At 73.0% G+C, this 57,671-nt stretch carries 44 protein-coding genes and 1 pseudogene (2 of these 45 cut by a window edge); 22 read left to right on the forward strand and 23 right to left on the reverse strand.

Going from position 1 to position 57,671, the window contains the following annotated elements:
• From ACZ5GT_RS17085 to ACZ5GT_RS17100, 4 genes are all read left to right on the forward strand, one after another.
• A protein-coding gene (locus ACZ5GT_RS17085) for a maleylpyruvate isomerase family mycothiol-dependent enzyme (protein ID WP_469023429.1) crosses the window boundary here: on the forward strand, positions 1-135 show its final stretch. The gene continues 576 nt to the left of window position 1, outside the view; 135 of the gene's 711 nt are visible here — the last part of the coding sequence; its start codon lies off the left edge, out of view; the stop codon is at positions 133-135.
• 38 nt (positions 136-173) lie between these two features.
• Positions 174-1,490, forward strand: coding sequence for an FAD-dependent oxidoreductase (locus ACZ5GT_RS17090; protein WP_469023432.1), 1,317 nt, complete (start codon positions 174-176; stop codon positions 1,488-1,490).
• A gap of 381 nt (positions 1,491-1,871) precedes the next feature.
• Complete coding sequence (locus ACZ5GT_RS17095) at positions 1,872-2,657, forward strand: phosphatase PAP2 family protein (RefSeq protein ID WP_469023435.1); 786 nt, start codon at positions 1,872-1,874, stop codon at positions 2,655-2,657.
• A gap of 135 nt (positions 2,658-2,792) precedes the next feature.
• The gene (locus ACZ5GT_RS17100; RefSeq protein ID WP_469023440.1) at positions 2,793-3,473 is read left to right on the forward strand and encodes a response regulator; all 681 of its coding nucleotides are present in this window, start codon (positions 2,793-2,795) and stop codon (positions 3,471-3,473) included.
• 135 nt (positions 3,474-3,608) lie between these two features.
• On the opposite strand, the gene ACZ5GT_RS17105 is transcribed toward ACZ5GT_RS17100, so the two are convergent.
• The 4 genes from ACZ5GT_RS17105 to ACZ5GT_RS17120 form a co-directional block, all read right to left on the reverse strand.
• Positions 3,609-4,730 carry a glycoside hydrolase family 5 protein gene (locus tag ACZ5GT_RS17105; RefSeq protein ID WP_469023447.1) on the reverse strand — a complete coding sequence of 374 codons (1,122 nt, stop codon included), beginning with the start codon at positions 4,728-4,730 and terminating at the stop codon, positions 3,609-3,611.
• A 167-nt stretch (positions 4,731-4,897) separates the two neighbouring features.
• Positions 4,898-5,239, reverse strand: coding sequence for a response regulator transcription factor (locus ACZ5GT_RS17110; protein WP_469023451.1), 342 nt, complete (start codon positions 5,237-5,239; stop codon positions 4,898-4,900).
• Positions 5,240-5,443: 204 nt separating this feature from the next.
• Positions 5,444-6,511 carry a glycoside hydrolase family 6 protein gene (locus ACZ5GT_RS17115; RefSeq protein ID WP_469023454.1) on the reverse strand — a complete coding sequence of 356 codons (1,068 nt, stop codon included), beginning with the start codon at positions 6,509-6,511 and terminating at the stop codon, positions 5,444-5,446.
• 8 nt (positions 6,512-6,519) lie between these two features.
• Entirely contained in the window at positions 6,520-7,551 is a 1,032-nt protein-coding gene (locus ACZ5GT_RS17120; protein WP_469023460.1) for a S8 family serine peptidase, read from the reverse strand.
• A gap of 509 nt (positions 7,552-8,060) precedes the next feature.
• Here ACZ5GT_RS17120 and ACZ5GT_RS17125 point away from each other — a divergent pair.
• From ACZ5GT_RS17125 to ACZ5GT_RS17165, 9 genes are all read left to right on the forward strand, one after another.
• Positions 8,061-8,552: a GtrA family protein gene (locus ACZ5GT_RS17125; protein ID WP_469023463.1), complete on the forward strand. Its 492-nt coding sequence runs from the start codon at positions 8,061-8,063 to the stop codon at positions 8,550-8,552.
• Positions 8,549-9,841 (forward strand): glycosyltransferase, encoded by a 1,293-nt coding sequence (locus ACZ5GT_RS17130; protein ID WP_469023466.1) that lies wholly within the window; start codon positions 8,549-8,551, stop codon positions 9,839-9,841. Before ACZ5GT_RS17125 ends, ACZ5GT_RS17130 begins: the two co-directional genes overlap by 4 nt.
• Positions 9,831-11,573 (forward strand): glycosyltransferase family 39 protein, encoded by a 1,743-nt coding sequence (locus tag ACZ5GT_RS17135; RefSeq protein WP_469023473.1) that lies wholly within the window; start codon positions 9,831-9,833, stop codon positions 11,571-11,573. The genes ACZ5GT_RS17130 and ACZ5GT_RS17135 overlap by 11 nt, the downstream gene beginning before the upstream one ends.
• Positions 11,574-12,134: 561 nt before the next feature.
• On the forward strand, positions 12,135-13,490 hold the full coding sequence (locus ACZ5GT_RS17140; RefSeq protein WP_469023480.1) for a hypothetical protein: 1,356 nt from the start codon (positions 12,135-12,137) through the stop codon (positions 13,488-13,490).
• 62 nt (positions 13,491-13,552) lie between these two features.
• On the forward strand, positions 13,553-13,990 hold the full coding sequence (locus ACZ5GT_RS17145) for a hypothetical protein (RefSeq protein ID WP_469023487.1): 438 nt from the start codon (positions 13,553-13,555) through the stop codon (positions 13,988-13,990).
• Positions 13,987-15,897: a PAS domain S-box protein gene (locus ACZ5GT_RS17150; protein WP_469023490.1), complete on the forward strand. Its 1,911-nt coding sequence runs from the start codon at positions 13,987-13,989 to the stop codon at positions 15,895-15,897. The genes ACZ5GT_RS17145 and ACZ5GT_RS17150 overlap by 4 nt, the downstream gene beginning before the upstream one ends.
• Positions 15,894-16,595 carry a response regulator gene (locus tag ACZ5GT_RS17155; protein WP_469023495.1) on the forward strand — a complete coding sequence of 234 codons (702 nt, stop codon included), beginning with the start codon at positions 15,894-15,896 and terminating at the stop codon, positions 16,593-16,595. Before ACZ5GT_RS17150 ends, ACZ5GT_RS17155 begins: the two co-directional genes overlap by 4 nt.
• Before the next feature lie 295 nt (positions 16,596-16,890).
• Positions 16,891-17,193: an anti-sigma factor family protein gene (locus ACZ5GT_RS17160; RefSeq protein WP_469023500.1), complete on the forward strand. Its 303-nt coding sequence runs from the start codon at positions 16,891-16,893 to the stop codon at positions 17,191-17,193.
• A gap of 632 nt (positions 17,194-17,825) precedes the next feature.
• The gene (locus ACZ5GT_RS17165) at positions 17,826-18,392 is read left to right on the forward strand and encodes an RNA polymerase sigma factor (RefSeq protein ID WP_469023503.1); all 567 of its coding nucleotides are present in this window, start codon (positions 17,826-17,828) and stop codon (positions 18,390-18,392) included.
• A 131-nt stretch (positions 18,393-18,523) separates the two neighbouring features.
• Here ACZ5GT_RS17165 and ACZ5GT_RS17170 read toward each other — a convergent pair whose 3' ends face one another.
• Complete coding sequence (locus ACZ5GT_RS17170) at positions 18,524-19,579, reverse strand: LacI family DNA-binding transcriptional regulator (RefSeq protein ID WP_469023742.1); 1,056 nt, start codon at positions 19,577-19,579, stop codon at positions 18,524-18,526.
• A gap of 265 nt (positions 19,580-19,844) precedes the next feature.
• Between ACZ5GT_RS17170 and ACZ5GT_RS17175 the strand changes: the two genes are divergently transcribed.
• The 4 genes from ACZ5GT_RS17175 to ACZ5GT_RS17190 all read left to right on the forward strand — a co-directional run bounded on the left by ACZ5GT_RS17175 (position 19,845) and on the right by ACZ5GT_RS17190 (position 25,701).
• Positions 19,845-21,161, forward strand: a complete 1,317-nt coding sequence (locus ACZ5GT_RS17175; protein WP_469023506.1) for an ABC transporter substrate-binding protein — start codon at positions 19,845-19,847, stop codon at positions 21,159-21,161.
• Between the two features lie 98 nt (positions 21,162-21,259).
• Positions 21,260-22,144: a carbohydrate ABC transporter permease gene (locus tag ACZ5GT_RS17180; protein ID WP_469023512.1), complete on the forward strand. Its 885-nt coding sequence runs from the start codon at positions 21,260-21,262 to the stop codon at positions 22,142-22,144.
• Between the two features lie 5 nt (positions 22,145-22,149).
• Positions 22,150-23,055, forward strand: a complete 906-nt coding sequence (locus tag ACZ5GT_RS17185) for a carbohydrate ABC transporter permease (RefSeq protein ID WP_469023517.1) — start codon at positions 22,150-22,152, stop codon at positions 23,053-23,055.
• A gap of 75 nt (positions 23,056-23,130) precedes the next feature.
• On the forward strand, positions 23,131-25,701 hold the full coding sequence (locus ACZ5GT_RS17190; RefSeq protein WP_469023524.1) for a family 78 glycoside hydrolase catalytic domain: 2,571 nt from the start codon (positions 23,131-23,133) through the stop codon (positions 25,699-25,701).
• A gap of 54 nt (positions 25,702-25,755) precedes the next feature.
• Here ACZ5GT_RS17190 and ACZ5GT_RS17195 read toward each other — a convergent pair whose 3' ends face one another.
• Positions 25,756-27,402, reverse strand: a complete 1,647-nt coding sequence (locus ACZ5GT_RS17195) for a glycoside hydrolase family 27 protein (protein WP_469023531.1) — start codon at positions 27,400-27,402, stop codon at positions 25,756-25,758.
• Between the two features lie 409 nt (positions 27,403-27,811).
• Between ACZ5GT_RS17195 and ACZ5GT_RS17200 the strand changes: the two are divergent.
• A pseudogene (locus ACZ5GT_RS17200) lies at positions 27,812-28,849 on the forward strand (glycoside hydrolase family 10 protein); the annotation flags it as partial.
• A gap of 119 nt (positions 28,850-28,968) precedes the next feature.
• On the opposite strand, the gene ACZ5GT_RS17205 reads toward ACZ5GT_RS17200, so the two are convergent.
• From ACZ5GT_RS17205 to sbnA, 12 genes are read right to left on the reverse strand one after another with little or no spacing between them, the layout of a single operon-like run.
• Complete coding sequence (locus tag ACZ5GT_RS17205) at positions 28,969-30,048, reverse strand: MupA/Atu3671 family FMN-dependent luciferase-like monooxygenase (protein WP_469023538.1); 1,080 nt, start codon at positions 30,046-30,048, stop codon at positions 28,969-28,971.
• Positions 30,049-30,108: 60 nt separating this feature from the next.
• Complete coding sequence (gene acpS / locus ACZ5GT_RS17210; RefSeq protein WP_469023546.1) at positions 30,109-30,585, reverse strand: holo-ACP synthase; 477 nt, start codon at positions 30,583-30,585, stop codon at positions 30,109-30,111.
• Complete coding sequence (locus tag ACZ5GT_RS17215) at positions 30,582-31,850, reverse strand: acyl-CoA dehydrogenase family protein (protein ID WP_469023551.1); 1,269 nt, start codon at positions 31,848-31,850, stop codon at positions 30,582-30,584. The genes acpS and ACZ5GT_RS17215 overlap by 4 nt, the downstream gene beginning before the upstream one ends.
• Entirely contained in the window at positions 31,847-32,521 is a 675-nt protein-coding gene (locus tag ACZ5GT_RS17220) for an acyl-CoA dehydrogenase family protein (RefSeq protein ID WP_469023556.1), read from the reverse strand. Before ACZ5GT_RS17220 ends, ACZ5GT_RS17215 begins: the two co-directional genes overlap by 4 nt.
• Positions 32,518-33,396 carry a hypothetical protein gene (locus ACZ5GT_RS17225; RefSeq protein WP_469023559.1) on the reverse strand — a complete coding sequence of 293 codons (879 nt, stop codon included), beginning with the start codon at positions 33,394-33,396 and terminating at the stop codon, positions 32,518-32,520. Before ACZ5GT_RS17225 ends, ACZ5GT_RS17220 begins: the two co-directional genes overlap by 4 nt.
• Positions 33,397-33,399: 3 nt before the next feature.
• Positions 33,400-33,687 carry an acyl carrier protein gene (locus tag ACZ5GT_RS17230; RefSeq protein WP_469023562.1) on the reverse strand — a complete coding sequence of 96 codons (288 nt, stop codon included), beginning with the start codon at positions 33,685-33,687 and terminating at the stop codon, positions 33,400-33,402.
• Between the two features lie 44 nt (positions 33,688-33,731).
• Positions 33,732-35,090: a type III PLP-dependent enzyme gene (locus ACZ5GT_RS17235; protein WP_469023565.1), complete on the reverse strand. Its 1,359-nt coding sequence runs from the start codon at positions 35,088-35,090 to the stop codon at positions 33,732-33,734.
• A complete protein-coding gene (locus ACZ5GT_RS17240) occupies positions 35,087-36,490 on the reverse strand; it encodes a preATP grasp domain-containing protein (protein WP_469023568.1) in 1,404 nt (467 codons plus the stop codon). Before ACZ5GT_RS17240 ends, ACZ5GT_RS17235 begins: the two co-directional genes overlap by 4 nt.
• Before the next feature lies 1 nt (position 36,491).
• Positions 36,492-37,604 carry a 3-oxoacyl-[acyl-carrier-protein] synthase III C-terminal domain-containing protein gene (locus ACZ5GT_RS17245; RefSeq protein WP_469023570.1) on the reverse strand — a complete coding sequence of 371 codons (1,113 nt, stop codon included), beginning with the start codon at positions 37,602-37,604 and terminating at the stop codon, positions 36,492-36,494.
• Positions 37,591-38,535, reverse strand: coding sequence for an ornithine carbamoyltransferase (locus ACZ5GT_RS17250; protein ID WP_469023573.1), 945 nt, complete (start codon positions 38,533-38,535; stop codon positions 37,591-37,593). Before ACZ5GT_RS17250 ends, ACZ5GT_RS17245 begins: the two co-directional genes overlap by 14 nt.
• Positions 38,529-39,539, reverse strand: a complete 1,011-nt coding sequence (sbnB, locus tag ACZ5GT_RS17255) for a 2,3-diaminopropionate biosynthesis protein SbnB (protein ID WP_469023578.1) — start codon at positions 39,537-39,539, stop codon at positions 38,529-38,531. The genes ACZ5GT_RS17250 and sbnB overlap by 7 nt, the downstream gene beginning before the upstream one ends.
• Positions 39,540-39,543: 4 nt before the next feature.
• Positions 39,544-40,545, reverse strand: a complete 1,002-nt coding sequence (gene sbnA / locus ACZ5GT_RS17260; protein ID WP_469023585.1) for a 2,3-diaminopropionate biosynthesis protein SbnA — start codon at positions 40,543-40,545, stop codon at positions 39,544-39,546.
• Positions 40,546-40,792: 247 nt separating this feature from the next.
• On the opposite strand from sbnA, the gene ACZ5GT_RS17265 reads away from it, so the two are divergent.
• Both ACZ5GT_RS17265 and ACZ5GT_RS17270 read left to right on the forward strand, forming a co-directional pair.
• Positions 40,793-42,157 (forward strand): condensation domain-containing protein, encoded by a 1,365-nt coding sequence (locus ACZ5GT_RS17265; RefSeq protein ID WP_469023589.1) that lies wholly within the window; start codon positions 40,793-40,795, stop codon positions 42,155-42,157.
• A 59-nt stretch (positions 42,158-42,216) separates the two neighbouring features.
• Positions 42,217-43,146, forward strand: coding sequence for an aminoacyl--tRNA ligase-related protein (locus ACZ5GT_RS17270; RefSeq protein WP_469023594.1), 930 nt, complete (start codon positions 42,217-42,219; stop codon positions 43,144-43,146).
• A 99-nt stretch (positions 43,147-43,245) separates the two neighbouring features.
• Here ACZ5GT_RS17270 and ACZ5GT_RS17275 read toward each other — a convergent pair whose 3' ends face one another.
• The 3 genes from ACZ5GT_RS17275 to ACZ5GT_RS17285 are packed head-to-tail and all read right to left on the reverse strand — an operon-like array spanning position 43,246 to position 48,434.
• Positions 43,246-44,514, reverse strand: a complete 1,269-nt coding sequence (locus tag ACZ5GT_RS17275; RefSeq protein ID WP_469023599.1) for a helix-turn-helix domain-containing protein — start codon at positions 44,512-44,514, stop codon at positions 43,246-43,248.
• Between the two features lie 49 nt (positions 44,515-44,563).
• Positions 44,564-46,363 carry an ABC transporter ATP-binding protein gene (locus ACZ5GT_RS17280; RefSeq protein WP_469023602.1) on the reverse strand — a complete coding sequence of 600 codons (1,800 nt, stop codon included), beginning with the start codon at positions 46,361-46,363 and terminating at the stop codon, positions 44,564-44,566.
• Positions 46,356-48,434, reverse strand: a complete 2,079-nt coding sequence (locus tag ACZ5GT_RS17285) for an ABC transporter ATP-binding protein (RefSeq protein ID WP_469023606.1) — start codon at positions 48,432-48,434, stop codon at positions 46,356-46,358. The genes ACZ5GT_RS17280 and ACZ5GT_RS17285 overlap by 8 nt, the downstream gene beginning before the upstream one ends.
• Before the next feature lie 466 nt (positions 48,435-48,900).
• On the opposite strand from ACZ5GT_RS17285, the gene ACZ5GT_RS17290 reads away from it, so the two are divergent.
• Positions 48,901-50,520, forward strand: a complete 1,620-nt coding sequence (locus ACZ5GT_RS17290; protein WP_469023613.1) for a condensation domain-containing protein — start codon at positions 48,901-48,903, stop codon at positions 50,518-50,520.
• A 79-nt stretch (positions 50,521-50,599) separates the two neighbouring features.
• A complete protein-coding gene (locus ACZ5GT_RS17295) occupies positions 50,600-51,739 on the forward strand; it encodes an LLM class flavin-dependent oxidoreductase (protein WP_469023620.1) in 1,140 nt (379 codons plus the stop codon).
• 68 nt (positions 51,740-51,807) lie between these two features.
• Here the strand turns inward: ACZ5GT_RS17295 and ACZ5GT_RS17300 are convergent, their stop codons facing one another.
• Complete coding sequence (locus ACZ5GT_RS17300) at positions 51,808-56,070, reverse strand: condensation domain-containing protein (protein ID WP_469023627.1); 4,263 nt, start codon at positions 56,068-56,070, stop codon at positions 51,808-51,810.
• 16 nt (positions 56,071-56,086) lie between these two features.
• A protein-coding gene (locus ACZ5GT_RS17305; RefSeq protein WP_469023635.1) for an amino acid adenylation domain-containing protein crosses the window boundary here: on the reverse strand, positions 56,087-57,671 show its end. The gene runs 1,841 nt beyond the window's last position; 1,585 of the gene's 3,426 nt are visible here — the last part of the coding sequence; the start codon falls outside the window, past its right edge; the stop codon is at positions 56,087-56,089.

Raw genomic sequence — 57,671 nt, forward strand, 5'->3', positions numbered from 1 at the left:
GACCTGCCGGGCGACGGCGAAGCCGTCCCGGTCACCGGAGAGCTGCACGAGATCGCGGCCTACCTGACCGGGCGGGACGCCGGACCGCTCACCGCGGGCGGAACGCCCGCCCCCGCGCTGGGCGCCTGGCTCTGACCCGGGGCCCGTCCGCCCCGCGACCGAAGGAACAGATCATGAAACCCCAATCCACTCCCGCCGGGCGGCCCGACGTCCTCGTGGTCGGCGGCGGCATCGGCGGCCTCAGCTCCGCCTTCGCCCTGGCCCGCCAGGGACTGCGCGTGCGCGTCCTCGAACGGGCCCCGCAGTTCGGCGAGGTGGGCGCCGGCCTGCAGATCGCCCCGAACTGCACCCGCATCCTCGACCAGTACGGCCTGCTCGACGAGGCCAAGGAGCTCGGCGTCGTCCCCGAGAACATGGTCATGCGCGACGCGCTCGACGCCCGGGAGCTGACCCGGCTCGACCTGCGCGACCTGGAACGCCGCTACGGCTTCCCGTACATGGTCATCCACCGCAGCGACCTGCACGGCATCTTCCTGCGCGCCTGCGAGCGCGCCGGCGTCGAACTGGTGACCGACCAGACCGTCATCGGCTACGAGAACACCGGGGACGGCGCCCGGGTCCTCCTCGACAGCGGCCGCGTCGAGGCCGCCGAGCTGGTCATCGCGGCCGACGGACTGAACTCCGTGGCCCGCCGCCTGCTGGTCGGCGACGACGTGGTCAGCTCGAACTACGTCGCCTACCGCGCCGCCGTCCCGATCGAGCAGGTCCGGGACAACGGCGTCGCCGAGAAGGACGTCACCGTCCACATCGGCCCCCGCTGCCACTTCGTCCAGTACGCCCTGCGCGGCGGCGACATGTTCAACCAGGTCGCCGTGTTCGAGTCGCCCAAGGCCCTGGCCGGCCAGGAGGACTGGGGCACTCCCGACGAGCTGGACGCGGCCTTCGAGGCCACCTGCGACACCGTGCGCAAGGGCATCCCGCTGATGTGGCGGGACCGCTGGTGGCGGATGTTCGACCGCGACCCCGTCGAGACCTGGGTGCACGGGCGCATCGCCCTGCTCGGCGACGCCGCCCACCCGCCGCTGCAGTACATGGCGCAGGGCGCGATCATGGCGATCGAGGACGGCTGGGTTCTCGCCGAGCACTACGCCCGGCTGGCCCGGTCCGCCGAAGCGGGCGCCCGGCCCGACTGGGACGCCGCGCTCGTGGCGTACGAGGCGGTCCGGGTGGAGCACTGCCGCCGGGTGCAGAGCACCGGCCGGGTGTGGGGCGAACTGTGGCACCTCGACGGCCTGCGACGCGAGCAGCGCAACGCGATCATGCGGGCCCGGGACACCTACGACTACTCGTTCACCGACTGGGTCTACGGCCCGACCGCGCTGACGCCGGACGAGGAACCCCCCATGTTCACGCCGATCCCGCTGTCCTCCGCGGTGGTCGACGCCCCGGAGGGCGCACCGCTGACGGCGACGGGCGGCGGCGCGTCCTGAGCGGCGTGCACCGAGCGTCCGCCTCCCCTGTCCCGGCCCCGGCCGGAGGCGGGGGAGGCGGACGCTTCGGCGCGGTCGGCGGTCGTGTGGTCGACACCAGCCCCCGAGGATATATTTACCGAAACGGGAATTCCCGGCGTATGTAGCCGGATTCCCTGTATGTGCCGTTGCATCGCGCCGCATCCGGAAATCCCGGCCGCGCGGTCGGACTTCCCGAGGGGCTGGGAGTGCGATATGGGCATCATGCCCCTTCCCCCGAGACGGGCCCGGTTCATCCCGGGAGTGCGTGGCGCCGTTCCGCCGTACCGTTCCGTCCGGCGTGAACGCCGGCCGAGGCCGGGGGGCGGCCGGCGCACGGCGATCCTCTTCGCGTCGGCGGCCGTGCTGTACCTGGCCGTCTTAGTCGCGGTGCTCACCCCTTCCCCCCTGCTTGAGTTCGACTGGCGCATGGCCATGTGGCGGCCCTACCGCCAGTGGCCGCAGCCGGCCGGGCTGCTGGGCGTCCTCGTCGTCGCCGGGCAGCGAGGTCCGACGGCGACGGTGGCGGCGGCCTGGCTGGGGTGGCGTTTCCGGCGGAGCCGGGACCCGCGCCCGCTGCTGGTCCTCCTGGCGGCGCTGGTGCTGCTCAACGTGAGCGTCGGCGCGGTCAAACTCGGCACCGGGCGCCTGGGGCCCGACTACGCGCACGCCTTCGGTTCCCCCGAGTTCTTCCGGGGCGGCGACATGTTCCCGTCCGGGCACACGGCCAACAGCGTCGTCGTGTGGGGGACCCTTGCCCACCTCGCCCCGCGTCGCCGCAGGGTGGCGGGATCGCTGGCCGCGCTGGCCGCGCTCACGGTCGGGTCAACCGCCGTCTACCAGGGCTATCACTGGTTCAGCGACGCCCTGGGCGGCTGGCTCGCCGGGGCGCTGGTGCTGCTGGCGCTGCCGTACTGCGAGCGGTTCGCCGAGTGGGTGACCGTGTGGGCCGGCAGGCTCCGGGAGCGTCCGCGGCCCCGTCCCGTGCCGTGGCCGGCCCCCGTGGCGGCCGCGGCCGGCGGGGCGCCGGGGCCCTGCGGGCGCGGCGGGCGGGGCCGGACCGGGCTGTGTCCCGCCGGTGCGGCGGTCGCCTCGCATCCGCGGGTGTGGAATGAGCGCGGGCCGCCGCGGGTTCCCGGTATGTCCTAGAAATCCGTTCATGTTCCCTTTTGTTCGGGAAGTGGAGGGAATGCAGGGGCGATGCCGACCGTGTCGGCCGCGGGCACGCACCGCGCAGCAGTCGTGGTGACGCCGTGAGCCGGTGCTCGACAACGGAGATCATCAGTGGCAGTGCATGTACTGATCGCGGAGGGCCATGCGGTGGTCCGGCAGGGTTTGCGGGACTTCCTCAGCCTTGACGGTGACATCGCGGTGGCCGGTGAGACGACCAATGGCCGGGAGGCTGTTCGCCTGGCCCGGGAACTGAGCCCGGACGTGGTGCTGATGGACCTGATGCTGCCCGTCATGGACGGCATCGAGGCCACGGAGCAGATCCGCGAGGAACTGCCCGAGGTCAGGGTCGTGGCGCTGACGAGCGCGCTCGACGGGGGCATCGTGATGGCGGCGGTGCGGGCGGGCGCGACGGGTTTCCTGCTGAAGAACGCGGAGGCCGACGAGCTACGGCACGCGGTGAAGGCCGCGGCGGCCGGGAAGACGTACGTCTCCAGCGCGGCGGTCGCCCGCCTGGTGGACCAGGTCAACGGCGCGGGCGGGCCGGAGCGTCTCACCGAGCGCGAGTCCGAGGTACTGGTCATGCTGGCCCGCGGCAAGGCGAACAAGGAGATCGCGCGCGACCTGGGCATCGGGCAGCAGACCGTGAAGACGTACGTCAGCCACATCTTCGACAAGCTCGGCGTGCACAGCCGGACCCAGGCGGTCGCCCACGCCCTGCGGCTGGGGCTCGTGCCGTCCGCAGAGCTCGCCCAGGGTCTCGTCGCGGTGGACGACTACCCGTGGTCGGCGTGACGGACCTCACGCCCTGCGCGTCCGGGCGCGGGCTTCGACGCCGGCGGATCCGCCGTGGGCGGGCGGTCACGGCCGAGAGGTCGCGGGCACGAATGCCCGCGACCTCTCATCGGTCACCCCGTTGTGTGCGATGGACTACTGCTTCGAGGAGTCCGCCGTCTTCTTCGCCTCCGGCAGCCGCTCCTGGTACACCGAGAGCAGGTCCTTCTTGCCCTGGTCCAGGGTCTTCCAGTCGTTCTGGAGGACGCCGCCGGTGTCACCCGAGTCCGGGTTCCAGCACCAGTAGGTGTAGCTCATGCCGTTCTTCTTCAGGTACTGCATCAGGCTCTGCTGCCAGACGGCCTCGGTGCTCTTGCCCGCGCTCTTCCTGCCGCCGAACTCGCCGAGCAGCACGGGAGCGATGTTCTCCTTCTTGACGAAGCCCCAGTGCTTGTCCCAGAAGGCGGGCATGTTGTTCGGGAAGCTCTTGTCCATGAACCAGTTCTGGTTGTAGACGCCCGGCCCGTAGTCGTGCGCGGAGTACACGACCTTATTGGCTTCCTTGAGCTTGACCGGGTGGTCCTTGACGCCCCGCAGTTCGCCGCCCCACCAGGTGGTCTCGTTCTTGTAATTGTCGTTGCCCTCGACGAAGACCAGCCAGTCGGGGTTGACCGAGTGGATGGTGTTGCCGGCCTTCTCGGCGGCAATCTTCCAGTCGGTCTTCGGGTTGCCGTCGCCCCAGGTGGCCTGGCCGCGCGGCTCATTGTGCAGGTCCGCGCCGATGACCTTGTCGTTGTTCTTGTAGCGCTCGGCGAGCATCTTCCAGTCGGACAGCCACTTGCTCTCCGGGACCTTCTCGGTGTACCAGAGCTCGCTCTGGCCGTACTGGTCCGGGCGGTGCTGGTCGAGGATGACCATCATCCCGCGCTTGGTGGCAGCGTCGACGACCTTGTCCATGATCTGCAGGCCGTTGAGGCCCTTGAGCTCGGGGTTCTGCTTGAAGTCGATGCCGTTGGGCTTGCTCTTGGCGTCGAAGAGCTCGTTGGAGTACGGCAGCCGGAGGGTGTTGAACCCGGTGTCGACCATCTGCTCGACCATGGAGTCGAGGTTGCGGGTCCACAGCCCGTGCGGCGCGAACGTGCCGGTCTCCAGGCCGAACCAGTTGACGCCGGTCAGCACGACCTTCTTGCCGTTGGCGTCGACGATGTCGCCGCCCTTGGTGTGCAGCGCGCCGTGCACCCCGGAAACGGAGTTCTTCTCGGTGGGGGAGCCGCTCACGGAATCCACTGTAAACGCGGTGACGGTTCCACCGATCGCGGCGGCGGTGACGGCCGCTGCCGTGACACTCAGTATCAGCCGCCGCCGACCACGACCCGGCTTCTTCTCAGTGGCCGCGGATTCGGTCATGGGATTGGTCGAGTCGTTGTTCTTTCCCAGGGGGGAATTCATGAGGTGAGACTCCTGAGGAATTCGATTACATCGGACTTGAGGATGCCGATGCCGGCTGTTTTTGCCGACGGCTCCGGGCACTCCTCGCACGGCTCGGTGGCGGTCGAAATAAAGACCAGAAGTGCCGTGGGAAGGAGTTCGCCGAGTCGTTGGGCCTGCCGGTCCGGCGTGTCCGCGTCGATCAGGACCACGTCCGGCGTTAGCTCACTGACCAGTGGCATTGCCTCGGCGATGGTGGTGAAGGCCCCCGCGAGTTCACATCCGGGCTCGTCCTCTACGAGGTCGGAAATGGCCGCCCGTACATGCGGATGAGGCTCCACGACGAGAACTCTTTTCATGGGCGGTGGGCTCCTTCAGAACTTTCTCTGCGTTGCCCACGACATTAGGGAAAGAGTTCTGGTCAAATCTTCCTGCGACCGATCGAATTCCATGCACACTAAACGGCCGAATTCGGTCTACCTCAATTGAAGTAGACCGAATTCGGCCGTTTGGTTCTTATGTGGGTTATGTCTGGAAGGTGGCGATGTGGGGTTTATGTCCGATCAGTGGCTGAGCCGGTAGGCGTACCGCGCGTCGAAGGTCCCCGGGGCCGCCGCGCACCCGTCGGCCTGGCCCGGCGGCTTCACCCACAGGTAGGCGTCCACGCCGCGCACGCCGGTGTCGGTCGTCGGGGCCAGCCCCAGGCGCCGGCCCGCCGGATCGCAGGAGTGGTGGCCCCGGGCCGGACCGGCGCCGTTGCGGCTGGTGTCGATCACCATGCTCAGGCGGGTGCTGCCCAGTTCCCGGAGCACCGAGCGGCCGTAGCGGATCTCGTCACGGGTCCGGTTGAAGTTCGACACGTTCAGCGCGATGCCGTCCGCGTAGCGGGTGGCGCCGGCGCGCCTGAGCCGGTCGGCCATGGTCCGGGCGGGCTGCCAGCCGGAGTTGCCCGCGTCGTAGTAGACCGCGGAGCTCGGGGCGTCGCGGCGGAGCACCTGGCCCGCATAGGACAGGGACGCGTAACGGATCTTCCGTTCCCGGGCGTTGAGGCAGTCGGCGAGCGCGAGCGCGTCCGGTTCGAGGACCACCAGCGCCGGCGTCGAGCCGATCCCCCGGGCGAAGCCCTTGATCCAGTCACGGTAGGCGGCCAGATCGCCGGTGCCGCCGCTGCTGTGCCCGGAGCAGTCGCGGCGGTGCACGGCGTAGGCGACCAGCACCGGCAGCTCGCCGCGCGCCCGGGCCCCGTCGGCCACGGCGCGCACCTGGCTCTCCACCTGCGACGGATCCGCGTCGGTGAACCAGGACCCCTGCGGCCGCGAGGCGATGCGCTTGCGGATGACCGCCGCCCGGGGGTCATCGGAGTTTTCACGCACCCAGCCGGCGGCCGGGGTGTCGGGGGCGGTGTAGAGGCGGACCTTGCCGGGGAAACGCGGCTTCGGCAGGACCGGAGACCGGGCGGCGTCGCTGCCCGGGGCCGCGGGGAACGGGGCCTCGACCGTTGCCGCGACCACCGCCATGAGCAGGCCGAGAGCGGCCAGCAGAGCCGTCAGCCGCACCCGCAGCGGACGGAGAAGCGCGCGCCCCGGGGCCGGTGTTTCGGGGCGCGCGCGCTCGGGGGCGGTGTCGCTCAACCGGGTCGTCATTCGTCGTCCGACGCGGTGACGCTGCGCCGAATGAGGAACCAGGCGACGACGGCCAGGACGAACGTCGTCGCGGCCACGGCCAGGACGACCAGGATCGGCCCGGTGTCGGAGGCGTGACGGACGCCGATGCCCGCCGCCTGGGCGTTCGGCGACGCGCCCGCGGCCGCCCCCGCGTCGGAGCCGGAGCCGGAGCCGGAGCCGGACGAGGCGGCGCGGTGCGACAGCGCCGCCGCGGGGGAGACGGCCCCCCAGCCGTACCGCGCGTTCCAGTCCGCCTTGCCCCGCTCCGTGGCCGTCTCGGTCAGTGACCGGGTGACCTGCTTGACGGTCCACTTCGGGTGGTCGGAACGCAGCAGCGCGGCCGAGCCCGCCACCCAGGCCGCCGCGAACCCGGTGCCGGTGCCGGTCCAGTAGTCGTTGTTCCTGGCGGTGGTCAGGATGTCGACCCCCGGCGCGGCCAGGTCCACGTCCTTGCCGTGGTGCGAGTCCGGCCAGACCGTGCCCTTCTTGTCGACGGCCGTGACCGACAGGACCTCCGGATAGGCGGCCGGGTAGGTCACCGCGTTCCCCGTCCCGCCGGTGTCGCCCGCGCCGGCCACGACGAGGGCGTCCCGGCCGGCCGCGAACTTGACGGCCGACCGGAGGTCGTCGCTCGGGCGGCGGAAGCCGACGGTGACGTCGATGACCTTGGCCCCCTGGCGCGCGGCGTCCATGATCGCCCTGGCGGTCGCGGCGGTCAGGGCCGTGTTGTCGCGGTAGACCCGGAAGGGGAGTATGCGTGCCCGCGGAGCCAGCCCGAACAGGCCGTCGCCGCCGTAGTTGCGGCCGGTTCCGGCGATCACGCCCGCCGCCTGGGTGCCCTGCATCGGGGCGGAGCCCTCGTCGTGCGTGGCGTGGACGTCCTTGCTCCTGATGACGCGGCCCGCCAGGTCGGGATGGGAGGCGTCGACGCCGGTGCCGATCACCGCGACCGTCACGCCCTCCCCCTTGGAGGTCTCCCAGGCCCGGTCGGCCTTGAGGGCGTGCAACGCCCATTCGGAATCGCGGAGGGACCCGGAGCCCGCCGAAACGGCTGTGCCCGGGAGTCCGACGGTCAGCGCCGTCGCCGCGACGGCTGCTCCGGCGCGCGCGGCTAGCCTGGAACGTGACGTGGAACCGGCCATATGAGGCACCTACCTCTGCTGCTGGGCCATGGGCCGGGCTGCCGAGACTGGGCCGGCGGCCCGGTGGCCCCGGTCCCGCCACTCCCACCGGGAGCCGGGCCGGGACATCCCTGCGCGCTCCACTCTCCGCAGGGGGAGAAGGGCGTTGCACCCGCCAACGGGTGAGGAGGCCCTCCCCCCTTCGGGGGAGGGCCTCCCCTCCCCCTTCTTTCGGTGGACAGCGGTAGATCCCCCGAACGGGGGACCCGAGCGTCCCCAGAAGGGGGCTTCGGCGCTCCCCCGTTTATGTGATGTACGCGCCTGCTCCTGAGCGCACGCTGGTGGTGACGTCCCGCCGAGCGGAGTCGGGGCGTCTCCCGCTTGGAGGAGCCGATATGCGCTGTTTCCGGACGGCACCCGTGCACACGGACGAACCGGAGGCGGAACTGTCCACGAAAACTGCCGCATCCACCGCCTTGGCCGCTCGGGTCAGAGCGCTGCTGGAGAGCCGGATCCTTCGGTTCGCGGTGGTCGGCGGTGTGGGCACGGCCGTGAACACCGTGGTGCTGTACGTGCTGCACGGCCCCTTGGGGGTGCCGCTCCTCGCGGCCTCGGCCATCGCCGTCGAAGTCGCCGTGGTGAACAACTACCTGCTCAACGACTGGTGGACGTTCGCCATGCGGGCACCGTCGCTCAAGAGGTTCGGCAAGTTCAACGTGTCCATGCTCACCGGGCTCGGGGTCAACGTGCTGGTGCTGTGGATCCTGGTGCACGGCGGATTCCCCCTGGTTCCGGCGAATCTGCTCGCCATCGGCGCCGCCTTCGCCGTCAACTACGCCTCCAGCGCCCTGTGGGTCTGGGACGGGGCACGGGGGAGCACCCGGTGACCGCCGTCCTGTACACCGTGCTGGTCACGGTCTCCGTCCTGCTCACGGCGCAGTCGGCGCACGTCCTCTACCTGATGCTCTACACCTGGGACCAGAAGGACGCCGAGGACAGGGCCAGGGCGCCGGCGGAGTTCCTGCCGCCCCGGCTGTCCTTCAGTGTGCTGCTGCCGGCCCGGCACGAAGAGGACGTCATCCAGACCACCATCGAGCGGGTGGTGCGCGCCGACTACCCGGCCGAACTGCTGGAGGTCTTCGTGATCTGCTCGGCGGACGACACCGGCACGATCGACATGGCCGAGGAGAAGATCGCCGAACTGGGCCGGGAGGGGGTGCACAACGTCGGGGTCGTCGTCTTCGACGACCAGCCCGTCAACAAGCCCCACGGCCTCAACGCGGCCCTGCCGCAGGCGCGGCACGACGTGGTGACCATCTTCGACGCCGAGGACGACATCCACCCCGCGATCTTCAGCCTGGTCAACACGGTGATGCTCCAGGACCGGGTCAACGTCGTCCAGGCCGGCGTGCAGCTGATGAACTTCCAGTCCACCTGGTACTCCTCCCTGAACGTCCTGGAGTACTTCTTCTGGTTCAAGAGCCGTCTGCACTACCACGCCCTCGAAGGGTCCATCCCGCTCGGCGGCAACACGGTGTTCTTCACACGCGAGTTGCTGGTGCGCCTGGGCGGCTGGGACGACCACAACCTCACCGAGGACGCGGACCTGGGGCTGCGGGTGTCCGCCGCGGGGGAGCGCGTGCGCGTGGTCTACGACGACCGCTACGTCACCAAGGAGGAGACCCCGCCCACGCTCGGTCACTTCGTCCGGCAGCGCACCCGGTGGAGCCAGGGGTTCATGCAGACCCTGAGCAAGGGGACCTGGAAGCAGATGCCCACCCGCAAACAGCGCTGGCTCGCCTTCTACGTACTGGCGTTCCCGCACGGACAGGCGATGCTGGGCGTGTACCTGGTGGTCTCCCTCGGCATGATGTTCTTCCTGAAGGTGCCGGTGCTGGTGGCGCTCATCTCCTGGCTGCCCGTACTGATGCTGGTGGCGCACTTCGTGACGCAGGCCGTCGGCCTGTACGAGTTCACCGACGCCCACGGACTGCGCGGATCACCGATGGCCGTCCTGAAGATGGCCGTCGCCTGGTACCCGTACCAGCTCGTCCTCGCCTATGCCGCGATCCGCGCCATGCGGCGCCAGATGGCCGGCCGCAGCGACTGGGAGAAGACGCAGCACGTCGGCGCCCACCGGGCCGATTCAGCGGAGGCGGACTCCCATGTCGCGTGAACCGGGACGAGGTTCGAGGACGAGGCCCCGGCTGGTCCTGGTCCCCGACAAGGGACGCGGAGCCGGCGGACAGGCCGCCGCACAGGCCGCCGGGCAGGCGACCGAACAGGCCGCCGGGCAGGCCCCGGCGCCCCGTCGGAGCACCCCGCAGTCGGTCGTCACACCGGGCCGGTTCCCCCCGCTGGGGGCCGGAGGGAAGATCGCGCTGGGCGCCGCCGTGCTCACCGGCCTCGCCACGCACGGCTGGCACCTGTTCGAGTATCCGCTGTACCTCACCGACGAGGGCATCTACATGCAGCGCGCGTGGTCGCTGGTACGGCAGACCAGTCTGTCGCCGTACACCTACGACTACGACCACGCGCCCGGCGGCTGGATCCAGCTCGCCGGCTGGGCGTTCCCGCTGCCGAACCAGTTCGAGACGTTCGGCAACGCGATCAACACCGGCCGGGTCCTGATGCTGCTGGTCCACCTCGCCGGCGTCGTGCTTCTCTTCGAGATCGTCCGGCGGCTGTCCGGCAGCCTCCTGGCGGCTTCCGTGACCGCCTTCTTCTACAACGTCTCGCCGATCGCGGTCTACTACCAGCGGCAGGTCCTGCTGGACAACCTGATGATGTTCTGGGTGCTGTTGAGCCTGTACCTGCTGCTTGGCCGTGACATGCGGATCCGTCACGCGCTGGGCGCCGGGACCGCGCTGGGGATGGCGCTGATCACCAAGGAGAACGCGATCTTCTTCGTGCCCACCCTGGTGTACCTGCTGCACCGCAGGGTGACGGGTTCCACCCAGCGCCGGTTCGCCAAATCGCTGTGGCCGTTCGCGGTGGCGGTCCCGATCAGCGGCTACGTCCTGTACGCCGTGCTGAAGAACGAGCTCATGCCCAGCGGCTTCGACTTCGACCTGAACAACCCGCCGGCCGACCACGTGTCCCTGGTCTACACCCTGTGGTGGCAGCTCAACCGCAACCAGGGCTCGCTGCTCGGCCAGGGCAGCTTCCTGTACAGCAGCTGGATGCCCCGGGACGGGCTGTTCCTGATCCTCGGCCTGTTCTCCATGCTGGCCGCGGTGTACTGGGGATTCCGGGACCGGGAGCGGAAACTGGGCTTCCTGGTGATCGGCACGCTCGCCCTCGCCTACACCTTCTACCTGGTGCGCGGCAGCGTGCTGCTGGACTTCTACATCGTCCCCCTGATCCCGCTGTTCTCGGCGTCCATCGGCATGGTGACGGACCGGCTGCTGCGTCGCTTCCGTCCGGCGGTGCGGGTGGCGTTGCCCGCCCTGGCCGCCGCGGTACTGCTGATCGCCCCGGTCAGCAACTACCTGCTGACGATCAACGACCAGGGACGGGTGGCCGTCGCGGACCAGTACCAGCCCAAGCTGAACCTGACGCGTATGCAGGACGAGCAGGTCGCCTGGATACGCAAGCACGTCCCGGCGAACGCGCGGATCATCATGGACGACGACCTGTGGAGCGAACTCCACGACGTCGCTCCCTTCTACCCGTACGCGCATTCCCACTGGAATGCCTCGTCCGACCCCGATGTGCGCGACAAGCTCTTCGCCAAGAAGTGGCAGAACATCGACTACATCGTCATGTCCAACAAGATGCGGCAGTCCATGGTCGGCAACAACGGCGACGGCCGCGAGAACTGGATCCTGACCGCCCTGAAGAACTCCAGGAAGGTCTGGGAGGCAGGTCAGGGCGACATCAAGCTGCAGATCTACCGGGTCGGTTAGTCCCGGGCCGAGGAGGTGAACGTCATGCCCGAAAACTTCCAGGACAGGGAATACAAGGGAATACCGGCGGGCTCCGATGGAACCGAGCAGGCTCCACCTGGAGGAAGCGGATGGCCTGGGGGACCGGAAGGATCCGGTGGACAGGGAGGATCCCGATGGCCTTGGGGACCGGAAGGACCCGGCGGACCGGGAGGATCCGGTGGACCGGGAGGATCCCCGTGGCCCTGGGGGCCGGAAGGACCCGGCGGACCGGGAGGAGCCGGCGGACCGGGAGAACCCGGCGGACCGGGAGGACCCGGACGGCGCGGGGCACCGGAACGACCCGGCGGACCGAATGGATCCGGACGGCGCGGGGGACCGGGAGGACCCGGCGGACCGGGAGGGACCGGATGGCCCGGGGCACCGGAGGGATCCGGTGGACCGGGAGGGACCGGATGGCCCGAGGCGCCGGAAGGACCCGGCGGACCGGAAGAACCCGGCGGACCGGGAGGACCCGGCGGACCCGGGGGCCCCGCGGGGCCCGGAGGGACCAAGCGGCGGTTCACCTTCAAGAAGCTCCTGTTGATCGCCGTGGCGCTGGTGGCCGTGGGCTCCCTCGTGCAGGTCGTGGCCAAGAGCGGGGGTTTCGGCGGAGCGCTCAACACCACCGGAGACAAGTCCGGGCACGGCAAGAGCGAGAAGAAGCTCGAGCCGCCCTCCCAGAAGCCGAAGACGATCAGGCTGGGCGGGCAGAAGATCCCGAGGCAGGCAGGGCCGATCATCGTGGTCAACCCCGGCCTGGTCACCCCCGGCGGCAAGGCCACCGTGGAGGGCGCGGGCTTCGACGCCAGGTCCATGGTGGACGTGTTCCTGAAGACCTCGGCCAAGCAGGACGAGGGAAAGGGCATCGCGTCGGCGAAGACCGACAAGTACGGGTCGATCTACGCCCCGATCACCGTGCCCGAGAACGTCAGCAACGGCGCCGTCGTGGTCGTGCAGCAGCGTGGCGCCGACAAGGCGGCCGAGGCCCAGCTCGTCGCGGGTGGCGTGGCCGGTTCCGTGAAGGCCAGCAAGATGGTCGGCAAGCCCGGTGACACGGTGTCGCTGAACGTCCGCGGTTTCCGGGCCGGTGAAGCCATCGACGTCTACTGGGGCCGCGTCGGCGGCAGGCCGGACACCACGTTGACCGCCGACGGATCCGGCGGCATCGGCCGCGCGGACGTCAAGGTCGGGGTGGCCCCCACCGGCCCCAGCACGCTGATCCTGGTCGGCAGGAAGAGCCACACCACGGCCAGCGCGCCCTTCCAGGTCCTGGGCCTGTACCCGACGATCAAGTCGTCGCCCTGGGCCCTGAAGTCCGGGCAGCGGATCAGTGTCTCCGCCAGCGGGTTCGCCCCCAACGAGCGAATCCTCTACTACATCAACAGCGCCGGCGGGATCCCCGCCTTCACCGCCAACGCGGACGCCAACGGCAGGTCCGGAATCGTCTCCTTCGACGTACCCTTCGGTTTGAAGGGCACGCAGAGCCTCACCGCGATCGGCGACCGGACCCGCGCCGTGGTCCGCTCCGCCTTCCAGGTGATGCCCTACACGCCGTCCGCGGAGCCCAGCACGTACTCCGGCAAGGCCGGTACGGCGGTGAGCTTCTACGTCACCGGGTTCGCCCCCAGGGAGATGGTGACCCTCTACGTCGGCGGCCCGAACGGCGACTCGCGAAGGATGACGACCTTCCAGGTCAACGACAAGGGCGCGGCCGACGCCGTGGGCTCCTACCAGATCACCAAGGCGGACGAGGGAGGCGTGAGCTTCAAGCTCGTCGGCAGCAAGAGCGGCGGTCAGGCCAAGGCGTCCGTCAACTCGGCCCAGAAGGGCGGCCAGCAGCAGAACCAGGGGCAGAACCAAGGCCAGCAGCAGGGACAGCAGGGGCAGGGGCAGTAGGCCGGGCGGGCTGACGAAGTGGCCCGGAGCCGGCGCAGCGACAGACGCGCAAGGAGAGCACCATGAGTGTCGTCTTCGGGCCCAACACCCGAGGGGTCCTGCAGTTTCTCACCCGCATCGAGGATCTGTCGGCGCAGCAGATCGATCGGGTGGCCGGCCTGTGGCGGCAGACCTCCAGCCAGACCCGCGCCGAGGCATGGGCCGAGGTGCGGCGCACCACCACCGAGGAGGAGCGCTACCGCATCCTGGTGGCGGCCTCCGCGGCCCGCCGGGCGGCCCTGGACACGGCGCGGAACCACCAGAGGCACGACTGGGCGTTCTGGGCCGCGGTGTGGGACGCGGTGATGGCGATCGCCGTCTGCGACCGGATCGGCGGTCACTACGACGTTCTGATCGCCCCGGTCGCCGCCGTCATGCCGTCGCTCGAAGCCTGCCGGCCCGACCAGTTCAGTCCCCGTCATCTGCCGGACACCGTTGGCGGAAGGAGCGGACAGCCATGAGCCACCGCATCACCGTCATGGTGGCCGACAACGACGCCGAGGTCCGCGAGGCGCTCGCGGACCTGGTCCGCTCCCACCCCGCCTTCGAGATGGTGGGGCTGGCCGTCGACCACGCGCAGACGGTCGCGGTGGTGAGCCAGACGCACCCGCGCGTGCTGGTTCTGGACGTGCACATGCCCAAGGGGGACGCCCCCGCCACCATACGCACCCTCCGCGAACGCGCACCGGACACCAGGGTGCTGGCCCTGTCCGCGTACGCGGACCGGGAGACCGTGACCGACGTGCTCGCCTCCGGGGCCGTCGGCTACCTGGTCAAAGGCGCGCCCGCGGAGGAGATCCTGGAGGCGATCACCAGGGCCGCCCGCGACCAGTTCAGCATCTCCGCCGAGCTCGCCGAGGTCTGCCTGGTACCCCTGCGGCGCGTCCACCGGCCGCAGGTGCCCGGAGCGGGAACCGCGCCCGTACGCATCGAGGAGAAGGCCTGCCTGGACGTGCTCGAGCAGGCTCCCTGCGGCGTGCTCGTCACCGGGGTCCAGGGCCGGATCGAACTCGCCAACGCGCCGGCCCGGCACATGTTCGGCTACAGCGCGACCGAACTGCGCGGCAAGCGGCTGCGGGACCTGCTGCCCGAGATTCCCGTCACCGGATCGGCCGCCGGGCCGGAACTCACGCCGCCGATACGCGGTCTGCGCCGGGACGGTTCGGAGTTCCCGGCCCGGCTCGGCGGCGGCCGGCTGCGCGGCGGGCGTCCCCGCTACGTGGTGTACGTCACCGATCTGAGCGACGCGGGCGTGACCGGTGACCGGCTGCGCCAGCTCGTCGAGTCGTCGCCCGACGCGATGATGATCGTCGACGCGGCGGGCTGTATCCACCAGGCCAGCCCGCGTGTCGAAACCATGTTCGGCTACGGTCGTGAGCAGTTGCTGGGCATGCGCATCGACGTCCTGCTGCCCGACCAGTCGCTGGCCGTCTCGCTGCGCGACTGGGCCGCCCCGCGCCAGGAGCCGATGGCGCACAGAGTGGAACTGGTCGGCCGGCGCCATGACTCCAAGCAGTTCCCGGCCGATGTGAGCATCAGCCCGCTGCGCACCGCCGAGGGCGTCTTCACCGTGCTGACCGTCCGGGACATCACCGAGGTGCAGCGCGCCCAGTTCGTCCTGGAACGCAGCCTGGAACTCCTGGAAGGCACCGACCGTGACCGGCAGGCGCTGCTCAGCCACCTCATCTACGTCCAGGAGGAGGAACGCAGGCGCATCGCCGCCGACATCCACGACGACACCATCCAGGTCATCACCGCGGCCGCGCTGCGCCTGCAGCAGCTGCGCAGACGGCTGACGGATCCGAAGGACCTGCAGGTGACGGAGCGGCTGGACGAGACCCTGAAACTCTCGCTGAGCCGTCTGCGGCAGCTCATCTTCGACCTGCGGCCCTCCAGCCTGGAGCACGGCAGCCTGTCGACCGCCCTGCGGACCCTTCTCGACCGGATGCGCGCCGAGACCGGCACCCACTACAAGTTCGAGGACCAGATGACGGCCGCCCTGCCCGTCGACACCATGGTGCTGATCTACCGGACCGCGCAGGAAGCCCTGATGAACGTGCGCAAGCACGCCCGGGCCACGATGGTGCGCGTCCAGCTGCTCGGCGTCGAAGAGGGCTGCCTGATGCGGATCGTCGACGACGGCGTGGGCTACGACCCGCGCGAGGTGGAGTCCCGCCCCGGCCATCTCGGGCTCACCCTCATCCACGAACGCGCCCGGATGGCGGGAGGCTGGAGCCGGGTGGAGAGCGAGCCGGGGACGGGCACCACGGTCGAGTTCTGGGTACCGCTCGCGGAGACACTGCCTACGGAAGCGGAGTCCGGGGCGGAGGAGGGCGGTGCTTCCGCACCGGAGGAAACCGAGCGATGAAGCCTCCGCCCGACCTCGTCACGGTGCTGCTGGTCGAGGACCACCGGGCCGTCGCGGAGGGGCTGTGGGCCCTGCTCGACGAGTACGACGACCTGACGGTGGTCGGCTGGGCCGACTCCGTCGCCGAGGCGGTGCCCATGGCGGAGCAGCTCTCCCCGCAGGTGGCGCTGATCGACTACCGGCTCCCCGACGGCACCGGCGCCGATGTCGCGGCCCGCATCCGGGCCCGCGATCCGGCCGTCGTCGCCGTCTTCCTCAGCGCCGACACCAGCGACGCCGCCCTGCTGGCCGCGGCCGAGGCGGGCGCGAGCGGATACCTGCTCAAGTCGGCGGGCGGCGACGAGATCGCCACGGCGATCCGCGGGGCGGCCGCGGGCGAGATCCTCATCCCCGCCCGCACCCTCATGGAGGTCCTCGCCCGTCATCGCGAGACCACCCGTGTCTCCGACCAGCAGGCGGAACGGCTGAGCAGACTCACCGCCCGGGAGGAGGAGATCCTCGTCCTCATGACCCAGGGGCTCGACAACCGGGCCATCGCCGACCGCCTGACGATCAGCTACGCCACCGTACGGACCCACGTACGGGGGATCCTCGAGAAGCTGGAGGCCCGGTCCCAGCTCGAGGCGGTCGCCAAGGCCTTCGAGTGGGGCCTGCGTCCGCCGGCACCCGACCCGGCGCCGGAGCCGGACGGAGCGTGACGGATCCGTTCGGCTCCGGTGTCGCCCCGCGGAAAGGCCGCTGAGGCGGAAACCGCCTAGAGTGAGCGCGCGGTGCGTGCCGCCCGGAAGGCGACGCCGCCGCGGGTGGCGACGACGTCGACCGCACGGCCGGAACGGGCCGGAGAACCGGCGCGGCCGGACAACCGGTGCGGGCCGGAGGGCCGGTGCTGGGCAGCGCCGCCCGGACCGACGTTTCACGAGGTCGCGGCCGGCGCAGGTGGTCCGTCCGGCGGACACCGACGGCGGGCGGACCGGTGCTGGAAGGAGGTGAACGGTGAGCATCTGGGGGAAACGCGGATGCCCCGCCGACCGCGGGATGACCTGCAGGCAGGTGGCCCGGGCCCTGCAGGCGTATCTGGACGGAGAGACCGACGACGCGACCGCCCGCCGGGTGGTGGCCCATCTGGAGGACTGCCGCCGCTGCGGACCGGAGGCCGAGACCTACCGGAAGATCAAGGACGCGCTCGTCCGCCGGCCCGAGCCGGACCCCGACGCGGTCGAGCGGCTGCGCGCGTTCGCCGGGGGACTGCTGCAGGGCGACGCGGACGGGCAGCACCGGCGCAGGACCGGAGTGTGAGACCCGCGAGGACGGCGGGAGCGGGTGGTACCGCCGGAGCCGTCCGGGGCGGCGTCGGCCGCGCCGGGCTTCCGGCACGGCGGCCGCCGGGCACAGCCCGGCGGAGCGCGGTCCGCCCCCCGGTCCGGTCTTCGAGCGCGGTCCGCGTTCGACGGGCAGCGTCACGCGGGCGCACGGCGAGTACCTGCCGCGCACCGGAGGGTGAGCGCGCCGTGCCGACTGCCCGGACCCGGACACCACTGTCCGGCGGCTGCCCGACCGATGGGGCGGGGGCAGCCGGTTCACCCTTTCGGCCGATGGCCGGGAAAACCGTGTGCCGCCTGCCGCGCCGCCGGACCGGATCACCGGGACAGGCCGGATCGTCGCGGGAATCCGGGCGCGACGGCCCGCCCGAGCCGGTCGGTGGCCCGGCCGGTCGCGGCCCGGCGGGGCAGTGCGGACAAGGCCGCCGGCGACCTCGGGCGACCGGACGCCGGCCGCACGGCGCGGTCGCACACGGCACGGCCACGCGCGGCACTCCGCCCGCGACCGGCACCGCCCGCGGTCACCCGGTTCCGTTATGCGTCAAAAGTCCGCGTTACGAGGTTTCTGTCCGCGTGGCATGCTCAGGTTGGCCTGGGGGACACCAGCCCGTGGGAGACAGAGTGGCCGAGCCGTCGAAGGTGCGGGACGAGGCGTTCGTGGAGTTCGTGCTGCCCGAGGTGGAGGTGCTGCTGCGGGTGGCGATGACGCTGACCGCGCAGCCCGCCGACGCCGACGACCTGGTGCAGGAGACGCTGCTGCGCGCCTACCGGGCGATCGACCGGTTCGACGGCGAGCACCCGCGCGCCTGGCTGCTGACCATCATGCGCCGGACGGAGATCAACCGGCACCGCCGCCGCCGGCCCCACCTCCTCGACGACCCGGACACCGACCTCGACCGCGTGCCGTCCGCCCGGGCGGTGGCCTCACCGGAGGACGTGGTGGTCGGTGAGGGCTTCGACGATGCGGTCGGCGCCGCGCTCGCCGCCCTGCCGGACAAGCACCGTGAGGTAGTACGGCTGGTGGACATCGGCGGACTGAGCTACGCGGAGGCCGCCGAGGTGCTCGGCGTACCGGAGGGGACCGTGATGAGCCGGCTGCACCGGGCCCGCAAGCGCATAAGAACCCAACTGGTCGCGGCCGGACTCGCCCCGAAGCCGAACGGCGGGAGGCCGTGACCGGGCGCCGGACTCGCACGCGACGTCCTTGACGCCGGCCCGCTGCCGGCACCCGCCACGGCCCGGATCCTCCGTCCTCCCGCGCGGTCGGATCCGAGTGCCGTGCCTGGACGGGGCCGGCGGCCGGCGGTTCACGGCCCGGCGACCCGTGGTGCGGCGGTGCTGCCGCGCACCACCAGCCGGGGCGTCATGGTGCTGCGCACCGCGCGGTCGCGGCGGCCCTCGACGCGCTCGATGAGCAGGCGTGCCGCGGTGGCGCCCATCGTGTGGCCCGCCTGGTCGACGCTGGTGAGCCGGACCGGGGCGAGCGAGGCCAGCGCGGTGTTGTTGTAGCCGACGAGGGAGAGGTCGTCGGGGATGCGCAGCCCCAGTTCGTGGACGGCGCGGTAGATGCCCAGGGCGGCGACGTCGGCGCCGGTCATGATCGCTGTCGGGCGGCGGTCCGCCGTCAGCAGGGTCATGCCCGCCTTGAAGCCGCCCTCGTCGGAGTACGCGGCGTGGTGCACCCGCGCGTGGTCCGCCAGGCCGTGGCGCCGCATCGCCTCGAGGTAGCCGTCGGTCAGCACGATCTCGGGTGTGCGCTGCCAGCGGTTGGACCTGGTGCCGGGAGCCGAGACCAGGGCGATGTCGCGGTGCCCGAGCGAGACGAGGTGGTCCACGACCAGGCCGGCGCCGATGTCGTCGGCGTCCACGACCGAGTCGTGGCTGTCCGCGGCGTCGTGGTGGCCGATGACCACGGTCGGAGTGGAGGCGGCTGTGGAGAGGATCTCGTCGCGCGGAGTGCCGGGAGCGATGAGGATCAGCCCGTCCATCTGGCGATCGACCATCGCCCGGACGGTCCGGGCCTGCTCGTCCGGCTCGAACCCGGCCGCGCCGACGAGCACCGTGTACTCGCTGGTGCGCAGTTCGTCCCGGACGCCGTCGAGGATGTCCGCGAAGAACGCGTTGCGGACGTTGTCCAGCAGGACCCCGATCGTGTACGTCCGGCCGCGCATGCCGCGCGCCGCCGCGTGCGGGCGGTAGCCCAGCTCGGCGATGGCCGCCTGCACCTTCTCCCGCATCGCGGGACTCACGCCGTAGGCGCTGCGCAGCACCTTGGAGACCGCGGCCGTGGACACGCCGGCGTGCCGGGCGACGTCGCTGATGGTCACGCGCTTGTTCTGCTTGGGTGCGACAGCCCCGTCCATCGTCAGCACTCCGGATTCGTAGAGGTGTGTGTAACGGTCTACAGGATGACACCCGGGCTTCGTCAAGCCCTTTGCAGGTAACTTGCTCGTTACCGGGATGTGCCTTGACGGAAGCACGGTCGAGGTGCAGGGTGTTGCCCAATCGCCGTAGAGAACGTTTTACAAACTCTCCCGCACGGCGCTCCGTCGCCCGGCCCGGGCCCGCTCCTCGCCACCGGCGTCCTTCCCCGCCCCGCACTTCCCCGATGATCCATGGGAGTCCTCCGTGTCCTCTCGTATGCCCCGTGCCCGCCGCACCCGCCCGAGTCTCGTCGTGGCCGGCACCGCTTCGCTGGCCCTGCTCGCCACCGCCTGCGGCGGCAGCGGCGGCGGCACCGCGGCCGCGCCCAAGGAGTTCAGCTACCTCAGCGTGACGGAGAACACGACCGTCAAGAGCACCCTGACCACCCTGTCGGCAGGCGCGTGCAAGACCGCGAACGCCGCTCTGCCGCTGAAGGTGGAGACCGTTCCCCAGGCGAGCCTGGACCAGAAGCTGCAACTGCTGGCCGGCCAGAACGCCCTGCCGGTCCAGTTCGCGGCGGGCAACGCCCCGGCCCTCACCCAACGGCTGGCGAAGTCGGGCAAGGTCGCCGACCTGGAGGCGAAGCTGAAGGAACTGGGCGTCTACGACCAGCTGGAGCCGGCCGCCGTTTCCACGATCAAGGCGCTGTACGGCGGCAAGCTGGAGGTGCTGCCCTACGAGTACAACATCGAGGGCATCTTCTACAACAAGAAGATCTTCACCGACAACGGGCTGAAGGTGCCGGGTACCTGGGACGAGCTCGTCGCGGCCGCGGCGAAGCTGGAGGCCAAGGGCATCCAGCCGTTCTCCGCCTCCGGTCAGCAGGGCTGGCCGCTGACCCGTCTGATCAGCGGCTACCTCTACCGCAGCCTCGGCCCCGACGCGCTGCAGAAGGTGGCCGACGGCAAGGCGAAGCTGACCGACCCGCAGTACCTGAAGGCCGCCGAGGAGGTGGCGGCGCTCGGCAAGAAGGGCTACTTCGGCAAGGGCGTCGGCTCCATCGACTACGACACCGCGATGAACCAGTTCCTCACCGGCAAGGCCGCCATGTTCTACATGGGCAGCTGGGCCCTGGCGAACATCTCCGACGCGAAGCAGGACAAGATCGGCGCGGACAACGTCGGCTTCATGCCGTTCCCGGCCGTCACGGGCGGCAAGGGCTCCGCCGGCCAGTACCCCTCCAACGTCGGCCTCGGCATCACCCTCGGCGCCAAGTCCTTCGACAAGAAGACCGGCGACTGGGTCGGCTGCATCGCCGAGAACTACGGCAGCACCGCCCTGAAGGACCACGGGTCCATCTCCGGCTTCAAGGTCAACACCGAGGTCGAGGACGCCAACGCGGTCACCACCCAGGTCCGCGACACCATCAGCACCTCGAAGCAGAACGTGCTCTGGTTCGAGGCCCTGTTCGGCACCAAGGCCACCACCGTCAGCCAGACCAACGCGGCGAGCCTGGTCAGCGGCAGCATGAGCCCGAAGCAGTTCATGCAGACCGTTCAGGACGCTCTGGCCGCCCAGTGACCGGCCGGGGGCGGCGCGCCCGCCTCCCCGCGCGCACTCCGTGCCGCCCCCGCCGCCGTCGGCAGACACCCTCCACGCGAACGAAGTGGACACCACCCATGCACCGCGTACTCGGTGACCGCAGGGCCGTCGCCCTCCTGCTCGGTCCCGCCCTCCTCGTCTACTCACTGATCATGCTCGTGCCCATGGTGTGGTCGCTCGGCTACTCCTTCACCAAGGGCAACACCATCGACGGCTTCACCGGGAACGGCGTCGCCAACTTCTCCCGGCTGCTGGACGACCCGGCCGTCCACAGCGCCCTGTGGTTCACCCTGAAGTACGCCGTGGTCGTCACCGTCGGGCAGGTCGTCGCCGGCTACCTGCTGGCTCTGCTGTACGTGTTCTTCCTCAAGCGGGCCTCGGCGCTCATCCGCACCCTGGTGTTCTTCCCCGTGGTGCTCCCCACGGTCGCCGTCGGTCTGCTCTTCCAGAAGTTCTTCCAGGTCGCGCCGCAGACCGGCCCGGTCAACTCCCTGCTCAACGCCGTCGGCCTGGAGTCGGTCGACTTCTTCGGCAGCGCGGGCCACGCCTTCTGGGTCCTGGTCGTCATGGACATCTGGCGGTCCATGGGCTTCTACGCCGTGCTGCTCTTCGCCGGCCTCGTCGACATCCCCGACGAGGTCCTCGAATCGGCCCGCCTGGACGGAGCGACGGGCCTGCGGCTGGTGCGCCACATCGTGCTGCCCCTGTCGCTCCCGGTGCTGATGTCCTCGTTGATCTTCAGCATCAACGGCACGCTGAAGGTCTTCGACTCGATCGTCGCCCTCACCGGCGGCGGGCCGGGCAACGGCACCACCCCGCTGACCCTGTACATGTTCCAGACGTCGTTCACCTACAGCGACTACGGCTACGGCAGCACCATCGCCCTGCTGCTCACGGTCGTGTGCCTGCTGGTGAGCCTGGCCGTCTACCGCGTCTCACGGCGCGACCTCACGGAGGGCTGAGAAGGATGGCCATCGACACCACTGTGCGGACCTCCGCCAGCCGCCCGGGCCGGCAGCCGTCCGGTCGCGACGCCCGGCGGCGCCCCCGCAAGGGAAGCCGGCTCTGGGTGAAGATCGTCGTCGGCCTGCTGCTGATAGTCGAGATCTACCCGCTGCTGTGGATGTTCCTGACATCGCTGAAGTCCAACGACGACTACCTCAACCACTCCACCTGGAGCCTCCCGACGCACTGGGAGTGGGGCAACTACGCCGAGGCGTGGACGACGGGCAACATCGGCCTGTACGTGCAGAACAGCCTGCTGGCGGTCGTCCCGGCCCTGGCGCTCATGCTGCTGCTGGGAACGGCGGCCGGATTCGCCCTCCAGATCATGGTGTGGAAGGGCCGCAGCCTGACCCTGCTGGTCTTCCTCGTGGGCATGATGGTGCCGCCGCAGCTGATCCTGCTGCCGCTGTTCACCGTCTACTTCCGAACCGGCCTGTCCGGCACCCTGTGGCCGCTCGTCCTCACCTACACCGGCACCGGCCTGCCGCTGACCGTCTTCATGATGGCCACCTACTACCGGACCGTCCCGCGCGAGTTGTTCGAGGCGGCCACCATCGACGGCGCCGGCATCCTGCGCGCCTTCTGGACCATCAGCGTGCCCCTGGTCCGCAACGCTCTGCTGACCGTCGGCCTGGTGCAGTTCTTCTTCATCTGGAACGACCTGCTCATCGCGCTGACCTTCACCAACAACCAGGACCTGCGCACCATCCAGGTCGGCCTGCTCAACTTCACCGGTGATTTCGGCGCCACCCAGTACGGCCCGCTCTTCGCCGCCATCTGCATCAACGTCTTCGGCACCCTCCTGATCTACCTGTTCCTCAACCAGAAGGTCATGAAGGGCCTCACCTCGGGAGCGGTCAAGGGCTGACCCCGGCCCCGTCCCGCCGACCGCTCCCGCGCATGTGACGAAAGGTTTGTCTTGCTCCCCCCTCAGCCTTCCCCGGTGTCCTTCGAGCACCTCACGGACGGCCTCGGCGCCGGCGTCCCCGCCCCCCGCCTGTCGTGGACCCTGCCTCCCGGCTGCGGCGCCCAGGAGGCGTACGAACTCGAACTGGACCGCGCCGGCCGCACCGAACGCACCGGCCGGGTGGAAAGCCCCGACCAGGTCCTGGTGGCCTGGCCCGGCGGTCCGCTCACCTCACGCGAACGCGTCACCGTCCGCGTCCGTGTCTGGGCCCCGGGCGCCGCCGAGCCGTCCGCCTGGAGCAGGCCGAGCGCGGTGGAGGCCGGACTGCTGGACCCCGCCGACTGGGCGGCGGTCCCGGTCGGGGCGGGCTGGGACGAGAACCCGCTCGCGGCCCGCCGCCCGGCCCGGGTGCGCAAGGACTTCCGTCTCGGCCGTCCTGTCACCCGCGCCCGCCTCTACGTCACCGCCCACGGCCTGTACGAGGTCGAGATCAACGGCCGCCGCGTCGGCGACGAGGCGCTCGCCCCGGGCTGGACGGTCTACCCGCACCGGCTCCGCTACCGCACCCACGACGTCACCGGCCACCTCACCGAAGGCGCCAACACCATCGGGGCATGGCTCGGCGACGGCTGGTACCGCGGCAAGTACGGCTTCGACGGCGGCACCCGCAACATCTACGGCACCGACCAGTCCCTCATCGCCCAACTGGAGGTCACCTGCGACGACGGCACCACGCACGTCGTCGCCACCGACGGAACCTGGCGCGCGGCACCCGGGCCGATCCTCACCAGCGGCCTGTACGAGGGTGAGACCTTCGACGCCCGGCTGCACGATCCGGACTGGGCGACACCCTCGCGCGCCGACACAGGCGAGTGGGAGGCCGTACGCACGGGCGGACGCGACCCGCGCACCCTGGTCGCCCCGCAGGGCCCGCCGGTGCGCTGCACCGAGGAGATCCCGCCGGTGTCCATCACCCGCACGGACGACGGCCGCCACCTCCTCGACTTCGGCCAGAACCTCGTCGGCCGGCTGCGCCTCACCGTCGACGGCCCGGCCGGCACCACCCTCACCCTCCGGCACGCCGAAGTCCTGCAGGCCGGCGAGCCGGCCACCGGCCCGCTGCGCGAGGCGTACGCCACCGACACCCTGACGCTCTCCGGGCAGGGGCCCCTCAGCTGGGAGCCCCGCTTCACCCTGCACGGCTTTCGGTACGCCGAAATCACCGGCTGGCCGGGCGAGTTGACCCCCGAAGCGGTCACGGCCCGCGTCTACCACACCGACATGCGGCGCACGGGGTGGTTCGAGTGCAGCGACCCGATGATCAACCGTCTGCACGAGAACGTGGTCTGGAGCATGCGCGGCAACTTCGTCGACATCCCCACCGACTGCCCGCAGCGCGACGAACGCCTCGGCTGGACGGGCGACATCCAGGTCTTCGCCCCCACCGCCGCTTTCCTGTACGACTGTGCCGGCATGCTGGACTCCTGGCTCACCGACGTGGGCCTGGAACAGCTCCCGGACGGCACGATCCCCTGGTACGTGCCCGTCATCCCCGGCGAGCCGATGTGGACACCGATCCAGCCCGGGGCCGCCTGGGGCGATGTGGCGGTCCTCACCCCCTGGACGCTCTACCGGCGCTTCGGCGACCTCGACCAGCTCCGCCGCCATCTTCCGATGGCCAAGGCGTGGGTCGACCTCGTGGAGCGGCTGGCCGGCCCGAGCCGGCTGTGGGACACCGGCTTCCAACTGGGCGACTGGCTCGATCCCGCCGCGCCGCCCGACGACCCGGCGGCCGGGCGCACCGACCGCTACCTGGTCGCGACGGCGTACTTCGCCCACTCCGCCCGCCACCTCTCCCTCGCCGCGGCGGAGCTGGGGGAGCGGAAGGAGGCGGAGCGGTACGCCCGGCTGGCCGACGACGTCGCGGACGCCTTCCGCCGCCGTCACGTCACCGCCTCCGGCCGCATGACCAGCGACAGTCCGACCGCCTACGCCCTCGGCATCGCCTTCGGACTGCTCACCCCGCACCAGCGTCAGGCAGCGGGGGACCGGCTGGCCGAGCTGGTCCTCGCCGACGACGCCCGCATCGCCACCGGCTTCGTCGGCACCCCGCTGATCTGCGACGCGCTCACCGACACCGGCCACCTCGACGTGGCCTACCGGCTGTTGACCCAGACCGAGTGCCCCTCCTGGCTGTACCCGGTGACGATGGGGGCCACGACCATCTGGGAGCGGTGGGACAGCATGCGCCCGGACGGCAGCCTCAACCCGGGCGGCATGACGTCCTTCAACCACTACGCCCTGGGCGCTGTCGCCGACTGGCTGCACCGGGTCGTCGGCGGCATCGACGCCACGGCTCCCGGCTACCGCGAGATCGTCCTCCGCCCCCGCCCGGGCGGCGGCATCACCTGGGCCCGCACCCGCCACGACACCCCCTACGGCACGGTCTCACTGGCCTGGGAGCTGACGGGGGCGGGGCTCACCGCGCACATCTCCGTGCCGGACGGCTGCAGGGCCACGGCCGAGCTGCCCGGCTGCCTTCCGGTCGTCCTGGGGCCCGGTGAGCACGTGCTGGACACCGCGAGTCCGGCCGCCGAGGTCGCCTGACGGCGATGCGGACCGGGGCCGGCCGAGAACCTGACCCCTCGGCCGGCCCCTCCTTCACACCCGGGTCCACTTCTGGCCGGCCCGCCCGTCGCAGGTCCACAGGACCAGGCGGGTCCCGGCGGCGGTGCCGGACCCCTCGGCGTCCAGGCACAGCCCGGCGTGGACGTTGCGGATCGAACCGTCGGAGCCGAGGGTCCACTTCTGGTTGTCCTGGCCGTTGCAGGGCCAGGTGATCACACGGGTGCCGTTGGCGGTGCCCTGGTCGTAGGCGTCCAGGCACTTGTCGCCGTAGACGCGGATCTCACCGCCGGCCCAGGTGGTCCACAGCTGGTTGGCGGCCGTTTGGCAGTCCCAGAGCAGGACGGTGGCTCCGGCGGCGGTCGAGGCGTTGTCCACATCCGCGCAGCGGCCGGACGCGCCGCCCCGCAGCCGCGAGGTGGTCGCGGCCAGCGGGGTGCCACCGGTGACCCGGAACACGGCCACACCGTGCGCGGGGACGCTCGCGGAGATCTGCCCGGACGTGCTCGACGTGCCCCCGGTCCACAGGTCGGTGAGGGTGAACGGCCCACCGGACAGGCCGACTTGACCGGCCGTCGTGGTGATCGTCGTGGTCGCGGCGCCCCGGTTGAACAGGCCCACCGCTACCGAGCCGTCCGACAGCGCCTTGGCGAACACCTCGGTGGCGCCGTCGTCGCGCACCCTGCGGCCGCCCGCGCCCAGCGCATCCTGGTCCACCGCCAGCAGGCGGGGATTGCGCAGGATCGCGCTCACGTCGGCGGACATGGTCCGGATGTCGTTGCCGGCCATGAGCGGGGCGCCCAGCAGCGCCCACAGGGCGAAGTGCGAACGGGACTCGGTCAGCGACAGGCCGGGGCGGCCGACGACCAGCATGTCGGGGTCGTTCCAGTGTCCCGGGCCGTTCTGCGCGGCCAGCGGCGCGGTGACGTCCAGGACGTTGCCGACGCCCATCGGGTAGCTGTTGGTGTTGCCGTTCTGCCAGATGTCGAGCAGGTCCTCGGTCGTCCGCCACAGGTCGGCGACCTCGCCCCAGTCGTAGGTGGAGCCGGTGATGGCGTGCAGGCTGTTGGGGTTGATGCTGTAGACGATCGGGCGCCCGGTGGCGCGCAGGGCGTCGCGCATCAGCGTGAACCGGGCGACCTGCTCGTCGCGGGTACCGCTGGAGGAACACCAGTCGTACTTCAGGTAGTCGACGCCCCAGGAGGCGAACGTCGCGGCGTCCTGGGTCTCGTGGCCCTTGCTGCCGGTGGACCCGGAGTAGCCGCCCGTGGCCTGCGCGCAGGTGCGCTCGTTCGGCACCTGGTAGATGCCGAACTTCAGTCCCTTGCTGTGGATGTACTCCCCGAGGGCCTTCATCCCGCTCGGGAACTTGGCCGGATCGGCACGCAGGTTGCCCGCCGCGTCGCGCTGCGGGTCGAACCAGCAGTCGTCGACAACGACGTAGCGGTAGCCGGCGTCCCGCATGCCCGAGGACACCATCGCGTCGGCGGCCTGACGGACCTGCGTCTCGGTGACGCCGCACCCGAAGCTGTTCCAGCTGTTCCAGCCCAGCGGCGGGGTGAGCGCCGGGCTGCCCGGCGCGGCCGTGGCGGGGGAGTGGGCGGAGGCCGTCACGGACGCGGTGACCGTCAGCACGGCGGTCGCGAGGAGGCGGAGCAGCCGTCCACCTGATCGTCTGGGCACCTGGAACTCCTCTTCCCGTGGATCACTGAAGTGGTCGAAATTTCGGACGCCGTTCGGAAATCTGGGTGCCACGGATACTAGAGAGGCGGCCGGTCATGTCAACACCGTCGGCCGAACGGGCCCGAATCCGGCCCTGATCCGGCGCCGGAAGGTCGTCGATCCGGACGGTTCGGGCGGTCGGCCCGCCTGGCCTGCGGCGATTCCGCCTCCCTCGGCTGCGAATGTTTCGATAGCGCTGGCGAATCATGCGAGAGGTATTGACGTCGTTCGTCGGCTCTCTATCATCCGGGTTGCTCGACTCTTCGACCCTTGTTCGGAATCACGAACGTGTCATGACCGTGGCAACCGGGAAACCGTCCCGGCCGGCCCCGGCCACCCCCCACCCGCATCCGACCGTACGAGGAGAAACATGAACCCGCTCGAACGCCTGGGCCGTCGCCGGGCCTCGGTCCTGGGCCTGCTGGCCGCGACCGCCCTGGTGACGGTGACACCCGGGACCGCGACGGGCTTACCCGGCGCAGACCGGGCCCCCACGATCAAGGCCTCCACGCTGGGCGCCCAAGCGGCCCAGACGGGACGGTACTTCGGGGCCGCCGTGGCTGCCGGCCGGCTGGGCGACGGCACCTACGCCTCGATCCTGGACCGCGAGTTCAACTCCGTCACGCCCGAGAACGAGATGAAGTGGGACACCACCGAGCGGTCCCGCGGCTCGTTCAACTTCGGCCCCGCGGACCAGATCGTCAACCACGCGGCGTCCCACGGCCAGCGCGTACGCGGCCACACGCTGGTCTGGCACTCCCAACTGCCCGGCTGGGTCAGCTCCATCACGGACGCGGGCACGCTGCGCAGCGTGATGGACAACCACATCACCACCGTGATGAACCACTACAAGGGCCGTATCCACTCCTGGGACGTGGTCAACGAGGCGTTCGCCGACGGCGGCAGCGGCCAGCACCGCTCCTCGGTCTTCCAGAACCTGCTGGGCGACGGCTTCATCGAGCAGGCGTTCCGCACGGCCCGCACGGCCGACCCGGCGGCCAAGCTCTGCTACAACGACTACAACATCGAGGACTGGAACGCCGCGAAGACCCAGGGCGTCTACCGCATGGTGCGCGACTTCAAGGCGCGGGGCGTGCCCATCGACTGCGTGGGCTTCCAGTCCCACTTCGGCACCGGCGGGCCGCCCTCGACGTTCCAGACGACGCTGGCCAACTTCGCCGCTCTCGGCGTGGACGTGCAGATCACCGAGCTGGACATCGCGCAGGCACCGTCGACCGCGTACGCGAACACGGTCAGGGCCTGCATGAACGTCCCGCGCTGCAACGGCATCACCGTCTGGGGCATCCGCGACAGCGACTCCTGGCGCAGCGGCGAGAACCCCCTGCTGTTCGACGGCTCCGGCAACAAGAAGGCGGCGTACCAGGCGGTGCTCACCGCGCTCGGCGGATAGGCGGCGCCGCCCGCCCCCGCGGCGGCTCGGTCCCCTCGCCAGGGACCGGCTCCACCCGCCGACCGCCTGCGGGCCCCCGACGCCGACCGGGGGCCCGCGGGAGCGGCCGGTGCCGGTCAGGCCGGGCTCTGCGCCGGGACGGCGGCGGCCACCCGGTCGCGGACCTCGGCCAGGCCGGGCAGGGCGGCCAGCACGTCCGCGTCCGGGACACCGAAGTCGATCAGGCAGGCGACCTCGTCCGCGCCCGCATCCGCCAGGGCCCGCGCCGCGGCCACCCCGTCGTCGACCGTGCCGAAGAGTCCGGCCGTCTCGAAGTAGCGTTCGAAGGCGTTGTCGAGCAGGAACTCCTCGTTGGCCGCGGACAGGCGCGGCGGCGCCCCGCCGCCCGCGGCCGGGCCCGCGGCGGAGCCGAGGATCAGATCGAGGGAGCTGCGCAGGTACTCCCGCAGCGGTGTGCGCACCAGCGCGCGGACGGAGTCGCGCGAGGCGCCGGTCAGGGTGTGCACCATGACCGCCACGTGTCCCCGGGCCCCGGCCCCGTGACAGGCCGTCAGCTCCTCGCGGTACGCGGCCACGTTGCGGGCCAGAGCCGCGTGGTCCTGGCTGAGCATGTGGGTGAGCAGGCCCGCGCCGAGCCGCCCGGCCAGGCGGAAGGTGTCCGGGGAGCCGGCCGCCGTGATCCACACCGGCAGCTCCGGCCGCACCGGGCGCGGGTAGCTGCGGACCTCGTGCGCCCCGCCGTCGGGGCCGGGCAGCGTCACGGCCTCGCCGCGCCACAGCGCCCGCACCGTCGCCAACGCCTCGACCATGACCGTCTTCCGCTCCTGGTACGCCTCGGGCCGCAGCGTGAAGTCCACCGGGTGCCAGCCGGAGGCGAACGAGATCCCCGCCCGGCCACCGGAGAGGTTGTCCACCACCGCCCACTCCTCGGCGATCCGCGCGGCATGGTGCAGCGGCGCGACCACGCTTCCGGCACGGATCTCCAGGTGGCGGGTGACGGTGGCCAGCGCCGCGCCCACCACGGCGGGGTTCGGGTACTGCCCGCCGAAGGCGTGGAAGTGGCGCTCCGGGGTCCATACGGCGGCGAAGCCGTGCTGGTCCGCGAAGGCCGCGCTCCGCAGGAGCAGGTCGTAGCAGCCGCCGCTCTCGGCGGGCTGGGCCGGGCGGTCCGCGAAGAAGAAGAGGCTGAGGTCCATGACGGGGCCTTCCGAGGGGATGCGCGGGCGAGGTACGGGGCGAGGCGACGGGCTCAGCGGTCAGGGGTTCGGGGCGGAGGCGGGGGCGGGGGGCCGGGTGGGGCAGGCGGTATCGGCACCGGCTCCCGCACCGGCTTCCGTACCGGCCCCGGGGCCGACGCCGGGGGCGGGCAGGGCGATGGCCGCGGCGACGACCCAGCCGCCCTGGTGACTGAGCGACACCGTGATCTCCCCCACCCCCTGCCGCTCGGCGACCGCCCGCGCGCCGCCGCCGAGCCTGACCCGGGGGGCGCCGAACTCGTCCCTGAGCACCTCGATGTCGCGCCAGCCGAGGCCCTGCCCGAGGCCCCGGCCGAGCGCCTTCGCGGTGGCCTCCTTGGCACAGAAGCGCCCGGCCAGGAACTCGGCGGCGCGTTCCGCGGCCAGGCCCTCCGCCTCCGCCAGCTCGGCCGCGGTGAAGACCATGCGCCTGCCGCGCGGATGGGCGGCGATCCGGCCGAACCGCGCCACGTCGAGCAGGTCCACGCCGAGCCTCATCGGGCCTCCTCCCCGCGCGACCGGGGCCCGTCCGGGCCGGTGCGGTGCAGGGCGTAGCGGCCCTTGGCGTACGCCGTGGCGATGTGCTGGCGCTGGATGTCGGAGGTGCCCTCCATGAACTCGAAGGCGGCCACGTCCCGGGTCCACTTCTCCAGCAGCGGCAGGTCCACCAGGGCCTCGGGGCCGAGCGAGCGCACCGCCCAGCGTGCGGCCTCCCGGGCCAGGCCGGTGGCGGCGTACTTGGCCAGGCTCGACTGATGGCCGGCGTCCCGGTCGGCGTCGACGGCCGCGCCCGCCGCGTGCACCAGGCTCCGGCACGCCTCGGTCCGCGCGGCGAAGGTCTCCGCGCCGGGGGCGTCCGGGCGCTCCGCGTCCACCAGTTCCACCAGTGCCGCGGCGGTGCCCACGGCGAGCGCGCCGACCTGGGCGCGCATCTGGTTGAAGACGCGCACGGCCGCCAGCAGACCCTGCCGGGTGGGCCGGAGATGACGGCCCAGCAGCCGCTCCTCCGGCACCGGTACGCCGTCCAGGCGCAGCTCGGCCAGGCAGGTGCCGCGCAGGCCGAGCATGTCGAGCTCCTCGGCGGCGAAGCCGGGGGACGCGGCGTCGACGAGTGCGGCCCGCAGCGACAGCGGGCCGCGCCCGGTCCGGGCGAAGACCACACCGAGCGCGCCGCGCGCCCCGCTGCCGATGTAGCGCTTGACACCGTTCAGCCGGTAGCCGCCGGGACAGCCTGCGCGGGTGGCGTGGTCCGTGCCGTCGGGGGCGCGGTCCAGGCGGGTCTCCATGGAGCTCGCGTCGCTGCCGTGGCCCGGCTCGGTCACGGCGAAGAACGTCCAGGCCGTGCCGGAGGCGAGCGTGCCGTAGAAGTGGTCGCGCTGTGCGCGGTCGCCCATCTGGTCCACCAGCACGCCCGACAGGCTCGGTGCGGGACAGGCGAGGAGCATGCCCGCGTCCCCGCGCGCCAGTTCCGCGAGCATCACCACCTGGTCCAGACAGCTACCCGACGGATAGCTGAAACGGCCCAGCCGCAGCGGTCCTCCGCGGTACTCCGGCGGTGTGGTGGTGGCCCGGATCAGGTCGTAGGCGGCGACGCCGAGATGGGGGCCCATGTCGTACGGGTCGGCGTCCACGGCGAGGGCGTGCGCGCGCAGTTCGGGCGCCATGTCGGCGGCCTGGCCGCGCAGCGCCGTGAGGCGCTCGTCGAGACCGAGGCCGAGACCGGGAGCGGGGGAGTACCCGGGGCCGGGTGCGGTCGTGGTCATCGGCCTCCCCTCCCGGACGCCGTACGGGGCGCCCAGACGTCGGCCGTCAGCGCGGACAGGTGCAGTGCCCGCACCGGATGGGCGGACAGGAAGCCCTCCGCGCCGAAGAACCGGGCCACCGTCCACGCCGCCTCGGTGAGCTGCTCGTGCACGGCGGCGAGTGCGGCCGCAGACGCGTCCGGCGCGTCCGGCGCGTCTGGTGCTCCCGGGGCGTCCGGTGCTCCCGGGGCGGTGGCGGCGGCCGTGTGCAGCGCCGTGTGCAGCACGGTGACCACGTCCGCCGTCGCCCCTTGGACCAACTGCTGCTCGGCGAGCGGCACTCCGCCGAAGCCGCGCCCGGCCAGCCGGTGCGCCGCCGCGTCCAGCAGCCGCTCCAGCACCCCGCAGCGCACCGCGGCCAGCGCCGCCGAGCGGGAGGCCGGCAGTCCGCCGCCCCCCGGGGCCGGCAGCCGGACCAGGGCCAGGCCCTCCCGGTGCGCGAAGACGTGCGGGACGATACGCGCGTCGGCGGGCACGTCGGCCACCGGCAGCACCGCCCGTCCCCCGGGGGCGACGGCGTACGGGTCGAGTCCGGTCAGGACCGCGGCGAGCCCGGCGGCCAGCCCCGACTCGCGTCCCAGACGCCGCAGTTCGGCCTGGTCCGGGAAAGGCGGGGTGGACAGCGGGGTCACTCTGCCGCTCCCAGCAGTCCGGCCCGGAAGAGGCGTCCGGCGTGCGGGTCGTAGTCGGCCACCACGGTCGGCCGGTCGGCGGGCAGTCCCCGCTCCGGCCAGGACGCGTCGAGCGCGGCCCAGGCGCTGGCGCAGATCAGGCGCCGTGGCCCGGTGACGACACCGGGGTCCGGGGCGCGGGTGAGCAGCGAGGCCAGGGTGGCGCCGAGGACCAGCCGGGCGGAGCGCTGCCGCTCCAGCACGGCGAGCGCCTCCCGCGCGTCCTCCACCGGGCGCTCGTCGGTGAAGACCAGCCGGGCGGATCCGGGCCCCGGCACCACGTCGGTGCGCAGCAGCACCGCGCAGTCCTCGCGGTCGTGGCCGTGCACGTCCGGTTCCGGGTACGGGAGCGTGGTCTGGTCGAACGTCAGCAGCGCGCTGTGCTCGGCGCGTCCCGTGGCGTGCAGGGCGGCCAGGGTGCGCAGAGCGGTGAACGCGGCGCCCACGCCCTGCCCGGAGACGGCGAAGACGTCGGGACGCCCCGCGCACTGCTCGGCCAGCGCGCACCCGGCGACGTCGACGAAGTCCAGATCCGGGGTGTGGAACGCGAGGGCGAGCACGTCGAGCCGGGGCAGCGGCCGGTCCAGGGCGTGCAGCAGCTCGGTGCCCATCGCGCGGAACGAGTTGCCGCCGCCGGCGGCGACGAGTCCCTCGTCCCGGGGGATCCCGAACACGGAGAGCAGGTCGGTCATGAACCGGTGGGCCGTCTCCGTGCCGGGCGGCTGGGCGCGCGGCACGAAGGAGCGCACCACCGGCCGGGCCAGCGGCAGGGGCTTCGGAAGAGCCGGCGGTTCCCCGGTCTCCGCCCGGGAATGGGGTGGCGCGGCGAACGTCACGGGTCAGCCCACCGACTCCTGCGCACCGGCCAGGCAGTCGCGGACGTACGCCGCGAGCGTGCCGATGGTGTCGAAGACCTCGGGCGTCAGCTCGTCCGGGTCCACCTCCAGGCCGAGCGAGTCCTCCAGGGTCATCAGCAGTTCGATCACGCCGGTCGAGTCGAGCGAGAGGTCGCCGAACAGGCGCATGTCGTCGCGGAGTTCGGGCACCTCCTTGCGCAGGACCTCGGACAGGCCCTCCTGGAGGGCGGTGCGGATCGCGGCGGCGTCGGTCGCGTCGGTGGCGGGCATGGGTCCTTCTCCTGGGGTCGGTGCGGTCACGGCGGGTACGGGGTTCAGCGGGCGTCCGGCGTCCCGGACAGGTCCGGGTGCGTGGCCTGGCGGGACAGCAGGTCGTCGACGGTGTCCCGGCGCCGGACCAGGTACGCCGTCCCCGCGCGGACCAGCACCTCGGCGGGGTAGCCGTGGCTGAGGAAGTAGGACGGCGAGGCGGAGGGCCCGTAGGCGCCGGAGCGGCGGATGCCCAGCAGGTCGCCCACCCGCAGCTCGGGCAGGTGCACGGCCTTGGCGACGGTGTCGTTGGGGGTGCACAGTGGGCCGGCCACGGTCCAGGGCGCCGACGGCGCGTCCGGCGGCACGGCGCGCGAGAGCAGTTCGACGGGGAAGTTGCGCTTGACGAAGGAGCCGATGCCGACCGCCGCCATGTGGTGGTGCGTGCCGCCGTCCGCGACGGCGAACCGCTCGCCCATCGACTCCTTGAGGTAGCGCACGCCCATCAGGTAGGTACCGCCCGGCGCGGTCAGATAGCGGCCGGACTCCATGATCAGACGGGTCCCGGGGTGCTTGCGGAGGAACTCCTCCAGCAGCGGGTTGACGCCCTCGGCCAGCGCGGCCAGGTCGAGATCGTGCTCGCCGTCGAAGTACGCCACCCCGAGCCCGCCGCCGATGTCCACCGCGTCCAGCGGGACGCCGACGGCCTCGGCCACCCGCTCGGCGAGATCGAGGACGTAGGCGGTGTTCTTCCGGATCACCTCAGCGTCGAGGATGCGGGTGCCCATGTAGACCTGGACGCCAGCGACGTACGCGTGCCGGTGGGCGCGGACCAGCGCGCCCGAGGCCGTCACGGCGGCCTCGTCGATGCCGAACTGCCGGGGCTTGCCCCCCATGGTGAGCCGTGAACCGGCGACGGAGTAAGCCGGGTTGACCCGGAGCAGGACGCGCTGGCGCACCCCCAGCCGGGCCGCGGCGGCGTCGATCAGGGCGAGTTCGGCGAAGGACTCGCAGACCACCGCGTACAGGCCCGCCTTGACGCACGCCTCGATCTCGGCCCCGCTCTTGCCGGGTCCGAGGAAGACCACGTCGGCGGGGTCGGTGCCGGCGTTGAGGACCGTGCACAGCTCGGCGAGCGAGGAGACCTCGGCCCGCGCGCCCGCCGAGCGCAGCACCTCGTAGACGGCGCGGTTGGGGTTGGACTTGAGGGAGAAGAAGACCTCCAGCGCCGGGTGGAGCGCGGCGCGCAGGGTGCGCAGGTTGTCCGCGAGCCAGTCGCCGTCGTAGACGTAGAGCGGTGTGCCGAAGCGTTCGGCCAGGTCCCGCCAGCCGCTCGGCCCGCTCAGGTCCGCGGGGGCGGTCCGGGCCCGCGCCCAGCCCTGTCCCGAGAGTTCTTCGAGTGCGTCAGGTCCGGGACCGCTCATGCCTGTTCCACCATCTTCTCCAGGGCCCGAGCCGCTGCCGATCTCAGGGCGTTGACGTCTTGCGGGCCGTCGCCGACGCAGACCGCGTACAGACGGCCCGGGAACCGGCGGCCGGGGGTCGCGCCCGCGCGCAGCGTCGCCGTGTTGCTGACCAGGACGCCGCGGGCGCGCTCCGGGGAGGCCGTGGCGTCGGGGGCGAACAGCAGCCCGCCCAGCGCCTCGCGCACCTCCGCGAAGCCGTGCACGCGCCGCGGCTGGAGGTCGAACACCGTCGCCAGGGCGTGCCGGCCGGGGACCACGAACCGTTCGGCCAGACGGTTCTGGAAGGTCGCCATGTTGAACCGGGCGTTGATCTCCAGACACGGGTAGAGCGTCCCGTCGCGCCCGAGCATCGCGTCCACGCCGACGACGCCGAAGTAGCCCGCCTCCGCCAGCCCCTTGCCCAGGGTCTGCGCCGCCGTCTCCAGCTCCGCGGTCTGCGTCCGCGTCAGCGGGGGCGGGAAGAGGTGGCCGCGGTGGACGCCGTTCTCGGTGAGCGCCGCCTTGACGGTCTCGAACGACACCGAGCCGTCCCGGCCCACCAGGAACTGGTAGTTGAGGTCGCACTCCTTGTCGATCCACCGCTCCACGACGACGTCGAGCCGCTCGCCGCGCCGCGCCGCCATCCGCACCAGCCGCTCGCCGCGCCGGGCGCTGTCCAGGACCACCAGGCCGCGCCCGGAGACGCCGAGCGACTCCTTGACCACCACCGGCCCCGCACCGCAGGACAGGTGTTCCTTGAGCGCGGCGGCCAGCTCGTCGACGGTCCGGCAGCCGGTGCCCGGGACCTGCCGCAGTCCGGACCGGTCCACCAGCGCCCGGCTGAAGAGCTTGCCGTTGACGTGCTTGCAGACGGCGGCGGACGGCCCCGCGAGCGGCAGGCCGGTGGCCGCGGCCAGCCGCTCCTCGTGCGCGGAGACGCCCATCGGCATCAGGTGGGTGCGCCCGTCGGCCATCGCGGCCAGCTCGGCGAGCAGGCGCGGGGAGTCCAGCGCGTCGACGGCGACCGGGCGCTCGGGGGCGTTCCGGTCCACCGTCAGCACCCGGCCCGCCGCCAGACCGAGGCCGCGCAGATACTCCTCCAGGGCGGGTTCGACGGCGTCCTTGAGGATCACCGCGTCGCCCTCGTCGACGAGCAGGACGCCGACCTCCTCCATCCGGTTGACGGTGGGGGAGTTGAAGGAGAGCCCGGCGCCGGGCAGGCCCGGCTCACCGTCTCCCCACACCCGCTCCACCTCGAAGTTGTTGAGGTGGACGAAGCGCGCGTCGGGATCGCCGGTGACCGCGGCCTTGAGCCGGCGGACGAAGCCGGGCCGGGCGCCGGGCCCGGGGACCGTGCCGTCGCGGGTGGCCGGGGCCATGTCAGTCTCCCTCCGTGCGGGGCGGGGGCGTCGCGTGGCCGGCGCCGGCGGGCAGGTCGTCGAGGCGGAGCAGCACGGCCGAGAAGGTCCCGCTCGACCCCGCAGACAGCAGTGCCACCGCGTCGCCGGGACGGACCGCGGACTCGGCGCGCGCGCTGACCAGGTTGACGAAGGGGTCCGCACCGAAGCAGTGGCCGGTCCTGGGCACGTTCTCCAGGTAGAAGCGCTCGACGGGCAGGCCCAGTTGCTGCGCGGCCATCACCCACGAGCGCCGGTTGACGTTGTGCGGGAGGATCCGGTCCACCTCGTCGAGGGTGAGCCCGGCGTCCGCCACCGCGTCCCGGAGCACCTCCAGCATGGCCGGCAGATAGCGCTGGGAGTAGTGGCGCCTGACCTCGGCCGGCATGTCGAGGGAGGCGTGGTATTCGCCCAGCGTGCGGTGCGCCTGGCCGATCACCTCGTCGCCCGGCCCGTCGAGGCCGACCAGGACGGCGGCCGCGGCCTCGCCCAGGATCGTGGTGCCGACGATCTTCTGCGCCAGCGGCGAGGTGATCTTGTCGGCGACCAGCAGCAGCCCCTGCGCGCCCGGCGGGTCGGTCCGCAACAGGGCCTCCAGCACGTTGAGCCCGAACAGGCCGCTGGTGCAGTTCTGGTGGGACAGTTCGAAGGCCGAGGCCGCGGGCAGCCGCAGCTTCTCCCGCAGCGTCATCATCCAGCGGTGCGCGGGCGGGGCGATGTGCAGCAGGGTGTGCGGGTGCACGAGGTGGCGCACCCGGTCCCGGTCCGCTCCGTCCAGGACCGCCTCGCCGGTCCTCAGCAGCATGTCCAGGCCGGTCATCCCCTCGGCCATCGGCACCCGGTCGAGCCCCAGGAACCCGGTGAAGAGGCGGATCTCGGCCCGGGTCAGGCCCAGCCGGTCCTGGAGGTCGCCGATCGCCACCGTCGTACCGGGCACGAACGGCGCGACCCGCTGGAGCCGCAGCCGGGGCGGCCCGCTCGCCCCCGGCCGCCCGGTCGGTGAGGCCGGTGGGGTCGGTGCGGTCTGCCCGGCCGGTGTGGTCGGTGGGGTCGGTGGGGTCTGCGCGGCGGGAGCCGCGCGGTCAGCCGAGGCCATGGCACCACTCCAGTACCGCCATCGCGCTGTGCATCTTGTTCTCCGCCTGGGTGAAGGCGATGCTGTCCGGCCCGTCCAGCACCTCCGCCGCGACCTCCTCGCCGCGATGCGCCGGCAGGTCGTGCAGGAAGAGGGCCTTGGGGGCGCGGGCCATCAGCTCGGGACCGACGTGGAAGGGCGCGAAGACGGTGCGCCAGTCGGGGTCCGGCTTGGTGGTGCCGGTGGTCTGCCAGCGCGTGGTGTAGACGGCGTCCAGGTCCTTCGGCAGCTCCGCCAGGTCATGACGTTCCGTCAGCTCGGCTCCGGAGGCGGCCGCCTGGGCCTCGGCGAGGGCGCGGACGCGCGGCTCAAGGCCGTAGCCGGGCGGGGTGCGCAGGTCGAGCAGCACGCCGCGGAAGCGGGTCAGGCCGAGCGCGAGCGCGGCGGCGGTGTTGTTGCCCTCGCCGGCATAGAGCACGCGCAGCCCGTCCACCGAGCCGAAGTGCAGGGTGAGCGTGGTCAGATCGGCGAGCGCCTGGGTCGGGTGCTCGTCCGAGCTCATCGCGTTGACCACCGCCATCCGCCGCTGCCCCGCCGCCCATCCGCGCATCTCCCCGGGATCGTCGGCGGTCCGGGCGACCAGGACGTCGAGCATTCCCGCCAGCACCCGCCCGGTGTCCTCGGTGGTCTCTCCGGTGTTGGTCTGGAGGTCCTGCGGCCCGTACGCGATCACGCCCGCGCCCAGGCGCAGCGCGGCGGCGGAGAAGGCGGTGCGGGTGCGCGTCGAGGTGCGCCGGAAGTAGACGCCGACCACGGCCCCGGCCAGGGGCGTCGCCGCGGGCAGGCCCAGGGCCGCCCGGCGCGCGTGTTCGGCGCCGCGCTCGACGACGGCCCGGAGCTGGTCGTCCGGCAGGTCCGTGAGCGAGATCAGGTGCCGTGCCCGGTTCACCACCGCGCCTCCTCGGGTTCGGGGAAGAAGTCGGGGAACGCCTGCGCCGTGCCGTCCGCGAGCCCGTCGGCCAGCACCAGGCCGCCGACCGCGAGGTCCAGCACGCCCAGGCCGAACGGGGAGAAGATCACCGGTTTGGCGAGGGTGAGCGCGTACTCGTCCAGCAGCAGCCCGGCCAGGGTGCCGTCGATGAACTCGCGCGTCCGGTACCGCTCCACCGCCAGGTGCGGCGAGGTGCCCGCCTTCAGGCAGTGCTCCACGTCGTCGAGGACGTTGTGGGCCCGCGCGACGAGCTCGGGGCCGATGTCCCGCAGCGAGATGTTGAGCACCGTCTGCCCGGCCGCGAAGAAGTCCGGCTCGGTGATGTGGGGGACGGCCGCGGTGGTGGCCAGCACCACCAGGTCCGCGTCCGCGACCGCGCCGCGCAGGCTCTCCTCGGCGCGGGCGCGGAAGCCGAGGGCGCGCGCGTGGCGCGCGGACCGCTCCGCGTGGGCGGCGACGGTGTCGTGCACCACGACCTCGCCCACCGACCACTCCAGGTCGCGCAGGAACTCCAGCACGGTGCGGGAGATGACGCCCGCGCCCACCACCCCGACCCGGTCCGCCCGCGGGCCGCCCCGGAGGCGTTCGGCGGCCAGGGCGGCTGAGGCCGCGGTACGGGCGGCGCTGATCTGCGACGCTTCCAGGCAGGCGAAGGGGTGCCCGGTGTCGTAGTCGTTGAGGACCAGCACGGCGGAGGCGCGCGGGAGGCCGCGGTCCAGGTTGCCGGGGAAGCTGCTGATCCACTTGATCCCGGCCACCGTCGGCTCGCCGCGCAGCAGCGCGGGCAGGGCGATGATGCGCGCCTCCGGTTTGTCGGGGAAGCGCAGGAAGTAGCTGTCGGGATTGATGGTCCCGCCGCGGTGGTGCGCCAGGTAGGCGTCCCGGACGGCCGCGCGGATCCGCGGCCGGGAGCGGTCGACGACCGCGCGGACCGCCTTTCCGCCCATGACGTGGAAGGGCAGCACTGTGTCAGCTCCTCGCTGCGGAAAGGCGGTCGGCGACAGGGCGGACCGGGTCCGCGGCCAGCGCCCCCGGGCCGAAGGTCTCGGCCACCCAGGAGTCCTGGTAGACGGTCCGGGAGTAGCGGTCGCCCAGGTCCGGTGAGATGGCCACCACCCGCGAGCCCTGGGGCAGTGCGGGCGCCCGCTGGAGCACCGCGGCCATCACCGAGCCGGTGGAGCCGCCCAGGAAGAGCCCGCGCCCGCGCGCCAGCCAGCGGCAGGTGCGCACCGCGTCGGTCTCGGCCACCAGCATCAGCTCGTCCACCAGCTCGGGCCGGAACAGCTCGGGCCGCCGGCTCGCCCCGATGCCGGGGATGTGGCGCGGGCCGGGCGGTGTGCCGAAGCTGACCGAGCCCGCCGTGTCCACGGCGACGATCCGGGTCGCGGGGGAGACCCGGCGGAAGTGGCTGACGCAGCCCATCAGCGTCCCGGCGGAGCCGGTGCCGACGAACAGGTAGTCCACGGACGGGACCTCGGCGGTGATCGCCGCGGCGGTGCACCGGTCGTGCACGTCACGGTTGGCCGGGTTGGCGTACTGGTTGAGCCAGACCAGGTCCGGCTCGGCGGCGATGCGCTGCTCGATGTAGGAGATCCGGCTGCCCAGGTAGCCGCCGCTCGCGTCGCGCCGGTCGATCTGGATCGTGTGCGCGCCCAGGGCGCGCATCACGTCCAGGCTCTGCGGGGAGGTGTTGGCGTCGGTGACGCAGATGAAGGTGTAGCCCTTCTCCGCCGCGACCATGGCCAGCGCGATGCCGAGGCTCCCGGAGGAGGACTCGATCAGCCGGCTGCCCGGCCGCAGCAGGCCGCGCGCCTCGGCGTCCTCGACCATGGCGACGGCCGTCTTCAGCTTGACGGATCCCGCTGGGTTGAGTCCCTCCAGCTTGAGGTAGACGTCGACGTTCTCGACCGCGTCCCCGAGATGCAGGAAGACGTTGTCGAGAACCATTTCGTAGGCGTGCTCGAATATCACGGTCCTGACCCCAGGTGAGTGCCAGTGCAACCCGGCCGACGAGGGACGAGCGTAGGCAGCGCCGTACCCCCCGCAACAGGCAACAGCGGAGGCAGTTTCCCGGGCCGGAACCCTGCCGCTGCCTGTGCCCGGCGGCCGGAGTTGCCCCCCGCGCTGCCTGTCCGGAGCGCTGCTTCGGTGCCTTACTGGGCCGCACGGAGTCCGCGACCGCGCGGACCTGACGACGCACCGGGAGCGCGCATCAGCGATGGCCCACAGCACTGTGACGGCGGCGGAAGGCCACCCCCTGAGCGTCGGCCAGGAGGCGCTGTGGTTCCTGCACGCCCTGGCGCCCGAGAGCAGCGCCTACAACACCTCCGCCGCGGTGGAGCTGCAGTTCGACGTCGACGTGGCCGCCCTGCGCACCGCGACGCTCGCCGTCGTCGCGGCGGACTCGATGCTCAACTGCCTCTTCCGGTCGACGTCTTCGGGTCCGCGCCGGCTGCCCGGGGCGGCCGCTCCCTACCCGTCCGTCTTCGAGGTGGTCCGGACCGGGGACGATGACGGCGCGCTGCGCGCGGCCGCGCTGACGGCGTCCCGGCGCCCGTTCCGACTGGACCGGGAGCCGCCGGTGCGGGTCTCCCTGCTGCTTCGTGCGGAGGGCGGCGCACTGCTGGTGGTGACGGCCCACCACATCGCCGTGGACAACCTCTCCCAGGGGCGGCTCTGCCGCGACCTGCTCGCCGCGTACGGGCGGGCCGTGCGCGGCGAGCCGCCGGCCGGAGCGGGTGACGACCAGGGAGCGTCCTACGCCGACTTCGTCGCCCGCGAACAGGACTTCCTGGCGTCGCCGCGCGGCACGTCCGCGGCGCGGTTCTGGCGGGACGTGCTGGAGGCGGCGCCCCACGACCCGCCGCTGGTGGGCGACCTGCCCCGGCCGGAGGTCTACCGCTTCGCCGGCGACCAGACGGAGCGGCCGGTCCCGGCCCGGCTCGTCGAGCGGGTCCAGGAACTGGCCGCCGAGGCCAACACCACACCGTTCGCCGTGCTGCTGGCCGGGTTCCAGCTGCTGCTCTACGCCCTCAGCGGGGAACGGGACCGGCTGCTCGGCTACCCGGCCTCCGTCCGCTCGGGCCGCGCGTCCCGCACCGCGACCGGACACTACGTCAACACCCTGCCGCTGGCGGCGCGTGTCGAGACCGACGACGATTTCGCCGGCCTGCTGCGCCGGACCGCCGCCGCGCTCCGGTCCGCGCTGGTCCACCGCGCCTACCCGTTCGCCCTGATGCCCCGCCTGGTCGACCGGCCGCGCTCCGCGGACCGGGCGGGCCTGATCGGCCTGCTGTTCGTGGTGGCCGTGGAGGACGACGGGGCGCCGCCCGGGGCCTGGCTGCCGCCGGGCCACACCGTGCGGGCGCGTCCGCTGCCGCAGCAGCAGGGCCAGTTCGACCTCACCCTCCAGCTGTCCCACCGCGGGACGGAGACCGTGCTCGTGCTCCGGTACAACACCTCGCTGCTCACCCCCGCGGCGGCCGGCACCCTCGCCGACGGCTACCTCGGCCTGCTCACCGCGGCCGTGGACGGCACCCTGCCGGAACGCCTGGGCGACCTCGCCCGCACCCTGCGCCTCTGACTCCGGGCCCGTCCGCCGAGGCCGGGCGCGTCTCCACACCATCCAAGGAGCTGATCCCTGTGACCTCGCCCGCCCCGACGGCGTCCGCCGCCGCTCCGGCCGGATCCGCGGACGAGCCGGACCGGCCGCTCGCCCGGCTCGTCGCCGCCGGCTGGCTGCTGCCGACCGGCGTCGCCGGCGTGCTCGGCTTCACCGCCAGGTTCGAGTCGGTGCTGACCGCCCTCCAGGCCGCGCTCACCGCGCTCCACCCGACCGGCACCCCGGGTCCCTCCTGGCACCCCCCGGTCGTCCCGCGCCGGCACATCGAGCGCGCCGAGTACGCCGAGTCCTTCCCCCATCTCCTCGGCTCCGTACACGCGTTGACGCCGGACGGCCGAGAAGGCAGCGCCCCGGACGGCCCGCTCGGCGAGGAGGAGAGGACCGCCACCGACACCGTGCTCGCCCCGGCGGTCTGCTACAGCGTCTACCCGGCCCTGGCCGACCGGGTCCTGGACGCGCCGCGCCACTTCGACGTGGCCGGCTCCTGCTACCGGCACGAGGCCACCAGCGAGGTCGGCCGGTTCCGCTCGTTCCGGATGCGCGAGTTCGTCGCGGTGGGGAGCGAGCGGGACGCCCTGGACTGGCGCGAGGAGTGGATCGAGCGCAGCCGGACCCTGTTCGCCCGGCTCGGCGTCGAGGTGCGGGTCGAGGCGGCCAGCGACCCCTTCTTCGGGCCGGGGGCGCGCTTCATGCGCTCCAGCCAGCTCCAGCAGAGCCTCAAGTACGAGTTCGTCGCCCCCGTCCGCGACGGCGACGCGGGCACCGCGATCGCCTCGGCCAACCTGCACAAGGAGCACCTGGGACAGCGCTTCGGCATCGGCGCCCCGAACGGCGGCCCGGCGCACAGCAGTTGCGCCGCGTTCGGGATGGAGCGGATCGTCCTCGCCCTGGTGCACGCGCACGGCGACGACCCCGACGACTGGCCGGTGCCCGGCCCCGCCGGGGACTGAGGCCGGCCCCCGGTACGGCGACGGGGCACGACGCGGAGCCGGCGCCGTGCCCTGTGTCGTATTCGTTCAGCAGGCGTCGGCGGTCGGCGTCGTACCCGTTCAGCAGGCGTCGGCGGTCGGCCGCAGCACCTCCGCGACGAACGGCGCGAGCCGGTACCGGTACCGGTCGTCCGGGTCGGCCACCACCAGCGAGGTCTCCAGCAGGTCGGGGAACAGCAGCAGCGCGTTGACCTCCGGAGGGCGCCGCCCGCCGCCGCGGTGCGCCGCCACCTCCCCGGCGGTCCACCAGCGGTGCGCCGCCACGTCCTCGGCGGTGAACCAGCGGTGGGCCAGCGTCATGGAGATCCCGGTGATCAGCGACCGGTGGTGTTCCGTCAGCAGGTCCAGGCTCCACCGGATGCCCTCCGCGACCGACCGCTGGTGCCGCAGCAGCGCGTGGTCGTCCGACGAGAGCAGGGCCGCGCTCGGACCGTCCGCGAGCAGCATCCGCACCGGCAGCGTACGCAGCCGCTCCGCCGCGAACTCCAGATAGCGGGGCAGGCCGCCCAGGCGGCGGCACAACTCGGTGATCAGCGGCAGGTCGCGGCCCAGGTCGGCATGGGCGTCGCCGTGCCGCAGCACCAGTTCCACGGCCGGAGCGGGAGCGCCCGGCCCCGGCTCGTCCACCGGCAGCGGCTTCAGCTCGTGGTTGACGCCGAGCCGCTCGGTGAGCCGGCGGCGCGCGGTGACCAGGACGTGCATGCCCGGGTGGGCCGCGAGCAGGTCCCGCGAGGCCTGCACGGTGGCGGCCGGGACGTGCTCGGCGTTGTCCAGGACGACCAGCACCCGGGCGTCGGCCGCCGCGCGTGCGTCGCCCCGGTCGAGGTGGCGCAGCACCCGCCGGCGGACCATCTCCACGTTGTTGCCGTGGGGCAGGCGCTCGGTCGGCAGGTCGCCCAGCTCGACGACGATCACGCCGTCGGTGAAATGCCCGCCCAGCCGTGCGGCGGTGTCCAGCGCGAGTCTGGTCTTGCCGACCCCGCCGGGACCCAGCACGGTCGTCAGGCGGTTCCCCCGCACCGTGTGCGCGAGCCACTCGCGCTCCGCCGAACCGCCCACCACGGGGCCGGACGGGGGCCGGGGCCCGCGCCAGCGCACGGCGGCGTCCTGGCCGTCGGTCCCGGCGGGCAGCTTCTGCGCCGCCTCCATGCCGAGGGCCTGTGCCAGCAGGTCCATCGAGGAACGCCGGGGGTTGCGCACCTGGCCGAGTTCCAGATTGCGGATGGTGCGCACGCTCAGGCCGGAACGTTCGGCCAGCTCCTCCTGGGTCCAGCCGCGCAGCATGCGCAGCTCGGCGAGCCGACGGGCCGTCAACGCTTGTGTCAGCACGGTCTCTCGACTCCCTTCGGCGATCTGCCCCGGCGGGCCGCGCCCCGGCTCACCGGTAGCCCCGGGACTGAAGGGCGTACAGCTCGGCGTAGATGCCGTCGCGTGCCATCAGCTCGCGGTGGCTGCCCGTCTCGGCGACGCGCCCCTCGTCGAGGACGACGATCAGGTCGGCCATGCTGACGGTGGAGAACCGGTGGGAGACCAGCAAGGTGATCCCGCCGGTCTCGCGCGTCTCGTGGGCCGCCGCCGCGAACCGCTCGAAGAGGGCGTGCTCGGTGTGCGCGTCGAGGGCGGCCGTCGGCTCGTCGAAGACACGCAGCAGGGGCCGCTCGCGCATCAGGCCCCGGGACAGCGCGAGCTTCTGCCACTGGCCGCCCGACAGGTCCACGCCCCCCGGCCGGCGGGTGCCGAGCCGGGTGTCCTGCCCGTCGGGCAGGGCGGCGACCAGGGTGGTCGCGCCGCCGCGGGCCAGCGCCGCGCCCACGGCGGCACGGTCCTCGATCCGGGGCAGGTCGCCCAGGCCCACGGTCTCCTGGACGGTGAACTCCAGCCGGACGTGGTCCTGGAACGCGCCCGCGCAGCGGGCCCGCCAGGCGGCCGGGTCGAAGGCCCCCAGCTCGGTGCCGTCGACCAGGACGGCGCCCTCGTCCGGGCGGTAGAACCCGCAGACCATCTTGACCAGCGTCGACTTGCCGGCGCCGTTCTCCCCGATCAACGCCACCACCGAGCCCGGCGGCACGCTGAGCGTCACCCCGCGCAGCACCTCCCGGTTCCCGTCCCCGCCGGGGTAGCGGAAGCGCACGTCGCGCAGCTCGATGCCCTGCCGCAGCCGCTCGGGGATCGGCGCCGGCGGTCCGGCCGGCGCGGCGGCCCGCCGCTCGTCGGCCGCGTGGCGGCGCAGCCAGGTGAAACGGCGTCCGACGGTGATCACATGGAGGAAGTAGGTGCCGTAGCCGACCGCGGTGCCCACGGTGGCGCTCATCTGCGCGGCCAGTCCCACCACCAGGACGACGTCGCCCGCGCTCGCGTGCCGGTGCACGGCCAGCATCAGCACGAGGGCGATGGCGGCGACATAGCCCAGCGCGTTGAGCGCGCTGTCGAGCGCGGCCAGCCCCGCCGCCTGCCACCCGGCCCGGTTGCGGCGCGCGGCCACCTGCTCGGCGACGGCCCGGTGCCGGTCCCCGAGCACGCCGGTGAGGCCGAAGACGCGCAGTTCCGCGCCGTAGTCGGGGGAGGTGCCGAGTTCGAAGAGGTGCCGGCGCAGCCGCTCGGGCTCGCTGGTCGCCTCGTCGGCCCGGACCCGCAGATCGCGGCTGAGCTTGCCCAGCCAGAACGAGGGCATGGCGAGCAGCGGGAGGAAGAGCAGCAGCGGGTCGACCCGCGCGAGCAGGACCGCGGTGACGGTCAGGGTGGCGATCACCCGGATCACGCCGGCGGTGGCGTTGACCATCCCGGCGAGCTGGCCCTGCTCCTCGCGGATGCGCTGGACCTGGTCGAGATAGTCGGGGTTCTCGTGGTGGGCGAGCCCGTCCGCGCCGCCGATGAGCCGCATCAGCTCCAGGGTGGCGTGGGCTCCGGCCCGCTCCTGGACGGTGAACAGGCAGTGCACGTAGTAGAAGACCGCGGCGAGGGCGGCGGTGACGACGGCGGCGAGCAGCAGCGCGGCCGTCAGCGAGCCGTGCAGGTCACCGTCGAGCGAGGAGTTCACCAGCAGTTTGGCGCCGAGACCGCCGACCGGGACGGAGACCGCGAAGACGATGCCGGTGATCAGCTGCCAGGTGGCGTGCCAGGGCGCGGCGCGAAAGCCTATGGCCATCAGGGCGAGGTAGGAACGCAGGGATTCACGCATGTCCGGCCTCCAGCTCCGCAGCCGCCTCGGCCGCGGCGACCGGCAGGGGCACGAGGGGCGGCGGCCCTGGATCGCCACCGGGTGCGCGGTCGCCGGGCTTCGTGCGATCGCCGGGATTCGTGTGGCCGTCGGTCGGTGTGTGGTCGTAGGTCGGCGTGTGGTCGTCCGCCGCGGTGAAGCGCTCCGCCTGGATGCGGAACATCCGCGCGTAGGTGCCGTCCAGCGCCATCAGTTCGTCGTGGCTGCCGTCCTCGACCACACGCCCCTGCTCCAGCACCACGATCCGGTCCGCCCGGCGCACCGTGGAGAAGCGGTGCGAGATCAGGACGGTGGTCAGCCCCGCCGTCAGTTCCAGGAAGCGGTCGTAGAGCTCGGCCTCCGCGCGGATGTCGAGGGCGGCGGTCGGCTCGTCCAGGACGAGGACCCGCGCGCCCGCGCCGACCGCGAACAGCGCGCGGGCCAGCGCGACGCGCTGCCACTGTCCGCCGGACAGGTCGGTGCCGCCCGTGTACTCGGGGGAGAGCACGGTGTCCCAGCCGTTCGGGAGCGCCTCGATGACGGCCAGCGCACCGGCGCGTTCCGCCGCCGTGCGTAACAGCTCCGCGTCGTCGGCGCGGTCCGGGGCGCCCAGCGTGATGTTGTCGGCGGCGCTGAGGTGGTAGCGGGCGAAGTCCTGGAAGAGGACGCTGACCCGGCGCCGCCACTCGCGCGGGTCCAGGCCGGCGAGATCGTGCCCGTCCACCTCGATCCGGCCCGAGGTCGGCACGTGCAGCCCGCAGAGCAGCTTGACCAGGGAGCTCTTGCCGGCGCCGTTCTCGCCCACGATCGCGAGCGAGCGCCCGGCCCGGATGTCGAGGTCGACCCCGTTCAGCGCGTTCCGCTCGGTGCCGGGGTAGCGCAGCCGGATGTCGCGGAAACGTACCGCCTCGGCGGGCAGCGACTCCGGCGCGGACGCGGGGACGGCGCCCCGCTCCCCGTCGCCTTCGCCCGTCCCGTCACCCGTCCCGTCGTTCGTCCCACCCGGCGCGGCGTGCTCGCGCAGCGCCAGTACGTGCGGCACCGCCACGGCGGCGTAGGCGAGTTGGGCGTTCTGATCGTCGAACGCGGTGTAGGTGTTGGCCAGGGCGAGGGCCTGGACGCAGATCGCCAGCCCGGCCAGGTCGAGGTCGCGGTGGACGGCGGCCCAGCCCAGGACCGCGTACGACACCAGGTTGACCGCGCCGAGCAGTCCGGTGGTCGCGCCGATGACCCGGGCCCGGGGCCGGCGTTGCCGCCACACCGGCTCCAGGGCGCTCCGCCAGGCCGTCTCGAAGCGCGCGGTGAGCCAGTCCAGCATGCCCCACAGCCGCACCTCCTTCCCCGGCCCGGCGGTCAGCGCCAGGTCCCGCACGTACTCCGCCTCCTGGAGCGCCCCGCTCTGACCGAAGCCCAGCTCGCCCACCCGGAAGTACTCCCGCTGCATCCGGTGCACCGCGACGGGCCAGGCGACCAGCCAGAGCAGGCCGAGCCACCAGTGGAAGGCGAGGAGCACGGCCGCGCCGGTCAGCGCCCGCAGCCACGCGGGCAGCACATAGGCGAGCGCGGCGACCGCCTGGCTCGGGCGGCCGCCCTCCGCGACGCCGAGACCGCGTACGACCCGCAGCGCGGCGAGCACCTCCGGATCCGACAGGTGGTCCACCCGGTCCGGACGGCCGACCGCCGCCATCGCCTCCTGCTGGAGATACCGGTCGACGTCCCGGCCGAAGGCGTCGGCCAGCGCGGTCAGCAGCGGCGGCACGCCCTGCTGGACGACCACCAGCACACCGACGGCACCGAGCAGGACGAAGAGGTGGCGGCCGGCGGAGGACGACACCCCGTGCTCCAGCGCGCCGGGGACGGCGCCGACGAGCAGGCCGGTGGCGACCGCGACGGCGGTCGGCAGCACCGAGACGGCGAACACCCCGGCCAGGCCCCAGGCGGTCCTGGCCCGGCTGATCCGGGGCAGCAGGCGCACCAGGGCGAGGGTTCCGGCGATGGTGGGCGGGATGCGCAGCCTTCGGCGCGCATCCCGACGTTTCCGTGCAGACGGCATGGTGGAAGTCCTCGCGAGGTGTCGGGGCGACGCGCCTGTGGATAGCGGCCCGGCTGTGCGCGGACGGTCCCTCGAACGCCTGGTGACACGGCGGCGCGGACCGGTTGAGCGGAGGACTGCGGCCGGACGGGGCAGGTTTCCGGGCGCAGTAGTCGAAGCGCTTCGACTGCTCAACATATGAACGTGGCAACATTGCGTCAAGAGGTGTGCACGCAGCGGGAACGCGGAGGCGGTGTCGACGGCCCGACCTCACGGCCAGTCAACTTCGCTTCATACGGGCGGCGTTGCGCTCATCCGTGAGCGGAATACCGGGGACAGGGCCGCCGGGCTGTACGGCGCGGTGCAGGGATCTTGACGTGCCGGTTCCGGGCTGGATATTGATGGTCCGGTCGAAGCGTTGTAGCGCTTCGAAGGCGCGAATCTCATCCCGTTGTGGTTCCTCCTCACCCCCCAAGAGGTCGCCGACATGGTCGACGAAACGCGCACCGGCCCGCTCGGCGGCGCCCAGGAACACGAGTGGGACAACCTGTGCCGCGGCACCGGCACCACCATCACCGTCCGCGTCGACCCCGGCCCCGGCGTCACGCCCGAGGAGGCCGCCGCCGCCCTGCTCGCCGTCGTCCGCCGGCACGAGGCGCTGCGCACCACCTTCGGCGTCGACCCGGACGGACGCCCCTTCCAGCGGGTACATCCCGAGCCCACGGCCGCCGTCGACTTCTTCGAGCACCCGGGAGACGACGCCGAACCGCTCCCCGACGCGTTCCTGCACGGCCCCTTCGCCCCCGACGCCCCGTCGCTCGTCCGGGCGGCGGTGGTGGTCCGCGACGGCGAGGCGGCCGGACTCGCCCTGGCCGTCTGCCACGCGGTCTTCGACGGGCGCAGCTCCCAGATCGTCCTCGCCGACCTGATCCAGGCGCTGCGGGCCGCCCGGGACCCCGGTGGCGACCCGCGTCCGCCCGCCCCGCAGTTCCTCGACGCCGCCCTCGCCGAGCAGGAGGGGCCGCTGGCCCGCGCCCGGCGCAACGCCCGCGCCTTCTGGGCGCAGGAGGTGCGCCGCATGCGCAACCGGGTCTTCGTCCCCGATCCCCCGGGCCTCTTCCGCCGCCACGGCTCCGAGTACCTCTCCGACGCCGCGCCCGCGCTGCTCGTCAGCGCCGCCCGCCGGCACGGCGTCAACCCCGCCCACGTCTACACCGCCGCGGTCGTCCTGCTCACCGCCCATTTCTCGGGCAGCCGTACGGTGACGGTACGCAGCCACTTCGCCGGACGCGGCGACGACGAGCTGGACGTCGTCGGCTGCTTCCACACCATTCTCCCGATCACCGTCGACGTCGCGGACCGCCCCGGACTCGGCGAACTCGTCGCCCGGGTGCAGGCCGAGTCCTTCCGGGTCTTCCGGCGCTACCGGATCGGCCACTTCGACCGGCAGGAGCTGCTGCGCCGCACGGGGGAGGAGCGCGGGACCGCCTTCGCGGACGGGATCATCGTCAACTTCACCTACCGCACGCCGCTCGATGAGCTCCAGCGCATGGGCGAGGAGGAGCTGGCCCGCGGCCTGGCCGAGGGGCGCGAACTGCGGCTGCTGATGGGCGAGGACGAGAACGTTCCCGACACCAAGGGCTTCGTCGCCTACCTGGACGTCGACCTCGGCCGGGACGAGATGCTGGTCTACGGCACCTTCAACGGGGCCGCGCTGAGGACACCTCAGATGCGCGTCCTGCTCACCGGCCCGGAGGCGCTGCTGCGGCTGCACCTGGCGGCCCCGGACGGCCTCGGCTGGGACCAGGTGGCCTCCCTGTTCGGCGCCCTCGCCGTCCCGGCCGCCCTCTCGCCCGACGTCGCGGAGCGCGGTGCGGACCGGTTCTCCCTCGCCGCGACGGCTGACGCGGTCCGCGACCATCCGGACGTGGCGGACGCCGCGGTCCGGGTCGACGGCGAGGGGCCCGACGCGCGGGTGGTCGCCCGGGTGACCACCCGGACGCCCGGACCCACCGCGCAGGACCTGCGCGCCCATGTGCTCGCCCGGCTCACCCCCGGTGACGCCGTGGTGTGCCCCGACCGCTTCGAGTTCGCCGGTCCGGCCTGACCGCCGTCATCCGCACCAGGCGTGGGGCGGGGACCGCTGCTCCGTGCCGATCCCACCCGGCCTCGAAAGGTGTGTCACCGTGACCGGCTCAGCCCCCGCCCCCGCCCCCGCGCCCGCACCCGACGGGGCCCCGCGCCTCTTCGCCACCGTTCCGCCGCCCGACCGCGCGGCCGGCGCCGGACTGCCCTGCGGTGACTACCGCGCCGTGGTCCGGCGGGCGGCCCGCCTGGCCGAGCAGGCCGGCTACCGGGGCGCACTCGTCTACTCGGACAACAACACCGTCGACCCCTGGACGGTGGCCCAGGAACTCCTCACCGCCACCGAGCGGTTAGCCCCGCTGGTGGCCCTCCAGCCCGTCTACGCGCACCCGTACACGGTGGCCAAGACCATCGCCAGCCTCGCCCTCCTGCACGGCCGCCGGGTCTGCCTCAACCTGGTCGCGGGCGGCAACCGGACCGACCTGGCCGCGCTCGGCGACACGGTCCCGCACGACGACCGCTACCGGCGGCTGGCCGAGTACGCGCGGACCCTGCTGCGGCTGCTGGACGGCGGCCCGGTGGACCACGCCGGCGACTTCTACCGCGTCGACTCCCTGACCCTCTTCCCGCCGCTTCCCCCGCACCTGCGCCCCGAGTTGTTCGTCTCCGGCTCCTCCGCGGCCGGCCGGGAGACCGGCCGGGCGCTCGGGGCGGTCAGCGTGACCTACCCCGTGCCGGGGGAGCCGCTGCGGGCGGAAGGGCAGGTGGACGGTCCGGCGGATGGGCAGCCGGACGGGCGGGCGGACGGTCTCGCGCTCGGCGTGCGGATCGGCGTGCTGGCGCGGGAGACCGAGGCCCAGGCCTGGGAGGAGGCCCGCCGCCGGTTCCCGGACAGCCGGGCGGGCCGGATGCTCCAGGGGCTGGCCCGCAGGCGCTCCGACTCCGAGTGGGTCGCCCGGCTCTCCGCGACGGAGGAGTTCCCGGGCGGGCCGGAAAGCCCGTACTGGATGGGGCCGTTCCGCACCTACGCGACCTTCTGCCCCTACCTGGTGGGGGAACGCGGCCGGGTGGCCGCCGAACTCGCGCGGTACCTGCGCGAGGGCTGCCGCACCTTCATCCTCGACACCGCGCGCGACGACGAGGACTACGCCGCCGTCGCCGCGGTCTTCGCCGAAGCGGCCGCCCTCGCCGGGCACGCCGGAGACCAGACCCGGCCGGCCGGCGGCCGAGGCATCGCCTGACGCACGGGCGGGGGGGGACCTCCCCCCCCCGCCCTGCCTGATTCAGCGATCCCTCGTGCCCTCGTGCCTTACGAACTCTCCTGTTCCTCGCGCAGGCGGGTCACCGTCTCCCAGAGCGTGCGGGGCGTGCGGAAGACGTCGACCATCGGGATGTCGTCGGGAATGGTGATGTCGTACGCGTGCTCGATCGCCACGAGCAGGCCGACCATGCCGAAGGAGTCCAGACCCGCGTCGGCCAGGACCAGGTCGGCCGGCCGCTCCGCAGCACCCTCGATGATCGGGCCGAGCGCCTTGCGCAGCAACTTCTCGAAGACGTCGTCCCAGGGGGTCTTCGCCGCCGCCCGTTCCTCCGGCTGCGGCGCGGCGGGCTCGGGGAGCCGTTCGACGTCGAGCGTCCCGTCCGCGCGCAGCGGCCACTCCGGGACCTCGACCCACGCCTCGGGGGTGTGCCGCCGGGGGAGCCGCCGGTCCGCCAGCCAGCGGCGGACCGGGTCGACGTCCGCCTCGGTGCCGTCCGGGGTGCGCAGGTATGCGGTCAGCCTGCCGTCGTCCTCACTCACCCGGCGGATCAGCAGCAGACTCTCGGCGGGCCGCCGGTGACGCTCGATCAGCTCGGCCGCCCGCAGCAGGGCGTCCGCCGAGCCGTCCGGCCACAGCAGCGCCGCCTCCGGGTCCAGTTCCGTGGGGCCCAGCAGTTCCAGGGCCCCGTCGAGTCCGAGGCGCGCGGCCGCGCCGGTACGGTGCAGCACCGGGCCGCCCTCGGCGCCGCAGGGGTCGTACGGGTGCGGGCAGCCGGGATCCGCGCACGCCGTCCCGGCCAGCCACAGCTCGCCGGGGACACCGCGCGGCACCGGCAGCCCGTCCCGGCCCAGCACCCGGGCGGTGACCCCGGCGCCGATCCGGTCGCCCGCGGCGGCTTCGGCCGCCGTGTCCTCCGCCGTGTCCTCCGTCGCTTCCGCCGTCGCTTCTTCCGCCGCCTCGACCAGCCGCGGCAGCACCGCCGCGACGGGCCCGTCGACCGCCTGCCGCCGCAGCGGACGTCTGAGGGGCCGTCCGGGCCCGGGCTGGTCCTCCGCGAGCCGGGCGCGGACCAGCTCCACCGGTCCGTCGGGGCCGAGCGCCATCTCCTCCGCGACCAGCCGGTAGAGGCCCAGCAACACCGGGGCGGCGTCCGGGCCCACGGTGTGGTTGTCGGCGTTGACGCGCAGCAGCCCGGGGACGGTGAAGACGTGCAGGCCGAACTCGTTGACGTTGTCGTTGTAGGTGCGGTCGCCGTCCACCAGGTCGTCGTCCACCTGGTGGAAGTCCAGGTAGTTGAAGAACACGTCGAGCAGCCGGTCGCCGCCGCCGAACTCCTGCTGCACCGACGGCATCGGATAGGCGCGGTGCGGCCACAGGGCGGTCAGCCCGTCGTGCACCCCGCGCACCAGGTCGCCCCAGGTGCGCGCGCCGAGGGGGTGCCGGAACGGCAGGGTGTTGAGGTACATGCCGAGCACCCGGTCCGCCCCCGCCGCCTCGGGCCGGGCGTCGCAGACCAGGCCGGTGAAGAAGTCCTCCGTCCCGCCGGCCGCCAGCCTCATCACGGTCAGGTGGAGGGCGAGCAGCACCGCCTTGGGCGAGGTGCGGGTCTGTTCGGCGAGGCGGCGCAGCTCGGGGTCCAGGTCGCGCAGGTCCACCAGGTACTGGGCGCGCAGCCGCGGGGCCTCCGGCGGGTCCTGCCAGGCCACCGGCAGCGGCGGCTCGGCCCGCCCCGTCACCGCGCGCCGCCAGTGGTCGCGGTCCTCCTCGCCGGCCCTGGCCCGTGCCTCGGCCGCGATGTAGTCGGCGTAGCGGAAGGGCACCGGCTCGGGGCGCGGCGGGAGGCCGCCGTCGCGCAGCGCGCGGTAGACCGTCAGGAACTCCATCAGCATGGTGTGGAAGCTCCACCCCTCCAGGATGGGGTGGCACTCGGTGATGGTCAGCCACCACCGGGCGCGGTCCCGGCGCGCGTGCGCGTGCACCCGGATCAGCGGGGGGCGGCTCAGGTCCATGGGCGTGCGCCGCTCGGCGGCCCCGAACTCCTTGAGCAGCGGCAGCCAGTCCTCGGGCTCGCCGTCCGGCACGAACGTCGTGCCCACCTCGATCGGGGCGGCGCGGTGGACCAGTTGCAGGGGGACCGTGAACCCGGACAGGTCGAAGGAGGTCCGCAGCACCTCGTGCCGGTCCACCACGGTCTGCACGGCCCGCCACAGCAGGTCGGGGTCGAGCGGGGCGTCGTCGCGTACGAAGTAGGAGGTGCTGTCCTGGTAGGTGTTGAGCTGCGCCTGGGACCGCTGCTCGACCAGCATCCCGAGCTGGACGGCGGCCAGCGGATAGGCGTCCACCAGGCCCGCCGGCAGCGCGGCGAGATCCTCCGGGGAGAGCAGGGAGAACGGCGCGACCGGGTCGGGCAGGCCCACCACCGCCGCGCGTTCGGCCAGGGCCGCGGTCAGCTCGGCGATCGACTGGTGCTCGAACAGGTCCGCCGCCGTCACGTCGAGTCCCTCGCCGCGCAGCTGCCCGGCGAGGGCGACCGCGCGCAGCGAGTCGCCGCCCACGTCGAAGAAGTTGTCCTCCGGGTCAGGGCCGGCCACGCCCAGGGCCTCGCACCAGGCCGCCGTCACCAGCTCGGCCACCCGCTCCGCCGCGGTCTCGGACGGCCGGCCGGACCGGGGCTCCGGCTCCGCCGCCGGCCGCGTTCCCGGGAGCGGGGCGCCGGGGGCCGCCCCCTCCGAGGCGACGGGGGCCGCCCTTCCTGACTCACGGGGGTGGGGAGCCGACGGGGAGGGAGAGGCGTCCGGGGCGGGGAGAGTGACGTCTGTGCCGGGGAGAGGCACGTCTGTGCCGGAGACAAGGGCGTCCGACCCGGGGGGAAGCATGTCCGATCCGGAGAGAAGGGCGTCCGGGTCGCGTACGCCCGCCTCCAGCACCGAGCGCCAGCACGCGGCCCACTCCGCCGCCGTCGCCTCGTCGACCACCGCCGCCGCGTACTCCAGCCGCGCCGCGAACCGGTCGTCCGGGAGCACGTCCGCGTGCAGGTTCAGGTCGAACTTGGCGGTGGGCGCCTCGGCCAGTCCCAGCTGCCGCACCGTCAGGCCCGGCAGCCGGAACAGCTCCTCGCCCGCCGGGACGTCCATGTCGAAAGCGGCCTGGAAGAGCGGGTTCACGCCCGCCGCGCGGACCGGCGCCAGGTCGTCCACCACCCAGGCGAACGGCGCGGCCTGGTGATCCAGCGCCCCGAGCAGGCCGCCGCGCACCTCGTCCAGCAGTTCGCCGAAGGACACCCCGGCGCGCGGACGCGCCCGTACCACCACCGTGTTCACCAGGTAGCCGACCAGGTCCGCCAGCTCCGGCGCGGTGCGCAGGGTGGCGGGCAGGCCCACGGTCACGTCGTCGGCGCCCGCGATCCGGCCGAGCGCCGCGTGGAACGCGGTGAGCAGCACCGCGAACGGCGAGGTGCGGTGCGCGGCGGCGAGCGCCCGCACGGCCTCGGACGTCTCCGCCGAGACCTCGACGACGACCGCCCCGCCGCGTCCGTCCGGGCGGGCCGGGCGCGGCCGGTCCAGCGGCAGCGGCAGCTCGGCCACCCCGTCGAGGACGGCGCGCCAGTGCGCCAGGTGCGGCTCCAGCCGCCCCTCGGCCAGGCCGGCGCGCTCCCAGACCGCGAAGTCGGCGTACTGGACGGCGGGCTGCGGCAGCCCGGCGGGCTGCCCGGACATCCGCGCCGCGTACAGCGGGCCCAGCTCGCGGCCGAGCTGCGCCGGCCCGTCGCAGGCGATGTGATGAACCGCGACCACCATCAGGTGCAGCCGCTGCCCCAGCCGCAGCAGGGTCACCCGCAGCGGCTGCTCGGCCGCCAGGTCGAACGGGCGGCGGCGCACCCACTCGGCGACCCGCCGGGCGCGCTCCTCGCGGCGGCCGGCGGGAACATGCGTCAGGTCCACCACCCGCCAGCCGGGCGCGGGCCCGGGGTCGACGGTCTGCACCGCCTCCTCGCCGCCGGCCCCCGTGTACCGGGTACGCAGGATCTCGTGCCGTTCCGCCAGGTCCCGCCACGCGAGCCGCAGCGCCTCGGCGTCGAGCGGGCCCTCGATCCGCAGCACCCAGGAGAGCAGATAGGCGGGGCTGCCCGGATCGAGCCGGTGCAGCACCCACATCTGCTGCTGTCCCGCCGACAGCGGAACGGGCCGGTCACGGTTAGCGCGGGGGGCGACCGTCCGGGCCGCCGCCGTCCGCAGCCGCTCCCGGACCAGCTCCTCGACGGTGCGCCGCACCGGCGCCGCCGGCGGACCGTCCACCTGGTTGGCCGTCATCGTGACCCCGTTCTCCTCACTCGGTACTCAGGGCGTGCGGCCGGGACGGGGCGGTCTCCCCGTCCAGCTCGGCCTGGAGCAGGCGCTCGACCTCGGCGGCCAGGGCGGCGGCGGTCGGGCGGTCGAAGAAGGTCCGCATCGACGCCTCGACGCCGAAGGCGTTCTGCACGTGCCACAGCAGCCGGGCGACCGTGAGCGAGTTGCCGCCGTGGCGGAGCACGTCGTCCTCCGGGCCGATGTCGTCCCGCTGGAGCACCTCGCGGACGAAGCCGAGGACGGCCGCCGTCAGCGGTGAATCCGCGGCCGGCTCCGGTCGCGCGGGGGCGTCCAGCCCGGGGGTGTCCAGCGCCGTGTCCGGATCGGCCGCGAACGCGACCGCCAGCGCGCCCAGAGCCCGCGCCAACTCCCGCGCCACGGGCTCGGGGACGACGTCCACGCCGTACTCGACGACCCCGCCGAAGCCGCCGTCGGGACGCGGCCAGAGCGTGAGCGCGACATCGGTCCGCGCCACCCGCCAGGCATCGGCCAGCAGCCGCAGGTCCCGCTCGCGGACCTGCTGGCCGACCAGCCCGTCGCCGCTCAGGGTGAAGAGGGTCTGGAAGACGGGCGTGCGGGAGCGGTCACGCACCGGCTCCACCGCGTCCGCCACCCGTTCGAACGGCACCGCGCTGCGGGCGAAGGCGTCCCCGCAGACCCGCGCGACCCGTTCCACGGCGGCCCGGAACGACAGGTGCGGCGCGAGCCGGGCGCGGATCACCACCACATTGATGAACAGGCCCACCAGATCGTGCAGTTCCGGCCGGTCGCGCCCGGCGTACGGGGTGCCGACCCCGAAGTCCCAGCCGCCGCCGGAGCGGGCGAGCAGCGCCGTCCACAGCGTCAGCAGGACGACGTGCGGCGAGACGCCCGCCTCCCGGCCGAGGGCCAGCAGCGCGGCGGCGGCCTCGGGCGGGATCTCCGCCTCGACGCCGGTGCCCTCGATCCCCCGGTACGGCGGCCGGTCCGGGGTTCCGGGCAGGGCCAGCGGGGCGAGGCCGTCCAGGGCGGTGCGCCACTGGGCCAGCTGCTCGGCGGCGACCTGCTCGGTGAGCAGCCCGCGCTGCCAGGCGACGGCGTCCCGGTAGCGCACCGGCAGGGCGGGCAGACCGGCGGGGGAGTCCGGAGGCTCCGCCGCGACGAAGGCACGCAGGTCGCGTTCGATCAGGCGCGAGGACCAGCCGTCCCCGGCGATGTGGTGGACCACCGTCAGCAGCAGCTGCTCGGGGCCGCCGTCGCGGATCAGGCGGTAGCGGACCGGGGGAGCGGAGGCCAGGTCGAAGCCCTCGGCGAGGGCGGCGCGCAACTGCCCGGCGACGCCGTCCGGGGTGGTGTCCACGGCGGTGAAGTCGGGGACCGCGTCCGCCGCCGGGAGCACCACCGCGTGCAGGCCCTGACCGTCCATCGCGTAGCGGGTGCGCAGCGGATCGTGGCGCTCCACCAGCCGGGCCACGGCCCGGCGCAGCGCGGCCTCCTCGGTGCCGGCGGGGAACCAGAGCAGGATCGGCAGCAGGTATTCGGGGCTGCCGGGATGCATACGGTCCTGGAGCCAGAAGCGCTCCTGC

Source organism: Streptomyces sp. NPDC031340 (assembly GCF_055569945.1).

Coding starts and splice junctions, on each gene's coding strand:
- ACZ5GT_RS17110 (WP_469023451.1), bottom strand. CDS start 5,239: ATGAAAAGAGTTCTCGTCGTGGAGCCTCATCCGCATGTACGGGCGGCC.
- ACZ5GT_RS17180 (WP_469023512.1), top strand. CDS start 21,260: ATGCACCGCGTACTCGGTGACCGCAGGGCCGTCGCCCTCCTGCTCGGT.
- ACZ5GT_RS17300 (WP_469023627.1), bottom strand. CDS start 56,070: ATGACGGCCAACCAGGTGGACGGTCCGCCGGCGGCGCCGGTGCGGCGC.
- ACZ5GT_RS17290 (WP_469023613.1), top strand. CDS start 48,901: ATGGTCGACGAAACGCGCACCGGCCCGCTCGGCGGCGCCCAGGAACAC.
- ACZ5GT_RS17240 (WP_469023568.1), bottom strand. CDS start 36,490: ATGGCCCCGGCCACCCGCGACGGCACGGTCCCCGGGCCCGGCGCCCGG.
- ACZ5GT_RS17265 (WP_469023589.1), top strand. CDS start 40,793: ATGGCCCACAGCACTGTGACGGCGGCGGAAGGCCACCCCCTGAGCGTC.
- ACZ5GT_RS17215 (WP_469023551.1), bottom strand. CDS start 31,850: ATGACCACGACCGCACCCGGCCCCGGGTACTCCCCCGCTCCCGGTCTC.
- ACZ5GT_RS17150 (WP_469023490.1), top strand. CDS start 13,987: ATGAGCCACCGCATCACCGTCATGGTGGCCGACAACGACGCCGAGGTC.
- ACZ5GT_RS17135 (WP_469023473.1), top strand. CDS start 9,831: ATGTCGCGTGAACCGGGACGAGGTTCGAGGACGAGGCCCCGGCTGGTC.
- ACZ5GT_RS17125 (WP_469023463.1), top strand. CDS start 8,061: ATGCGCTGTTTCCGGACGGCACCCGTGCACACGGACGAACCGGAGGCG.
- ACZ5GT_RS17230 (WP_469023562.1), bottom strand. CDS start 33,687: ATGCCCGCCACCGACGCGACCGACGCCGCCGCGATCCGCACCGCCCTC.
- ACZ5GT_RS17205 (WP_469023538.1), bottom strand. CDS start 30,048: ATGGACCTCAGCCTCTTCTTCTTCGCGGACCGCCCGGCCCAGCCCGCC.
- acpS (WP_469023546.1), bottom strand. CDS start 30,585: ATGAGGCTCGGCGTGGACCTGCTCGACGTGGCGCGGTTCGGCCGGATC.
- ACZ5GT_RS17145 (WP_469023487.1), top strand. CDS start 13,553: ATGAGTGTCGTCTTCGGGCCCAACACCCGAGGGGTCCTGCAGTTTCTC.
- ACZ5GT_RS17090 (WP_469023432.1), top strand. CDS start 174: ATGAAACCCCAATCCACTCCCGCCGGGCGGCCCGACGTCCTCGTGGTC.
- ACZ5GT_RS17245 (WP_469023570.1), bottom strand. CDS start 37,604: ATGGCCTCGGCTGACCGCGCGGCTCCCGCCGCGCAGACCCCACCGACC.
- ACZ5GT_RS17155 (WP_469023495.1), top strand. CDS start 15,894: ATGAAGCCTCCGCCCGACCTCGTCACGGTGCTGCTGGTCGAGGACCAC.
- ACZ5GT_RS17185 (WP_469023517.1), top strand. CDS start 22,150: ATGGCCATCGACACCACTGTGCGGACCTCCGCCAGCCGCCCGGGCCGG.
- ACZ5GT_RS17280 (WP_469023602.1), bottom strand. CDS start 46,363: ATGCGTGAATCCCTGCGTTCCTACCTCGCCCTGATGGCCATAGGCTTT.
- ACZ5GT_RS17235 (WP_469023565.1), bottom strand. CDS start 35,090: ATGAGCGGTCCCGGACCTGACGCACTCGAAGAACTCTCGGGACAGGGC.
- ACZ5GT_RS17170 (WP_469023742.1), bottom strand. CDS start 19,579: ATGGACGGGGCTGTCGCACCCAAGCAGAACAAGCGCGTGACCATCAGC.
- ACZ5GT_RS17285 (WP_469023606.1), bottom strand. CDS start 48,434: ATGCCGTCTGCACGGAAACGTCGGGATGCGCGCCGAAGGCTGCGCATC.